This window comes from Aquimarina aquimarini, from assembly GCF_900299535.1.
Classification (GTDB): Bacteria; Bacteroidota; Bacteroidia; order Flavobacteriales; family Flavobacteriaceae; genus Aquimarina; species Aquimarina aquimarini.
Genome location: NZ_OMKE01000037.1, coordinates 1 through 57,671, shown reverse-complemented (window position 1 = coordinate 57,671; position 57,671 = coordinate 1). Strand labels below are relative to the sequence as shown.

The window sequence follows — 57,671 nt, the reverse complement described above, 5'->3', positions numbered from 1 at the left end:
AATAATCTCCAGAAGGAAGTTGTTTTCCTTGATATAGTCCATCCCATCCTTGTTGATCTCCTTTAAACTCTGCCAGCTTTCTTCCGTATCTATCAAATACCATTACTTCCATGTTTTCAAAGAAGAAAGGATCATCTGTATTTGGAGTAATCTGTCTAGGATACCATAAACGTTCTTCTGTTGAACTGTTAGGGCTATCTGGAGTAAAGTAATTAGGAATACGGATATTGATATATGTTAAGTTTTGTACTATGCGAATTTCACATCCATCTGCATCTATTACACGTAGTACATAATCTGCCGTTTCTCTAATTACAAAAATGTTTCCTTGTAGTTCTGTAAAATCTGATGATTGTAATTGGTTTACTGTCATTCCATCAGGTAAAATAGTAAATGAGAACGAATAGAAAGGATTATTCTCAAATCTTCTTCCTCCAGAAGCTACAATTTCATATTCATTAGGATCTTCAGGATTATTAGTCATTTCTGCTACTGGGATAGCTAAAGGAATATATTCTTCTATAACAATCCTACCCACATCAACTATACACCCACCTGAGTGTTCCATAGTACCTTCATATTCTCCTGGATTTACCTCAAATCTACCTTCAAGGTTAACATTCTGGGCAGGGTTAACTGTACCATTAACACCAGTAAGAGTATAAATAATATCTGTATCTATAGAATTTTCAAATGTCTCAAAGTCTACAAAATATCTAGGTCCTTGTATAATAACAGACGGATCATTTTCATCTCTTACAGGACATTCTAACCTTGGAACTAAAGTAGCATTCAACATTACACCAGCTGGAATATTTACTGGTAAATCAATTCTACAGTTATTTGCATCTCTTACATAGATAGTGGTAATACCTCCTGGTAAACCAGTATAAGTAAACATATCCTGTACAAAATCAGCATCATTATTGGTTATATTGGTCTCATAAGGAGCAGTACCTCCTGTAATAATAATAGTAACTTGCCCATCAGAATCACCAAAACATGTTTCTGGTGTTGGGTCTCCATCAGGACTTACCATCAATGGATTTGGTTCTAGAATTTCAATATCTCTAATTTCATTACACCCTAAAGCATCTTGAGCAATTACATTATACATTCCTGGTGCCAATTCATCAAATACAAATACACCATCTTCTGCTCCATCAGAGCCATCATTTAAAAACTCTCCATTGTCAATTGCAAAAGAATATGGAGGAGTACCTCCTATGGCTTCAATTCTAATTAAACCATTATCCAATCCTTCACAAGTTACATTCTCTGATGAAAATACTGGTTCAAACAATGGTGGATCAATAATAGTAAATGATTCACTATCAGAACAACTTCTATCTGTATTAACTGTATAGATATAATTTGCAGGAGCTAAGTTTCTAAACTCGCTATTAGATTGTATTATTGGTGTAAATGCTGTTCCATCTGTCAACACATTACCAACTGCACTAAGCGTATATGTATATGCTCCTGTACCTCCAGTAACATTGGCATTAATTATACCATTTGCAGCTCCATTACAATTTACAAATGCAAATCTAGTATCTAGTGTAATTTCTACATCAGGAATCGCAATTACTGGTAATGCTCCCGATGGTTGAGACTGACATCCATTGGCATCAATAACATAGAACTGATAATCACCTACTGGTAATGTAAATGTTCCTGTACCATTTCTTTGCAATTCCACAGGACTTAATGGATCTGCAATATTTAATACTACATATTCTGTGATCGCTACACTACTAGTACCAGTAACTGTAACATCCACTGTAGGATTAGGGTTACCCGTACAATCTACCAAAGTAGCACTAAAGTTAACTGTAACCTCAGCAGGTTCATTAATAACAGCTGGAGTAGTATTACTACAATTAAGGCTATCATAAACAGTAACGGTATATGTTCCTGGTGCTAATAAAGTAAACTGATTAGAATCTTGTCTAGCACCTTCTGTTTCTCCTGCTGGAGTAAGTGTATATTCAAAAGGCCCATCACTACCATTTGCAGTAACAGTAATTATACCATCTTGAGCTCCATAACAACTTACACTACTATCAGGTATTGCAGTAATGGCAACATCATTTGCTGGGGCATCTATTATTATAGTATCAGAATCAGAACAAGTAAATGTACCCATATCATCAATAGCAGTCACTAAGTATGTATTTGCAGCATACCCCTCAAAAACACCGTCTGTATTTGTCTCTATTATTGTTGCTGGAGTAGCTGGTAAAGCCAAGGTATAAGTAACTGTTCCTTGTGCACCCGTTACACTAGCTAAGAAAGAACCATCTGATCCAGGGCTACAAGTCTCGTCTAGATTACCAGGGTCTAAAACAATATTGAAATTATTTGTAGGACCAGAAATCGTAAAGTTGGCTGTACCTGTACAATTTGGTATGCCGTTCTGAGTAATATTTACTGTATAATTACCAATACCTAATCCAGGTTCTGTAGCACGAGGTATAACAAAATTGTCCTCTGTATTCACATCTAGATCAGTATTTTCTGTAGTTCCAGCGACAGCACTATCATATACAGTGCTACCAGATGCATCTACAATTGTATAATCAAATGCACCAGCATATCCTAGAATAAATAGTTCTCCTCTACCATCATCTGCACCAAAACAGGTTTCTCTACTTTCTTCTTCGGCACGAACTTCTATATTGTCAAATGCGTCTATACGATAATCTACCTCAACAAAACAACCTGTTGTTTGATCTGTAATTCTGAATATATATAGACCTACATCAGTAAGAGTAAATGTTGTATTCGTCGCATTGGTTTCTATAGCAGGTGTTCCTGGATTATCAGCAGTTCCAGCAGGCACATTATTTTGTGGTGCTACTGCAACAGGACCACTAACTACTTCAAAGTTAAATGGACCCGCTCCATCTGTTACACTTACTGTTACCTCTTCATCTACTAGACAAGTGATAGCGGTATCTTGCGTTACTGTAGGATCTTCCATAATTGGTAGATCTATTATGGCCTGTACGATTGCTACTAATGCACAACCTTTACTATCAGTAACATTAATATCATAGGTACCATTTTCATCGGCTGTAAATTCATACTGTACTCCAACAGCTACTGCATCTGCATCCGTAATATTTGTATCTGTAACTACTACACCTGATGGTGTTGTGTAGGTAATACTATATGCAGGAGTACCATCCTGAATGGTAACTGTTACGGTTGGGAAATTTTCATTAGTTCCCGTACACGTATAATTTCCAACATTAGCACTGGCTGTTACCTGAGTTGCGTTTGGCACATTGGCCGTAGCTTGCTCTTCACAAAGACTACTAGATCGGATAACTGTTACATAGTTTCCAACAGGAACATTCGTAAATACAGGATTATCAATTTGATCTGTTCCTACTTGAGCTCCTGGAACACCTCCTCCAGCATCTACAAATAATTGATATGTATATTGTTGTCCATCATCTGTAGTTGGATCAAGAGTAATAACTACTCTACCATCACTATCTCCTATACATGAAACTGCTTCTCCTACGGCTGTAATACTTGGTAGTACAGGTATAGGTAAAGAAACTGAATCATTTGCAGAACATCCTGAACCAGTTGCAGGAAGTACATTACTATCGGTAACAATTACAGTATAAGAACCAGCAGTAACGCTGTTAAATATATTTCCACCTGCACCTGTTTGTACAATTGGAGCAATTGGTGTTCCGCTACTATCTGTACCTGTTAGTGTAAAAATAAAGTTACCTGGGTTGGCAACAAAGTCCGAACCTCCTGTAACCGTCGCAGTAATCTGTCCATTAACACTTGTTCTACATTCTGGTGTTCCTGTAAACGTAGCACTAATGGTTAACTCTGGTACTATAGTAATTGTTTCATCAGTAGATACACAACCATTTTCATCATACACTCTTACGGTATATGTTCCTGGTGTAGTTACAGTAAAGTCATGAGTAGTTCCATTCACATTTCCTGCTACTTGACCACTACCCACAGCACCTATTTCAAAAGTTAACGCATTAGTAGCTGGAGCTATTACTGGTACATTACTAGTACCAACCACTCGTATGGTATAGCTATCATCAAACACACAAGAATCTGTCCAAGTTACTGAGTCTACTGTTGGGTCTCCTGTTCTAAACACAGTTTCATTAATAGAAACTGGTGTTGATGTACAAGAATTAGTATCAATAGCACTTATTATATATGTAGTTCCAGCGATTGTTGCTGGTAACAAGAATGTTTCAGTAGTATTAGCAGTAGTTGTTTCAAATAAGAATGGAGCAATACCATCATCATCTGCTCTATAGGTATAAGGCCCTGTTCCTCCAGTTACAGAAACTGTTACTCTAGCATCTTCATTACAATTAGCATTAATGTTCTCATCAATTGCTAATGTTAATAGTTCTGGTTGTGTAATCGTAAATGGATCTGTAGTAGTATCACAGAAAGGCGCAGCTAATGCTTCAACCTCTACTACATATGTACCTGCTGGCACTCCATTTGCAGGTAATCCTATACGAACTGGATTTGTAAATGGAGCAGTAATACTTCCTGAAGTAACTACTGCTGCTGTAGTTGTATTTACAACTCTAAAATCGAAATCTCCAGTATAATTTAATACAGTCAAATCAAGTTCACCTGTAGAGGCTCCATTACAATTTACTGGAGTAGCTTCTACCGCACTTGCCTCAATAGAATCAAATGGATCAACTCTATATGTTGGTGAATCTACAGGACAAGCTCCGTTAGCGTCTGTATCTGTTATGGTAAACTGGTAAGTTCCTACTGATGGTAACACAAAAGTTGCCACAGTTTGAACACCTGGAGCAGCTGTATCTCCTGTTCCTGCAACGATACCATTTTGAGCAGGTACAGCTCCACTAGTTTCTACAAAATTAAATGGTCCTACTCCGCCAGTTATAGTAACTGTAACTGTTTCACCATTATCACAGGAAATTTCTCCATTATTCGTTGCAGAAGTATCTCTAACCACTGTTGGGTCAGTAATTTCTGGGAAAACAGGTATGGTTTCTGTTGGCTGTACTGTAGGACAGTTGTTACTATCATATATTGTGAATATATAATCTCCAGGTATAACCGCAACGATCTGAATACCAGCTGCAGGATCAGTATCCAAAGTTGTAGGATCTACTGGAGATGCTACAACTGGAGTACCATCTACCGTATAAGAAATAGTATAGGTGGATCCTGTTCCACCAGAAATATTATCTATTGTAATAACAGGTACGTTTTCTGTTCCAGCAGGACATGAGTAATTTGTGGATGAAATTGTTGCTGATACCGCAGTTGGATCATTTATAATATAATCCTCTGTATCAAAACAAAATACATTTAATGATCCATTTGGTTTCGTAGCTCTAACTTCTACCGTATAAGTTCCATTATCCAAACTTGAGAATACTGGATCCGTTTGATAAGGAGTTGGAACCACTGCTGGTGTTGCAGAGGTTGAAGCTGTAATTCTATATTCATAAACCACCGTTGGATCTGAATCTGTAGAAGCTGGTGTTAATGCCGCAGTAACTACTCCATCAGTATTTCCTATACAGCTAACAAAAGTAGTTTCTGGAACTAATACGGGTTCTTCTGGAGCTTCTATACTTACTGGAGCAGTAAATGAACAGAAAGGAGTTGTTCCTCTACCGTCATCTGTTACTTCTACAATATAGCTTCCTGGAGCAACTCCTGTATATATTCCTGAAGCATCACCTGTTGTATTACCTGTAGCTGTACCTGTACTATCTTGTAGTTCATACGTCAACGTACCTTGTGCAGCTCCTGAAACAATAGTTGTTGCATCAATTACTCCATTAGCCGTATTACAATCAGGTGCAGTGGTAAATTCTGGACTTATTTGTAGTGGTATGTAAACCGTTACTGTATCTGTATTTGTACATCCAGATTCATCTGTAATTGTAATAGTATATGTTCCTGGTGCAGAAACAATGAATTGGTGGTTATTATTGTCAATACTACCAGCGACAGGAGTTCCTGCGCCTAATTGGTATGTCAATGTTCCTAGACCTGTTCCATCGATATCTATTACGTTTGTATTATCATAAGCACAATCATCTATAAACGAAGCTGTAACTGTTGGCAACGGATTAACAACAGTTGTCACCGTAATTGGCCCAAAACTACATCCGTTTGAATCGGCTGCCCATATATCTAAAGTTTGAACTGTATTTCCTAAGTCAATTACATTACTTGTTAAAGGATAAACTCCAGGATCTCCAGCACCCGTAGGTACTACTTCATATCTATATCCATCAGCAGGAGGTGTTGCAAATGGCGTTCCTCCGTTAGTATTCATAATCACTTGAGCATTAGTCCCACAACTATTTGCAGGTGTCTGGTTGGTAGCGATTGAAGTTAATGGCTCTGGAAGATCAATTGAGAAATCATATCTGGTCGGACATTGCGTACCATCAACTTCTTGTATAGCTACATAATATTCACCTGGTGGTAAATTATTAATAGTAACTGGAACATTAGGTATTGCAGGACCAGGTGTAGAGTTATCAGAACCTGTAAACGCGGCTCCAAGGCTTACGTTGGTGAAAGCATTAAATACTTCCCATGATATTTCTGTTACTGTAGCACCGTATGCAGAAACATCAAATGTAACACTTCCATCATCTAATGCTGGTGTTTCGTTACAACTTACATTGGTAACCACATCGTTTATTATAATAGGAGAAGACGGAGGGTTTTGAGCAGGAACCATTTCCTGATATAAACATCCTGTTGCATTATCTCTTACTTCTAATGTATACGTTCTATTAAAACTCAGACCTGTATAAGTATGATCTCGAATTGGAGTATTTGCATCTACTACTGTAGCTCCTCCAACACTATCGTCTAATGGTACAAAATCTCCTAATCCAGGTGAAGGCTCTCCTACAATACGAATATCAAATCCTGGAGGTGGGTTTGTTGGTGGTGTAACACCTGAACCACCCTGAACATCAATTTCGAATGTTACTCCCCCTGGACAAGTTGCAGAAACTGTAATGTTCTGAACCAGATCATTAGGAGGTGAGAAAATATTAAATGGTCCAAATGGAGCATTATCAGTACATCCATTTGCATCGGTAACAAAGATGAAGTATTGACCAAAATCTAATCCTTCAAAACGAACAGTTGTTCCTGTAGTTGTTGGGTTTGGCGTTGTAACTGCAGTAGTTGCTGGCACTAATGGCCTAACAGAGAAATTAGCAGCTGTAACTAAAGTATAAGTGTAGTTCGCTGTTCCTCCAGCAATCTCTAGATCTATCGCACCTAAATCGGTCACAGTACCTGAACCTCCACAGGTTACAGGAGTTTCTACTCTGCTTACTTCTTCAATTAATGCTGGTTGATTTACATTCACACTTCCTGGGTATAAACATCCTTTACTACTTCTAACCGTATAGTTATAAGTAGATGTATTTGTGGTTGGATCAGCATCACCTGCATCACCAGCTAGGTTAGGAAACGTAATTTGAGTGCCTGTAATGGTTACAAATCCTGCCCCATTGAAATCAATTTCATATGGTGTTTCAGTGCCTGTTACTGTAATTACAACAGTTCCTGTATCTCCAGAACAATCTAGATTAACATCTGGATCTGTCACTGTTGGTGCAACAGGGTCTGTAACATTAAATGGAAGTGTCGTAAACGTACATCCTCTTGCATCGGTAACTCTAAAAGTATAAGTTCCTGCTCCAGAAGTAGCTGTATAATTGGTAAATGGTGGAGTAGCTGCAGTTAAATGATTTGCAAAAGCTCCTCCATCAAAAGAAACATCAATAGTATAAGGTGCATATCCAGGGTTTGATGCTGGAATCGCTAAAGAGAATGTTGCATTTACTGGATTACCTAATGCATCACAAGTAATATCAGAAACTGGAGTTACCTGTAATTGAACTGGTTCCTCAACTGTTGGAACAGTTATAGAGGTAGGACATCCATTGGTGTCAAAAATAGTAATTATGTAATCTCCTGGCGCTGTCAAATTAGGTGAAGTTGTAAATGAAGGTCCAGGAACATTCGTATCTGGAATTACCACAACACCACCCAAAGTAACATTATAAGTATAAGGAGATGTCCCTGCATTAACAGCATCAATATCTACAGTAAAATTAATTGCTCCATCATCCAAACAAAAGTCTGAACTTGCAGCATCTAAAGTTGCTGTAAGTTGTGGCAATTGATTAATATCTAAAGTTTGTGTAGCCGAAATACAACTATTACTATCTGTTACAACAAGTTGATACCCTGTTCCATTAGGAACGTTCAAATATGGATCACTTGCAGGTCTGCTTGGTCCTACTAATGTTCCTCCTGAGTTACTTAACGTATACGTGTACCCTGTTCCACTACCTCCTCTAGGGTTACTTATCGTAACTGTATTGGTGTTGGTAACACAATCCTGAACCACTGTGTCAATATCAAAATTAACTACATCAGGTTGACCAATGGTAACTGTTGTGCTTACTTCACAAAGGGTTGCTTCATCGGTTACCCTTATTGTATAATTACCTGCGGGCAATATATCTCCTGTAGGAATAGTAACCGCTGTTTGATTCGTTGCTGTAATAGGTATAATTGCAGGTGTTCCACCTGTAATTTCATATTCATATGTTGCGGTTGCTGGAATGTCTATTCCAGATACTGTAAATGATAACTCTCCATCAAAACCTCCATTACATGTAGGTTCGTTAACTGGAGTTGCACTTACGCCGATTTGATCAATATCTTCTATTATAAAGTTTTCACTAAACACACAACCATCATCTGTTCTTGCTAAAAATCTGTAGGTTCCTGGAGCAAGATTATTAAATAAATTCGACGCTTGTGGCCCTACTGGTGCAGGTGAAGTGATTTCATATTCTATAACACTACCAGATCCTACTATTGTAGGTGTTACTGTAACGTTAGAAGTAATTGCAGTACATTGAACGGGAGTCGCTGCAAAACTAAGATCTGTTATTTCTGTTACAGCTTCTATAGTAACATTTGTAGCCACTGAACAGGTTTCTGGTGAACCTTGATTTGCTACATGTACGGTATATGTTGCATCTGTACTAATTGGGATATCTACTGGGAATGTCGTAATATTTGTATATCCAGCTGATGGATCCAAAGTATATGCCCAGCTTCCTGAACCTCCTATTACTCCCGAAATACGAATAATCGCATCGGTCGGAGCCACACAACTTAAATCTCTTTCTATATTAATTGTTGGAACAATTGGATTAGGATCTGTAAGTGTTGTTGTAAAATTAAACGTACAAGCTGGTGTACCACCAGAACCATCAGTAATGGTTATGGTGTGAGGGTTTGGAGTATCGCCAACATTATTAAAAGTTACTGTCGTATCTCCAGTAGGCCCTATTTGAGTAGTTAAATCTCCATCAAGAACATAAGTAAATGGCCCTTGCCCAACGGTTACTTCAACTTGAATGGTTCCATCTGGATTGGTAAGACCAGGACATGAAGGATTCGTAGGAGTTAATGTTGCCACTACTGCATCAAACGGTGTCACTGTAACTGTATTAGAGAACGCAGTACATCCAGCATCATCAGTTACTCCTATCAAATAATCTCCTGGAGTACTTGTCGCATGTGGTGATGTTATATTTGCTTGTACCAAAGTTGGCGTAGTTGCTGGAGGTACAGGTGGATTATATAAATCGTATTGTGTATACACAGTACTTCCTCCAGAAGCTGTAAACGTAATACTTGCTCCAGAATTACAATCTATATCTTTAGCAAGTGTTGCGGTTATAGTAAGCTCTGGGTTTATTGTGAAATTCTCTACACCTGATACACAATTGGTTTCTGTATTGGTTACTGTAATCGAATAGTTTCCTGCAATTAAGTTATCAATTTCAAAAGTATTTGCTGGAGCAGATACTGGAGGTGTTGTTGATAAAAATGTTACTGGAACATCGTTTGCTGTTACAGGACCTGTTAATGTATATTCAAATGGTCCTACAGCAGTTGTTGTTGGACTAGGTGTAATTGTTATCCATTGTGATGCAGGATCACTGTCTACACAAGCATCTCCTCCAGCTACCGCTGCAATGGTAGGCGAAGTAGATTGTATTACCTCGGCTGTAGTAGATATTTCGCAAGCATCTGAAGAATTACCATCTCTAACAAAGATAGTATATGTACCTGCTGCCAAGCCATTAAATTCATTATCGGTATTTGGATAATCAATTACTATTGTACTCGCGCTATCTACAAGTCGATATTGATGGCTTCCTCTTCCTCCATTTCCTGTCGCAGTTATAGTACCTGTATTAGCACCACAATCTGTAGGCGTAGCTGTAGCAGAAATAGTAAGTTCTGTTGGTGGACCTGTAATATCAACAGTAGTTGTATCTGTACAATTATTACTTGTTAGGCTAGTGTCTTCTACTGTAATGGTATATGTACCTACCGCTAATGGTGTAGCTGGGCTTTCAATTGTTACTGAACTTGTTACAGAGGTTCCAGTAGCGACCACTGTTGTTGCTGGTGATGGCCCTGTTATTCTATAATTGAATGAACTGCTGTTTGCTACATTAAATGTAAAAGCACCATCAGTACCATTAAAGCAAGTTACCGCACTGGTTTCTGTAGCGCTGGTAATATCTATTTCTGGTAATAAAGGTCTGTTGAATGATAACTCAGCATCACATTGATTATCACTTCTTACCGCCGTAATTGTATAATTAACATTTCTATCAAAAGTAAGTGTTTGAATACCAGCAGTAGTTGTTATATTAAATGTTGCAGGACCTGATGCAGGTGCTGGAGTAACTGTAAATGCAATTTGAACAGCATTACCTACATCTGCAGCAGACAACGCTGGAGAAGCAGAAATATCTCCTACAAAAGTTTGATTTGCACAATCAGAATCTCTCTCATTTGCCAATACCACATTATCAAGATCTAATAGAGCTGGTATAGCAACAGATTGAGGTACCGCACAATCTGGGGCACTTGGATCTCTTACATATATTGTATATGATGTTGCGGTTGTAACACCAGTAGCGTTTATTACCAGTGAAGTACCTACTAAAGTTGTAAAGGGTCCTGCTGGATTTGTAGCCCATTCATAGGTACCTGATACTCCTCCTTGAAAATTATCAATGGTAATCTGTGCTTCTGCATCTATACCTGTATTACAACTTAAAAATCTTGTTAATGCAGCATCAAAAGCAACAGCTGTCGCTCCATCAATATCATACGTTCCCATTTCTACAGGACAAATTGGACTGCCTGAAGGATCAGTTGTATTATTATGTGAAACTCTTACCGTGTATCCAGTAGCCACAGCAACACTAGGGAATGTTCTATCAATACTAGTACTTGTTATCGTTTGTACCACTGTTCCCGTACTATCTAATAATTCATAGATAAATGTTCTACCAGTAACAGCAGATGCTGGAGTAAGCTCTACTTGGATTCTTCCTAAGTCTGTAGGGCAAACAGGATCTGTAACTGTAATCGTTTGGATTGCAATAGGTACATAAGGTTCTGGGCCATTCACTCTTGCTTCAATAGTACAGCCTAGTCTTGTAGAAGTATCACTTACTTCAAAAATAAATTCGTCTGCTGCAGTTGCTGTTGTAGGAAGTGTAAATTCAAATCTATCTATTGGATCTCCAGAAGCTGGGCTCTGAAAAACTCCTCCTTGTTCTGCAAATTGATAAGGCCCTGTTGTTGCTCCTGGTTGACCGTGAGAAGTAACAATTACTTCTACTATGGCTCCTGTATCACAGGTTGGAGGAGCAATAATACGAGCTACTGCTGTAAAATCAGGCGCATCATTAATAGTTACTACTTCACTATGCAAACATTCTGGATCTGGATTACGATTAGATACCACTTCTATAGTATAGTTTCCTGGTTTTAAGCCAGTAAATAAATGGTCTCCATTATTGAGTTCACTATTACCTGTTACTATATCTATATTATCAGGCCCTCCCGTAATATGATATTCATATTGAGGAGCACCTCCTGTAACCTCAATGTTGATACTTCCTAAATCATTTCCATTGGTATTATCAACACATTCAGGATGAAAAGCATCTACATCGAATACTGGTTGAAAAGCTCGTACTGTGCCGTCTATCTCATAAATACAATTTGGGAAAGCTGTATCAACCGCATATACAGTAAATAAATAAGGGTTTACTTGAAAAGCAATTGGGAAAAGACCATCTGTGTTTGTAAATAATCCTAAATCTCCTGGTAAAGTAGGTGCTACAGCCGTTTGATCTCTAATCAAAAATCGTAAGGTTCCACCTGCTGTAAAATTATTTACCTGTACTGATCCATCATTATTACACTCCATATCCACAACATCAACTTGTGGTTGGTAATTGTTTTTATTAATATCGAAATAAAATACTTGTGTACATCCCCCTTCAAATTCTACAATTATTCTATACTCCCCAGGATCAGTAAATCCATAACTTGTAGTTTTTGGTGGAGTAGCTATTGTTGTCCAGTTTGCTAGGGCATCACATCCTCCTGTAATTGCAGGGCAATTATCACCTCTATCTAAACAGCTATTGTTTGTAAGTTCTTGCCAAGTAATATTAACAATATTATCAGGAGCAAATCCTGAATCAACAGTATATTGCTGGTTTCCGCATAAGTTTATTTTAGCCAAAGGAACATTACAACCTCCGCTAGAAACATCATAATAGGTTATAAAATTTTCTGTCGCTGCATCATCCTGTAATGGGTGTGCTATTATAGTAAAGTCTGTCACTACAAATTCTTCTGTAAGTGTCATACACACATTACCTAGACTATCTGGTGTGGTATCTCTCTTAATCACAGAATATGTTCCTGAAACTGCACCAGGTACAGTTACAGTATTTATAGTTGTAGTCGTTGAAAACCCTCCAGGTCCCGACCATACATACTCATCATATCCATCTCCTGCTACCAAAATTAGATCTCCACCACAAAAACTAACGTCTTGACTACATGCACCAACATTTGCTAAAAAGTTAGTCGCTAATCCATCTGTACTACCACAAGCTAAAAGAGCACTACTACTAGGGTCATCAGTAACCAGTGTATTAGACAAAATACCTCTATAAGTACCTCTGGCAACATTGGTTATTCTATCAGAACATGCATCTCTTAAGTCATCACAAGTAGCTACCAACTGTACAATAAAATCTATGGTAAGTTCTCCTGTACCTGGTGCTCCAGGTTCACTATGTGTGAGTAAATTAGGAGGAATAGAAAATTGTATGGTTTGTACACCTCCCGTTCCTATTCCAGAAGTTGTATAACTTATGGATGGAATAGAAGTTAAGTTTCCTGATGGATTCGTACTTACATTAATACCATCTACACTCAATAAATCCACATTTGCGGGTAATTCATCATCAATGATTACATTACCTAAGTAATCTTCATTACCAATATTTTCTACACGTAATCTATACACCAATTGATCTCCTAATCCAACTGAAGAATTATTAATAGGTGTGGATAGGTCACTAGGGTTGTACACTTCTTTAAGTATTCTAAGCTCTGGTATAATGTTCTCTACAGAAAACGCTAACAAAAATGACTGATAGGTATCACCTGCTGTAAACAATCGAAAATTTGCATTAGTAGCACCATTGGGTATAATACTATTACTATTATTAGCCAGATCAAAAATATCTGAATCAAAACCAAGTGTATTTCTAGATGCTGGATTACGATTCGTAGTATACGCTCCATCCACTGATATAGAACTATTAAAGAAATTCCCGTTTGGATTAACAGCATCTACAATTGGTACAAAAGTACCTCCTGCATTCTGAATTAATAAATTATCTCCTTGAATACCATTGTCTCCTTCTAATGAAGCAGAACCTAACCTTACATTTACAGGATTTGGTGCTGGCAATGTTGTAAATCCAGTAATTGGTAAATTTACAGGGGCAGCGCCTGATTGTATTTCTCTAAATCCATCATAAACAGATATAAATCTATTTACAGAAGCAGGACTTGGGTCTTGATAAACAACAACCAAGGTCCATCCTCCTGCTGCTCCAGAAACACCAGAGGTAACCCCTAATGTAGCTTTCATATCAGCAACTGTATAGGTACCATATCCATTATTTTGGACTATACTTGTAACATCTGCATAACATACATATGGTACATTATCTGTAGCATTAGCATTATTATTTGATACCGTATTACTATATCCATCATATATTACCCCTGGATGCGTATTTACAACAGTACCACTACTTAGTGTAATTGGTAATGTACCTACTTGAGGTTGAACTGTAGAATAAGTGACACTTCCTGGAGGACCAAAACCTAATCTAATATTTTGAAAATCTGCTGTTCCCAATTTACGTACGTCAGTTGCAGATAAATTAGTTGTATCTTCATTCCCTGTAGTAGAAAGCGTTGCATTCACTACATTGGTTTGAGCCTGAAGCTGTGTAATTAAGTTTCCACCACCAGTTATATCATCATTACCAATTGTAACAGATGGTATCGTTATTTGACTTCCTCCCCCCAAAAGTCTATGTAAATTACCACTAGAACTTACTATAACAACTCCTATAGCTCCAGCTGCCTGAGCATTTAACACTTTATTTCTATCAGAACAACCTCCTCCTGTTTGTACCACAGCAATATTACCTGCCAAAGCAGCACCATTGGTAATTCCACACCCACTAGTGGGTTGTGCTACAACCAAATTAGAAGAAGCTGGTCGTAATCTTATATCAGAGTTATCACTACTAAACTCATCATTTCTTACATTATATACCCCTGCAATAGTAGTATTGTTAATAGTAAGTACAGTACGTGTATTGGTACCACTACTAATATTAGTATTAGAATAATTATTAGGAAAATTTTGTCGTGCCAAATAATAATTTGCACTCCAATATAAACCCGCAGATACAATACTTGTACAGCCCACATTAGGATCTACCAAGTCAGCACTACTAGAACTAAATGTAGTATTGTCACCATCTATATCAATATATGCCGTATTACGATTAGTACCACCATTACTAGTTCCCATAATGTTATAAGCACTATTGGGGGGATTATTTGTTAATCCCAAAATAGCATTACCAGCCATTAATACATCTCCTCTTACTGTAGTATTTTCACGATGCTGAAAACCCTGTTGAGAAAACATCAACGTAGCATTAAAAAATAGAAATAAAACTAAAAATATTTGTTTATAGTTAGCTTTCTTCTCCAGGAGTTTTAAAATATTGTCTATAGATTCCATAGTCATCCATCTTTGGGGGTTATTGTACTTTTAGTATATAAAGATCTCCATCATATGAGTTATTGACATTAGAGAATAAGCTTTGTTTCGCTTCGTCTATAGTGCCATATCTCTTCAGATACACATAAATGTAATTATCCTTCGGGTTTCTGAAATATTGCGGCTCCAGTCCCTGAGATCTTAATTTGGCCATTCCTCTTTCAAAATAATTTTCTCTTTTGAAAATATTTGTAATGAGATAATATCCATTTTCTATATTGTGTCCTCCAATAAAAGACAAACTCTCTGTCAAGACTGTATCATCTTTTACAGTATCTTTTATCAAACGTGTTTCTTGTAATAGTTTTTTATATGATTCTACTCTATTTTTGGCAATATGTAATATCCACATATCTCCAAAATATCTATTATCGATATTATTAAAATACTTTTCTGCAGCTTCATCTTTATCAGTATAGCTTTCTATAGCAACATATTGAAATTGATTTTCTGGATTAAGTATAATCTGAGAGTCATTAAACCCTAAATCTTTTAAGGTTCCTGTAAATTTATCTGCATAAGCTCCTCCTTTAAATACATTACCAATAAGGTAATATCCTTCTGGGTAACCAGGTATATATTTGGTAGCAAATTGAGCTTGCGGTCTAGATGTTTCAGCAAATTTCACAAATCTATTCTTTGCAGTAAGTCTTTTTGAACTTGCTGGATCAGATTCATTTTTAGCTTCTTCTGCATCTGTATCCATACTAACCAGAGATTCTAAAAGCTTACTAAATTCTCTCTTATCAACATTCATGCTTGTGTTTAATAATGAGTCTCGTCGTGCAAATATTTTATCTGTAATTCTACTACTATTATCTAATTCTTTCTTAATCTCATCTAACCCTTCTTCATTTTCTTCTGTATTAGCTGCAGCTGCTTGTCTCTGTCGCTCTTCTTCTGCTAATCGTGCAGCTTCAGCAGCAGCTTCTTGTCTTTGTCGCTCCTCTTCTGCCAATCGTGCAGCTTCAGCGGCTTCTTGTCTTTGTCGCTCCTCTTCTGCTAATCGTGCAGCTTCAGCGGCTTCTTGTCTTTGTCGCTCCTCTTCTGCCAATCGTGCAGCTTCAGCAGCAGCTTCTTGTCGTAGTCGCTCTTCCTCTGCTAATCGTGCGGCTTCAGCAGCAGCTTCTTGTCGTAGTCGCTCCTCTTCTGCTAATCGTGCGGCTTCAGCAGCAGCTTCTTGTCGTAGTCGCTCTTCCTCTGCTAATCGTGCGGCTTCAGCAGCAGCTTCTTGTCGTAGTCGCTCTTCCTCTGCCAATCGTGCGGCTTCGGCGGCTTCTTGTCGTAGTCGTTCCTCTTCTGCTAATCGTGCGGCTTCAGCAGCAGCTTCTTGTACTGCTACCTCACGCTCTAGTTTTCGCTGTGCCTCTAAACGTGCTGCTTCGGCGGCTGCCTCTTGTTGTATTCTTTCTTCCTCAGCCTGTTGTGCTGCTTCTTGTACTGCAACTTCACGTTCTAGTCGTCGCTGTGCCTCTAAACGCTCTGCTTCAGCGGCGGCTTCTTGTTGTACTCTTTCTTCCTCAGCCTGTTGTGCTGCTGCTCGCTCTGCAACCTCACGTTCTAATCGTTGTTGTGCTGCTAAACGCTCTGCTTCAGCGGCGGCTTCTTGTTGTATTCTTTCTTCCTCAGCCTGTTGTGCTGCTGCTCGTTCTGCAACCTCACGTTCCAGTCGTTGCTGTGATGCTACACGTTCTGCTTCAGCGGCTGCCTCTTGTTGTATTCTTTCTTCCTCAGCTTGTTGTGCTGCTGCTCGTTCTGCAACCTCACGTTCCAGTCGTTGCTGTGATGCTACACGTTCTGCTTCAGCCTTTTGCTCTGCTTCTTCACGCTCTATTTCTCGCTGTGCAGCTAGGCGTTCTTCTATTTCTTGCTGTGCTGCGGCTTCTGCCTCTCTCGCGGCTTCTTCAGCTGCTATTCTTTGTTCTGTGGCTCTTTGCTCTGTTGTCTCACGTTCTATTCGTTGTTGTGCGGCTAAACGCTCTGCTTCAGCTTTTTGCTCCGCCGTCTCGCGCTCTAATCGTTGTTGCGATGCTACACGTTCTGCTTCGGCTTGTTGTTGTGCCGTTTCACGCTCTAATCGTTGTTGCGATGCTATACGTTCTGCTTCAGCTTTTTGCTCTGCTTCTTCTCTTTCTAATCGCTGTCTTGATGCCAGACGTTCTTCTTCTCTTCTTTTATTAAGTAATTTTACTTCTTCCTCACGTTGCAATTCTAACTCTCTAGCCGCCTTAGCTTCTTTTTCTTTAGCTTCTGCAATAGATCTTTCGAGTTCACTCATTGCTTTTTGAGATTGACTCTTAGATTCTCCTTTTTCCTGTTGTAGCTCTCTTATTAATTTGTTTTGTTCTAAAATTTCCTTTTTAAGTCTTCTAATTTCAGAATCTCGCTCTTCATATGCTTTTTGAGTACTTGATTTTGATCTGCCTCTTCTTTTTCTTGGACGCTCTTTTTCAAAATTATAAGCCAAACTCACTTCATGAGTAGCTCCAAAATTACTGGTATCTCCAAGACCTGTTTCATATGTATAACCTACAGAAACATTTGAAGTAATATTACCTCCTATACCAACAGAAGCTCCATAAAAACTATTATAGCCTGCCTGTGCCCAACCTAATTCTGGTAAATCCACAATAACATTACCACCATATCTAAGATTAGAATCTGCACCAGTATCAGGTAACATGTTTGCATATACCATTCCTCGGATTGTCTTATCAGACCTTCTTTGTAAACTTGTTGTATACATAACGTGGCCCCTAAAGGCCATGTTATCAGTTAATAGTTCACTAGCTGTTAAATTATAAGCAACGAGATTGGATACGGACACTCCTACATCAAATTCTGCATAATTAAAATTTGCACCTGGAGTTAACTGAAAAACTGAACTTTTTTCATAATTAAGAATAACAGGATCACTCACTTCTACACCACTATTCAAAATAATACTTGTAGCTGCATCAATATTAGATTTTATACCGCTTTGTGAAAAACCGAGATTCATACCAAAAGTAAGGTTCATATCTCTGTCTATTTCTACATTGTAAGCAAAGTTTGCTATTCCTCCAAAATATCTATAAATCCCTTCATTTTGTTGATGCAAACCAATAGAAACACCAATTTGTTCATCAAAATTAGCTGTATAATTAATTAAATAAGTTTGTGGGTTATCATTAAAAGAAGCCCATTGTGTTTTGTTATAAACATTAATAGATTTTTTATTTTCTCGTACTAAAGAAAAAGTTGGGTTAAAATAAAATCTATTATATTTTACTAAGTTATGAGTAGGGATATCGGTAGGTAGTACACCATAAGTAGTAGTATTCTCATCTTGTCCTCTAAGAAGGTTAAAGGATATACATACAATTATTAAAAGTAATTTTTTGACCATAAAACTATCTCATTACCGTTATCGAACCTTTTCTGACCACGGAATTATTTTTTGTTATTATATAATAATAAAACGGTTCCTGACCAGATGATTTTGAATTTTCTTCGGGCCAGTTGTTTTGATAATTCGCTGATGTAAAATCAATCTGACCTCTCGAGTTATAAATTGTAATCTCGACATCTTGCTGATTGAATAATGAAGAAGGCAGTAACCAACTGTCATTGATACCATCACTATTTGGTGTTACTATATTGGGTATAATCTCTGATATTCCTGGTACATTACCAATATTTATTGTTGGTGTATCATAAGAGCATATTGAAGATGATATTCTTACAAAATAAACTCCTTCTTCTGTAACTTCTATTGTATTACCAGAAGCACCTGCTATTAATTCATTGGTATCATTTACAACTCTAAACCATTCATAAGTATAATTAGCATTCACAGGAACGGTTAAAGTAACCGATTCATTGATTGGGATTGTAAGTGAAGAGGCTACTATTTCTATATTAGAAGGTATTGTAGTTAATGTTAACTCGTTTGATACGATATCAGTAAATTCTCCAGTAATCAGATTCGCCATCAATGTATAGTTAGAATTCTCTTCAGAAGTTTCAATATCCAATGTGGTAGTAGTAATTCCCGTAGGTTGACCATCTTTATACCACTCAAAATTAAAAAATGAAATTTGATTTTCTGTAAGGGATATTTGTGGCGGAGCGCCACTACCGCTTTGTGTAAAACCAAACATGTCTTTAATTTCTAAAACTACATTGCTATCTTCACATGTAAAATCATCTGATAGTCCTATCTCAATTCCTATTGCAATAGGAGAATAAATATCTGTAGTAGATTCTAAAACACTAGAACAAGCATCATCTGCAACAATCTGAACTCTATATGTATCTGGGTTATTTATATCTATAGATATTGTGGGATCAGTTAAGGCCAATATACCTGTGAGAGGACTCGTATTTCTAAACCACTGAAAAGAACTAGTAGATGGAGAAACAGGTGCATCTGTTGTAACCTCTAGTGTAATCGTTTCTTGTGGTAACAAAATCATGTTTTCTAGCAAAGGGGTTGTAATTGAAGATCCATTATTAACCACAGTAACTGGCGAGGTTCTTATAGAACAATCTTCACTATATGTAACTTCCAGCGTATATACTCCTCCAAAATCATTATCGGGCAATTGATAATTAGAATCTATTGCACCTTCTATTTCAACATCATCTTTAAGCCATTGATACGTATTTCTAATATCTGTAACACTAGAGTTTAAAGTTTTTCCTACATCCTGTGGGCAAAAATTAACGCTTGGTTCTTCAAGAATTCTAACACCTGCAGGGTCAATTAACCGGATCGTAAAATTATTTGTTCTAGAAGATGGAAATTGTGGATTACATGCACCTAAATTAATTTGAGCATAATAGACAGCTTCCCCACTTCCATCTAAGTCATTTTGAGTAATATCAATACTAGGGCCTGTTTCACCAGCAATGAGGGTTCCAAACGGAAAACCACCTTTAAACCACTGGTACGTATATTGATCGGAATCAACAACACTGTTATCATCACCAACTTCTGTTATACGAATAGAAGCGGTATGAACAAAATTGACAACACCACAAAGAGCAACATTTTCAATGCGTAACTTCAAATCGTTTCTATAATAATAAATTGGTATTGGACTTGATAAGGCGCTTACAATAGTTGTTTCAGACGATATTATTCTTATTCTGTAGTTATCACCATTTGTATCTTCTGGAATCTGAACATTATCAAAACGAATTTCAGAATCCCCAAAACCTTCACCATTGGGACCCGTTACTCGAGCTAACTCTAATGGGCTACCAAAATTTCCTGTATCATCAGAAAGTTCTAAAATAAATTCATTGTTGCTAGGAAGAGCAGGTCCAGGGGACATATTGGCAACTACGCTAAAAAGACTAATCGGTTGGCTACAAACAGCGGACAATACTCCTCCAGATTCATTTACAAAATCTGGTGCGTCAATGATGCGTTGTGCTCGCATTTCCTGAAAGTTCAGAAACACCAACATTCCGATTAATAACGATAGGTTAAGTTTTTTTTTCATGATATCACACTTATAATTAAGGTGAATATGCAATATTAACTTCGCGATTTGGGGCGCTTGTTAATAATATTGTTAATATATTTTTTACCAAGTCATAAAATTATAAATTAAATATTTATAACAAACTAAAATTTATTTTTTTTTTGTAATATTTTTCTCACTTTTTATTAACCTTTTGAATTCAATCAAACATATTACACTCCTAAAAAGCTATCAATATACATAATTTTTTGTTAATCAAACCTTTGAGTACAGGTAAAAAATTATTTTATAGCTAAATAAAAGTTGCAAATATACTTCTCTTATTGTTAAAAAAACAAAAGTATTGTCAATTAAAAAGATGAAAAAATGTAATTTTTTTATGCTTTTCCTGTAACTACTAATTATTTACAGTTCTTTTTTTCTTCGATTAAGTGTAAAAAATAATGTTGAAATTAGATAAAATTCTATCTTATAATCATGCCTATTATAACTTCACTAGACATATAACTTTCTTTTTTATTTATTTAAAATGATTTTTTGTATACCAATCATTAACTGACATTTAAACACTAAAACGATATTTTCAAGTGCTTGTTTATGCATAAAAAAAGCCCCATTAGAAAAGAATATCTAATGAGGCTTATAAACTATTATAAAATGAAGATTACTCTTCTTTCTTTTCTTCTGTTTTTTCTACAGTTTCACCACCATTTAATTCTTTAAGAATTGCATCTGTAAGGTTTAATTCTTCTTTACCATAGAGTATATTACTGGTTTCTGTATCACCATAGATATAGGTATATCCATTCTTCTTGCCATACCCTTCTATAAAAGTCTTTACTTTACCTATGATTGAGTCTATTTCTACCTGACTTCCTTGTTGAATTTCTTGCATTCTGGCTTGCTGTTCTCTTTGTAATTCTTGTTGCTTAGCCATTAATTCTTGCTCTTTCTTCTGTCTATTGGATGCAGACATAGATTTCATAATATTCTGGTACCCTTGTACCTCTATTTGAAATTGCTTTGCTTTTTCTTCAAGTTCTGCTCGCACTTCATTATTACGCTTTGTCCACTTTTCTTGTGCAACTTTCATTTCTTTAAAATCAGAAACAACTTTGGTATTATTTACAAAACCAGTTTTTTCTGTTTGTTGATTACAAGAAGTTAAAATTAATAGCGCACTTGCAAGCCATACTATTTTTTTCATTTTTCAAAAATTTAGTTCAAAGCAAAAATATCAAAGTTAGATTGATGTTATCCAATATATCTAGCCAAAAAAACATGTATAAGAAAAAACAATCAATATTATATTTTTAATATACAAAAACTATTAAAAACAAATCAAATTAAAGCGTTTTAAGCACCTCAAAACAAAAAGACACTCAATTATACTAACCAAGTGTTAAAACAACAAAAAAGACCTTTTAAAAAGAGATTTAGTTGTTTTTAAGTATATAAATATGTGAAGAATATTCACCTGACTGTTTGGCTAAATAATTTGAACGTATTCCTAACCAAAATGCTCTTATAAAATTCATTTTACCTCGCTTATATTTCTCTGATAAAAGAGAGACATAAAATGAATCAAACTTCATAGGTTGTACCTCTACTAGATCTAAACCTTCTTCTTTAAAAAATTTTTGAATTGATGTTTTAGAGAAATGCCATAAATGCCTCGGTACATCATATGCTGCCCAAAACGATTTATAGTAATTTGCATCAAAAGATTTAAAATTAGGAACGGCAATAACAACAAATCCACCTGGCTTTATAGCTTTTTTGATTTTTTTGATTTGATCCTTCAAATCCGGAATATGTTCCAAAACATGCCACATTGTAATAACATCAAAATGATGAGATTCTAAGCCTATCATATCAGCGTGTAATGTGATTCCTTTTTGCTGTGCTAATTTTTTTGCTTGATCATTTGGTTCTACCCCTTCTACTTTCCAACCTTTTTGTTTTGCTACATTCAAAAAATCACCTGTTCCTGCTCCTATATCCAGAAGTCTACCTGGGTGATTATTTAGCTTATAGATAAGTTTAACTTTTTTGTTTAAAGAATATGTCTTTACTGTATGGTAAAGTTTTTCGAAAAAAGATCGTTTGGAATCTGTATGAGAAATATAATCTTCACTTTCATAATATTTACTTAATTCATTGTTATCTGGTTTTGGAGAAGTAATCAACATATCATACTCTTTGTCATAAAGTAATTGAAATTTTTCTCCTGAAACTGTATGATCTTTACATTCTATAAAAAGATCCAACGTCTTCTGCTTGTTCATATAGTAAATACTGTTGATTTAAAATAAAGGTTCTTTTTTTATATTGTTTTTGAGATGAATCAAAAAGGATCGTGTTTTGTCATAAAATAAAGAATGAGTAGATAAACAATTACCACCATTACTATCAAATATTTTAATTTTTACAAAAACTTCTAATTCTCCTACCATTTCTTCTGGTTCATCACCATAAACAACAAATGGTAAATAATTTGAAGTAACAGATCTATCTCCTTCAAAACTTATTATAACATTAAAATCCATTTCGAATTCATCAAATAGTTTTGCTTCAAAATTTTCTAATTTCTGACTATTTTTTAATTTAAACTGTTTTCGTAACGATCGTTTCACATCACCATAAGAAAACAGTGGTTTAAATAAAAATTGCTCATCATTAAACTCATCTTCTAATTCTATTCTAAAATTATCAACTTGTTTAACTCTATGAACAGGAATACATGAAAACAGAGAGAATAATATTAACAAGACACTAATTTTATTTATCATATTTCTATTTTATGATATTTATCTATTATTTATAATAGAATATTTAAATTCTTAGAAAATAACTATCATCCTATCCTGTTTAATTCAATCACATATTAATATTGTATTAACCTATCATCATTTTGATATTCTTGGATTACATATTCATCAATTCAATAGTTTTAATTTTAGTAAGAAATGTATCAGAAATAGTTTTTTGATTCTAAAACTATTCTTGATACAGAGTTTCTCTTCAAACTGACGCTTTTTATAATATTGTTTCAAAACACAAAACAGATCGTATTATATATTTAACAAATACTATTTCAAATTTTCTTTATACAAGAAAGCAGATTTATAAAAAAGTATACTTGTTATTAATATTGTACTTATATTTTTTACTTGTTTTTATATATAGAAGTAATTTAAACTTATTCAATTGGTCAAAAAACAACTATTTTTCGCCAGAATCAAAAAAGTTTAAATCACTTTATAAACTCGAATTAGAATTGCTAAAAAACATTCACAAAAAAATGTTCCACGTGGAACTTATTCTTTTGATCCATCAAATACTTCCACTTCTAAAAGTTTTCCTAATTCAATTGCTTTTTCTGAAATGTAGTTATAATCATTATTGATACCCACTGTATCATATTTATTATCTGCAAAAAAACGAACAACCCATCTTTTGTGTCTACTATGTGTTCCAGATTCTCGATCTATACTCAAAAATGAAGCGTGAAATATTGAAATATAATCAGGAAATAACACTTCTAACTTAGATTCCCAAATTAACTTACCAAAAAGATATGTCTGGGTTTTATTATCAAAAACTTTTGTGATTTTATAAACTTGAGAATATCCCTTTAATAATATTACAACACAAAGTATATAAATAGCTCCAATCCAAAATGAGCCTATCATATAAACAAAAAGACCAATAGCAGAAACTATTAATATACTCCAATTTAATTCTGTATAAATAGCTTTAGAATTATCTATAACCACATATTCCATTACCTACCCATATAAACTAAAAGTACAGAAATATCACTAGGAGAAACTCCACTGATTCTTGATGCTTGAGAAATAGTTGCTGGTCTTATTTTTTCCATCTTCTCCTTCGCCTCAAAAGACAATGATTTTAATTTTGAATAATCAAAATCTTTAGGGATTTTCAAATCTTCTAATCTATTTAATTTATCAGCATTATTTTTTTCTTTTTCTATATATCCTGAATATTTAACTTGTATTTCTGTTTGTTCTAAAACCTCTTTATCTAAATCATGATCTTTTATATATTTTGAAACTTTCTCAAAATCTTTAATATCATCTAAAGTAATTTGAGGTCGTGAAAATATCTTAAACAATTTTCCACTTTGATTAATTGGTGAAGAATTGTTTTTTTCTAAAACAGGATTTATTTCTTGAGGTGTAATACTAGTGTCTCTAAAAAACTGAACAAAGGCAGATGCCTTTTTTTCTTTTTCCTGCATCCTTCTCATTCTCTCATCAGACGCTAAACCTATAACATGCGATTTAGGTGTCAACCTAAAATCTGCATTATCCTGTCTAAGTAACGTTCTATACTCTGCTCTAGAAGTAAACATTCGATATGGTTCTTCTGTTCCTTTGGTTATCAAATCATCAATTAACACCCCTATATAAGCTTCACTCCTTTTCAAAATAAAAGACTCTTCTTCTTTCACTTTTAATGCAGCATTAATTCCTGCCATTAGTCCTTGCGAAGCTGCTTCTTCATATCCAGTAGTTCCATTAATTTGTCCAGCAAAATATAATCCAGAAACTAATTTTGTTTCTAATGTGTGTGTTAATTGTGTTGGAGGAAAATAGTCATACTCTATTGCATATCCAGGTCTAAAAAATTTAACTTCTTCAAAACCTGCTACAGATCTTAACGCTTTGAATTGAACATCCTCTGGTAAAGATGTAGAAAACCCATTTACATATACTTCTACTGTATTCCATCCTTCTGGTTCTACAAAAAGTTGATGCCTATCCTTATCAGCGAATCTATTTATTTTATCTTCTATAGACGGACAATATCTTGGACCTATACTTTTTATTCTACCATTAAACATTGGTGATCTATCAAAACCTTCTCTCAACAAATCATGTACTTCTGTAGAAGTATATGTCATATAACAAGATCTCTGTTCTATCAAAGGTTTTGTTATATCAGAATAACTAAATTTTTCTGGATTCTCATCTCCTGGTTGTTCAATCATTTTAGAATAATCTAAAGATCTACCATCTACCCTTGGGGGTGTTCCCGTTTTCATTCTACCAGCCTCAAAACCCAAATCAATTAACTGTTCTGTTATTCCAGTAGCAGATTTTTCTCCTGCTCTACCTCCACCAAATTGTTTCTCTCCAATATGAATTAATCCATTTAAAAAAGTACCATTAGTCAACACAACAGATTTTCCTTTTATTTCAATTCCAAGAGAGGTTCGCACTCCTTTTACCGCTCCATTTTCTATAATAAGTCCGCTTACCATTTCTTGATAAAAATCAAGATTTGGAGTTTGCTCTAACATCAACCTCCATTCTTCTGCAAATCGCATTCGATCACTTTGCACTCTTGGACTCCACATTGCAGGTCCTTTTGACTTATTCAACATTTTAAATTGTATTGCGGTCTTATCACTTATAATACCACTATACCCTCCTAATGCATCAATCTCTCTTACTATTTGTCCTTTTGCTATTCCTCCCATAGCTGGATTACAACTCATCTGAGCTATGTTTTGTAGATTCATTGTAATCAACAACGTGCTACATCCTAAATTAGCTGCTGCGGCTGCCGCTTCACTTCCTGCATGACCTCCTCCTACTACTATAACATCGTATTCTATTCCAAACATAATTTTACTACTATTGTTCCACGTGGAACATGATTTTTTTAAATCTATTTTTTAATATTATCACAATGTTCCACGTGGAACATTGTGATAATATTATACACAAAACTACTATTGTTCCACGTGGAACAATAGTAGTTTTTCATCTTCCTTTGCTGTCATTACATCTTGTTCATCTTCTGTCTTATCCTTGTATCCACAAAAATGTAACACCCCATGAATCAAAACACGCTTCATTTCATCCTGCATAGATACATTAAACTTCTTTGCATTATCCTCTACTCTTTCTACGGAAATAAAAATATCTCCATTAAGCTGATTACCCACTTTATTGTCAAAACTAATGATGTCTGTATATGTATCATGTTGTAAGAATTCTTGATTTATCTTAAGTAAATATTCATCATTACATAGGATAAAATTGATCTCTCCTTCTGATTTATTTTCAGATAAAATAACTCTGCTTATCCAAGAAGATAATACATCACTGTTACTTAACTCGAAATCTGTTTCGTAAAAAAAATTAATCATTGTCTTTATTAAAATACTCTTGTACTTTCTGTTTATAATTTTGCCGCAAAGGTAGTGTTTGTCTGTTTAATATTTCTGTAGTATTAAAATATTGTTTAGCCTTGTTAAGTTGAAGTACACCATTATTATTAAATTGAAATTGATTTGTTTTACTTTCTCTTTTTTCATCTTCTCCTTGTTCAAAAGTAGCGTCTTCCATTTTAAGTAATTCATGTTTTAAATCCAACATTTTACTTAAAGTGTTATTATTAAAACCTTTATTTAATAGTTCTTCTTCTACCTCCTTCATCTTTTTTAATAGGTTTCCACCTTGTTTATTTCCTATTCCTTCTTTTTTAATTTTGTCTTCAAGAGCATTTCTTAATTGTTGCTGTTGCTTATATATTTCATACAGTTCACCATTCATTTCTTCTTTTTGCATTTGAGATTCACCCTCCCCATTTTGACCTTCTCCTCCTTCTTTACCATCCTTTCCTTTTCCTTTTTTATCACCTTTCTTATTTCCATTCTTCCCTTCTCCTTCTTTACCTTTATCACCACTTTTCTTACCTTCTTTTTCACCTTCTTTCTTTCCTTTTTCTGTTCCTTCTCCCATCTTTTTATTAAGCTCTTCCTGCTTCTTGATAATATCTGGTAACTGAAAATCCTTACCCCCACTTTTACCTTTACTTCCTGAAGCGGACATACTGTTTTGCATCTGATCCAATGTTCTACTTAATAAATAAGCAAGATCATTTGATCCAGTAATTGTATATTGCTGATTGGCGGTACCATGTATAATTTGATTCTCTGCAAATGACTCCAAAGATTTATCGATATTAAATTCAATATCGGTTAATTTCTTTGTTACTATCTCAGTAATCTGTGGTGTTCTTAATGCTAATGCATATAAACTATCATCGATATGTATAAAGTTTTCTCTAAGTATACTTTGCTTTTTAAGTCTTGTCGAATATGCTGGACTATTCATGTCTATCTTTTTGAATTTCTTCATCAGCCCTTCTTGTTCTATAGAGAAATCAACAAGGTTATCCAGAATTTGTCTTAGCATTTGCATATCCTCTTGCTGCTGTTCTTCACCAGACATATTCATTTGCATTTTCATTCCTTTGCTCATTTGTTTCATTTTCTGAGCGGCACTTTTTTGGTTTTTCTTTGCTTCTGAATTCTTTTTTTTATCTAAATTATCACTTGCATTTTCTTGTTCTTGTTTTATAGCATTTTCATCCTCCTTCTTTTGATCCATAGACATAGGCTTCTTTAATTCCTTATTGTCTTTTTTAAGATCCTCCATTTCCTTTTGAAAATTTTCAAACTCTTTGTTTAATTTATCCTGTTCTTCTTTTGTGTTTTCTTCATCACTTTTATTAGATAATTCTTCTTGCTTCTTGGATAATTCTTCTAACTCATTTGATAATTTTTCGTGTTTCTCTATTACATAATACCTTTTGGTGAGTTCTAATAATTGTTCCAGATTCTTCTTTAAATTTTTATTTTCCTTTCCTAATTCTTCAAGCTTCTTGGTCAATTTCTCCTTATCAATCTTCTCTGCCAAACGCTCAATTTCTTTTAAAAGCTCTTCATTCTTTTTTAGCTTATTCTCGTTTCTTTCTAATCTTTCTTTTAATGCATTCTTAAAAGGCTCTTCATTTTTTTTATCAAATTGATCTAAATTTTCCTTTAGTTGTTTAGAAAAATTCTGCATCATTTTTTCCTGTTTCTTCTGTCTATTTAAAAAATCCTGAAGTTTCTTTTTATCATTATAGTCCAAGTTTTTCTTTTCTTTTTGTAGTTTACTTAAACTTTTCAATTCTGCTTCCTGCTTCTTAAATTTACTTATTGATTTATTTAAACCAGATATTGTTTCGCTTTGTTTTTCTAGTAACTTATTATCCTTTTCTTCTTTGGTTAATTGTCTAAAATTAAAAATTTGACTTTTTGTTTTCTTATAATTATGCAACACATCATTATCAAAAACCTCAAAATAAAATTCATAATTACCTCCTTCTTTTAAATCTAAATCTCCAGGAAATGAATAAATAAATTCATCAAATTCTGATGTGTTTATGTCTATATTTCTAAATTTTACTTCTGATAAATTATCAGTATCATAATAAGCAAGTCTTAATTTACTTAACCCATAATCATCACTAACTCTTCCAAAAAAATATATGGTTTGATTGTCTATAGAGTCAATCTTTGATTTTAAATTTAATTCAGGATATTGATCCTTTATCACATTAAGATTAAAAGATAAATTGTCATAATTTTTCACCCTCTGATTAGAGGTCGTTATCTCATAATCTAAATCTGAAAACACCCTCCTATCATATGAAAAATTATCACCGTTATCTTGTAAAGAAATGATTGAATCACTAGTTTTTAATTCTACCTTATTGGTGTTTCTAGTATAGACAATCCAATCAATTTTTGTGCCCTCTGGTATGGTTGCATTTCCTGAACTTTTAATTACAACATCTTTCTTTTTAGTATAGGAAGGATAATCAAGTTTCATTTCAAAATTCAATAAAGCTGGAACAGAAACTATAGATAACATTCGTGGAACAGAATTAATACCATTGGCATTCAAAACAAATTCTACAGATTGCTTAGGTTGAACAAAAGTATATTCAAACTCTCCCACACCAACATTTTGTAAAAAATATACTTCCTCATTATATTTGATTGTTGCATTATCAGGAATTATATCTCCTGCTAATTTTACTTTGAGTACAAAGTCTTTATTTTCTATTGCATTAAGGTCTTTATTAACAATATAAAACTGAAAAGGTGCAGGTGGTTCATAAGCGACCTCATAATTTACTACTCTTTTATAACTATCTGAAATCCAACTAGTTTTATTAAAAACAGCTAATAACATTAAAATTATAACCGGAATCGCCGCATATTTCAAATATGTGCTGTTTTTATTGAAATTAATGGCTAATTTGAAAGGAATCGGTTTGAGTTCACTTGATTTCTGTTCTATACTTGCCAATAATAAATCAGATGAAGAAGTATCATTACTCAACTGTAAAAGATTTAATAATTTATCATTTACTTCCTGAAAATGACTACCAATAATATCTGAAGCTTTCTCATAATTTATTCCTTTGGCTAGTTTAAATAGCTTTGCGATTGGTATAATTATAAATTTAATAAATAAGCCTAACTCAACTACTATAAACAACCAGAATAGAATTGTTCTTCCTATTCTACTCAGCCACAAGAAATTCTCTATCAACAAGGTTGCTAAAAAATAAAGTACTCCTATCGCAAAGAATAGTATAACTCCTTTTATTAATTCGTTTATATAATATTTTCTGATAAACTGTTCTAGCTTGTTTTTTATGAACTCAAAATTTTCCATATATCAAGTCTTCCTTTTTCATTAACCTCTAAATCTACAATTTTATTTGCAATGCGATTGTTATATTTATGATAATTCAAACCTCTATCCTACACGTTTTTACTTTACTTAAGTGCAATTAAATTTATACAATCTTATTTTATATGCTATAAACAATGTTTCACGTGAAAAAAATCTATCTCATTCTACCAACAAATTTTAGTATATCCTAGTAATTCATTTTAATAGCATTATTAAGATTGTATCTTTGCTACTTATTGACAAAACCTCAAGAAAAGTTTTAAAAAAAATAATCATGGCGAAAGATATTAGGGTACGATTTGCTCCTAGTCCAACCGGACCCTTACATATAGGGGGTGTAAGAACTGCATTGTTTAATTACCTTTTTGCAAAAAAAAACAATGGAACTTTTGTATTAAGAATAGAAGATACTGATCAAAACAGATATGTTCCTGGAGCAGAAGAATATGTTACGAATTCTTTAAACTGGTGTTCAATACCCTTTGACGAAGGACCTGGTAAAAATGAAAAATATGGCCCTTATAGACAAAGTGAGCGTAAGCATTTATATAAACAATATGCTTATCAATTAATAAAAGATGGGTTTGCTTATTATGCATTTGATACTTCTGAAGCTTTAGATACCCATAGAAAAGATCATGAAGCCAATGGAAAAACATTTATTTATAATTGGCACAACAGAGAAAAACTTACTAATTCTCTTTCTCTTTCTCAAGAAGAAGTTACTAAAAGATTAGATTCTGGAGTACCATTTGTTATACGTTTTAAATCTCCTCAAGATGAAACATTGCATTTAAATGATGAAATACGAGGTGATATAAAAATTGATACTAATACTCTAGATGACAAAATCTTATTTAAAAGCGATGGTATGCCTACCTATCATCTAGCAAATATTGTAGATGATCATTTAATGAAAATCACCCATGTAATCCGAGGTGAAGAATGGTTACCATCTATGGCATTACATGTATTATTATATCAAGCTTTTGATTGGGAAGCTCCTTCTTTTGCTCACCTACCTTTAATACTAAAACCTGTTGGTAAAGGTAAATTAGGTAAAAGAGATGGTATCAAAGGAGGTTTTCCTGTGTTCCCACTACAATGGACGGATCCTAAAACCAATGAAGTTGCATCTGGGTATAAAGAAGATGGATATCTTTCTGAAGCAGTTATCAACATGTTAGCTTTTCTAGGTTGGAATCCAGGAACCGAACAAGAATTATTTTCTCTTGAAGAACTAATTGCAGAATTTGATCTAAAACGTGTTAATAAAGCTGGAGCTAAATTTGATCCTGAAAAAACAAAATGGTTTCAACAACAACATTTACAGAGATTGAATACTGAAATATTATCTGAACAGTTTAAAAAAATACTATCAGAAAAAAGTATTTCTACATCCTTAGACATACCTACTATTATAAATACTGTAAAAGAACGTGCAATTTTTACCAATGATCTTTGGGATCTGAGTAATTTTTACTTTGTCTCCCCTACTCAATATGATGAAAAATCAGTAAAAAAAGCATGGAAAGAAGATACACCAGAATTGATGCATGAGCTAACAAGGATATTAAATGATATCAATGATTTCTCTGAAAACAACGTTTCAACAATTGTAAAAGGCTGGATAAAAGGTAAAGAAATAGGTTTTGGCAAAATAATGATGCCATTACGCATTGCACTAGTTGGCTCCTTACAAGGTCCCGATTTATTTCAAATTGCATCTATGATTGGTAAAAAAGAAACTATACAAAGAATAGAAAATGCAATAGAGATTAATTAAAAAATTCATTTTTATATTACTAAAGCATCTTTGTTTATAATAGTGTAACAAAGATGCTTTTTTAATTTTGTAACATACTACTTAAAAACAATACTAATTAGGTAACAATCCTAGCACAACATACATTAATAATTTATTAGTAAATTCATAACTCTAAATACAAAACAATGAGTATATATATTATTCCAATAGTAATTTTCGGGTTTATCATTTTGTTTTCAGGTATATTCACCGTTAAACAACAAACTTCTGTCATAGTAGAACGTTTTGGTAAGTTTTTAAGCATCAGAAACTCAGGCCTACATTTTAAAATTCCAGTATTCGATCGTATTGCTGGTCGTATAAATTTAAAAATTCAACAACTTGATGTTTTAGTAGAAACCAAAACCAAAGATGATGTATTTGTTCGTCTTAAAATATCAGTACAATTTCAGGTTATCAAAGAAAAAGTGTACGATGCTTTTTACAAATTAGAAAATCCTCATGATCAAATTACATCTTATGTATTTGATGTAGTACGTGCAGAAGTACCAAAAATGAAATTAGATGATGTTTTTGAGCGTAAAGATGATATCGCTATTGCAGTAAAACAAGAACTTAACGAGGCGATGATAAATTATGGGTATGATATTATCAAAACATTAGTAACAGATATTGATCCTGATTTACAGGTAAAAGAAGCCATGAACCGTATAAACGCTGCCGAAAGAGAAAAAGTAGCTGCAGAATATGAGGCAGAAGCTGAAAGAATTAAAATCGTAGCCAAAGCCCGTGCAGAAGCAGAGAGTAAAAGATTACAAGGACAAGGTATTGCAGATCAACGTAGAGAAATTGCCAGAGGTCTAGAAGAAAGTGTAGATGTTTTAAACAACGTTGGTATCAATTCGCAAGAAGCTTCTGCCCTAATTGTTGTAACACAACATTATGATACCTTGCAATCAATAGGTGAAGAAACAAACAGTAATCTTATTTTACTTCCAAATTCTCCACAAGCAGGAAGTGATATGTTAAATAATATGATTGCATCTTTTACAGCATCCAATCAAATCGGTGAAGAAATGAAAAGGCAAAATGCAAAAAAAGGAATTAGGAAAAAATCAGATAATGACTAATTGATATAATTTTATTCAAAAAATGCCAGCAAAGTTTTGCTGGCATTTTTTGTTCCACGTGATTTTCATGAACTGATGGAAATAAAATTCCTTTTTTTGAAAAAACTAAATATTAAATATCTTATTGGATCTTTTAAAAAATTACTATATAATCATATTATCTTTTTTTTAAAACCTCTTAAAACTCTTTATATCGATCCATTTTTAATAATTAAAAACAATAAAAAAAAATAAATTATAAATAAATCTTATGGTTTAAAAATTAGTTATCTTTATAAAAAAATAGCATGAAAAACTTTCTTTTTTTTCTTCTTCTCACTACAGGAACAATTTTTGGTCAAAATATAGAAACCCTAAAAGAATTTGCAATACGAGATGCAAAAGCAACTTCTCAAGCTTCGATCAATAGAAATATAAATACTATTCTGAAATATACTCATCCTGAAATTTCTAAAGCTTATGGAGAAAAACAACTAAAAGATACAATGGATGAAATTTTCCGAACAATGGATGCTCAAAAAATTAAAATCATCAGTTCTGAAATTGACGAAATAACAGATATAAAAAAAGAAAAAAAAGAATATCGTTGCTTGGTAAAAAATACTGTAAAAATGGATTTCAATGGGAGATTTATAACTCTTAAAAGTTCTTTATTTGGTTTTTATAATAAAAAGAAATCTCAATGGTATTTTGTAGAATCCAATAAATTACTTGATGATCCACAAACAAAAGAGCTTTTTCCAAATTTCAAAACTGATATAGAAATACCTCAAGATGAGCATATAGCAGATAATTAAACAAATTATATATTGGTACAAATAAAAAGGGAAGTTATAATAACTTCCCTTTTTATTTTGATCATATCCCATATTTGGAGGCAATTTTCTTTGCTTCCAATTCTAATAATTCGTTTTTATCATCTACTGCTTTGTTAATAAAATCTATTGCTGGTTCATCGGGTTGTAATCCTTTGTTTTCAAGAATTACATCTAGCGCAATTACAGTAGCAATTCTAGTTCCTACTTTTTTTACAGCAGTAGTATATAGAGGAATTAATTCCTCTATCTCTACTAATAAAGCAGCTTCTTGAATTCTCTTTTTAAGTACTTCTCTTTTGCTATCTGGTACATTCGTATACTTTTTCCCAGCTTTCTTTATTTCTTCTATTGCAGGTACTTTATTTTGCTGTTTATGGGGTTGCTTTTGCGTAGTACTCTTTTGAGTATTCTCAGGTTTCACTTTTGCCCAGGTATCACGCAAGCCAACTGTTTTATTAAATACTAATGCTTCTGATGTGCTATCTGTATCTACATTAAAGTATCCTAATCTCTGAAATTGAAATTGATCTAAATGATTTGCTTTTACAAGACATGGTTCTACATAACCTGTAATCACCTTAAGAGAATCAGGGTTTATAAACTGCATATAGTCTTTATCTTTATGACCATCTGGTGCTTCATCTATAAACAATCGATCATAAATTCTAATCTCTGCAGGAACCGCATGTGTAATAGATACCCAATGCAAGGTACCTTTTACATTACGTTTTGATTCATCTGTACCACTACCCGACTTACTCTTTGGGTCATAAGTACAATGAATCTCCGTAATATTTCCTGCTGCATCTTTTATTACATTCTCACCTTTGATAATATATGCATTTTTTAAACGCACTTCTTTACCTAGAGTTAATCTAAAGAATTTTTTACCAGCTTCTTCTTTAAAATCTTCTCTTTCTATATATAATTCTCCAGAAAAGGGTACTTTTCTAGAACCTGCATTCTCATCCTCAGGATTATTCTCAGCCTCTAACCATTCTTCTTCTCCTTCAGGATAATTGGTGATAACTAATTTTACGGGATCCAAAACAGCCATTACTCTAGATGCTTTTTTATTAAGATCTTCCCGTACACAAAATTCTAGTAGCGATACATCAATAACATTTTCTCGCTTTGCTACTCCTACAGTTTCAACAAATTTACGAATTGATGTAGGTGTATATCCTCGTCTTCTCAAAGCAGAAATGGTAGGCATTCTAGGATCATTCCACCCAGATACAATACCCTCTTCTACCAATTTGAGTAATTTGCGTTTACTCATGATGGTATAACTAAGATTAAGGCGGGCAAATTCTCTTTGCTTTGGTCTAATATTATCAGTATATATTTGATCCAAAAACCAATCATATAGTTTTCTGTGTGGCTTAAATTCTAAAGAACAAAGCGAATGTGAGATATTTTCTATATAATCACTCTCACCATGTGTCCAATCATACATTGGATAAATACACCAGTCATTTCCTGTTCTGTGATGTGTTTTTTTAAGAATTCTATACATAAGTGGGTCACGCATCAACATATTGGGATCTGCCATATCTATTTTGGCTCTCACCACATGCTCACCCTCATTAAACTCACCATCTTTCATTCTCATAAAAAGATCTAAATTCTCCTCAACAGAACGATCTCTATATGGGCTATTTGTTCCTGGTTCTGTTGTAGTTCCTTTTTGTAAAGCTATGGTATCTGCAGATTGTGAATCTACATATGCTTTATCCTCTTTTATCAATTGAACAGTCCAATCATATAACTGTTGAAAATAATCAGAAGAATAACATTCTCTATCCCATTGATATCCCAACCACGCAATATCTTCTTTTATTGCATCTACATATTCTTGTTCTTCTTTGGCAGGGTTTGTATCATCAAAACGTAGATTTACTGGTGCATTGTACCTAAGTCCAAGCCCAAAACTTATACCTATTGCCTTTGTATGCCCTATATGTAAATATCCATTTGGTTCTGGAGGAAAACGAAAACGTAAATTATTGGTATTCACACCTGCTTTCAGGTCTTCCTCGATAATGTGCTCTATAAAATTAAGCGGTTTTTTTTCTTCTGACATTTTAAAATCTAATAATACACAAAATTACAAATTCTAATGGTGCATAACTATCTTATAAAAGTCTTTAATTTTATTTATCACCTAATACTATATAAAATAGGGTTTCTTCAGATTTTATTAACAAAGATTATTTCTACATTTGTAAAAAAAATTGTGGGAATCATAAAATTAAAAAATATCAAGGTCTATGCATATCATGGATGCCTTGTAGAGGAAAAAAAAATAGGATCTGATTATAGAGTAGATCTCAAAATAAAGGCTGATTTATCAAAATCAGCAGTTTCTGATAAATTGGCTGAAACTGTTGATTACGTTCATCTTAATCATATTGTAAAAGAAGAAATGGCTATTCGTTCTAAATTATTAGAACATGCTGCAGAGCGAATTTTAGTCAGAATATTAGACGAAATACCATTGGTTGATAAAGCGGTTGTAAATGTTTCTAAAATTAACCCCCCTATTGGTGGAAATGTAGAAATGGTAACGATCACAAGGAGCAAAAAAAGGTAGTTTTTTACTATTAAAATTATAAGTTTTTTATTTTAATGTAAAATCATTAAAAAAGTAACTATAATTTTTTTACATTTGCGTTCCAATTGAAATTGGGTGTCGTGGCCGAGTGGCTAGGCAGTGGTCTGCAACACCATCTACAGCGGTTCGAATCCGCTCGACACCTCAAGAAAAAATCCTGTACAAATTGTACAGGATTTTTTTATTTGAATCTAGATTCTGGAGTTATTTTTTCAATCTCATCCTGTATTCGTTTTTCCATCGTGTCTGGTAAAACTCCTTTTAATATTAAGAAAATACCGAATACGATCATAACAATACTGATAACCCTTTTGATGATATACGTTCTTTTTGGTGTTAATTTTCTTTTTAATCTTTTTGCTAATAGCATTTTAATGAGATCAATAAAGAGATATGTACCCAAAACCATCATAAAAAAATAAATAATCCTATTGGTGTTCATATCCAATTGTGGTCCTATAACTATTATAATACTAAGCCAAAAACCTAAAACGCCAATATTTATAAAATTGAGTAAAAATCCTTTTATAAACAACATTATATAATTTTGTTTATTAATGATCTCTACAGAGGTATCTCTAACTTTATTATAATTTTTTCTTTCCTGAATAAAAGAAATTATACCATATGTTGATAGTAAAACTCCACCAAAAATGAATAATGCGGGATCATCTTTTATTTTCTCTAAAATTTGATTGGTACTGAAATAAGCGATAAGTATAAATACAATATCTGCGAAGATTACACCAAGGTCTACTGCCAAGGCGGCTCTAAATCCTTTGATCGCCGCTGTTTCCAGAAGTACAAAAAAAACAGGCCCTATTAAAAAAGCCAATAAAAAACCCAATGGTATAGCTGCCTGAGCATCTTGAAACATAATCTCTAAGCGTATTTGCTACAAAGTTAAAAAACTAACTAGTTAACTTCAATAATTTTCCCTCCTAAAAACTTTTGTGTATCCATTTCTTTTGGATTTCCATATATTCTCACTGTTCCACCAGCTGCAGTATTAGCTTTTACATAGGTACTTGCATTAATACTTGCTCTTCCTCCTGCACTAATACTTACTACCGTATTTTCAGTTTTTAAGTCTTTGGCCATAAATTGCCCACCTGCTTTTACAATTACCTCTTGTTCTCTTACGGTACCTTTTAAAATTAATTCTCCACCAGTTACAGCTTTAACATATAATTCATCTGCATTTATAGTGGCAATTATACTGGCTCCTTCTTGTGCTCTCAAATCAAGCTCATCTGATTCTATACGCTCTTTAGATTTTACTTTTGCGCCCTCATTAACATCTATTTTTGAAATATCTGTGTAATAGACAACTACTTTGGTATTATCATTATCCCATAGATTATTTAAAGACATTTTTATTTTTAATACTTCGTTTTTGGTAACAATATCAATATCCTTGCGATTCACACCAGAAACAACAACTTTATTATCATCACTTTTGATTAATAAAACTTCTACTTTATCAAATACTTTTAATTCGCTAAAATCACTAATGTTTTTTGTAATTATATCTTGTGCTTGTATTGTTATTGCACATAAAAATGCTAAAAGAACTGTTATTTTTTTCATTGCCTTACATTTAAGATTTAATTTGTTTTACATCTACAAGAATCTCTTGTTAATTCTTTTATAATTAAGAATTAACAAGAGATATGTATCATATAAATAGAATAAAAATTATTCTTCTATTCTATATCTTCTATAGTATCTAATAAGGTAAAATCGAGATGGCGTTTTATGAGATCTGCATTTTTAACCTTTACATATACCTGATCTCCTAATTGATATACTTTTTTGGTTCGCTCGCCAATAATTGCATATTCATCCTGATCAAAAATGTAATGATCATCATTCATATCCTTGAGTCTGATCATTCCTTCGCACTTATTATCAATGATTTCTACATAAATTCCCCACTCTGTAACTCCAGAAATCACTCCTAAAAATTGCTCATCTTCATGATCCTTCATAAATTTTATTTGCATAAACTTTATAGAATCACGTTCTGCACTAGCAGCAAGGTTTTCCATACTACTACTATGATTACATCTTTCTTCATATTCATCTTCTGCAACCGATTTTCCTTTATCCAGATAATGTTGTAGCAAACGATGTGCCATAACATCAGGATATCTACGTATAGGAGATGTAAAATGAGAATAATAATCAAATGCTAAGCCATAATGACCAATATTATGTGTTGTATACTCAGCTTTACTCATACTGCGTATTGCTAATGTATCTACAAGATTCTGTTCTTTTTTACCTTGAACATCTTTTAATAATCCATTTAATGATTTGGTAGTTGTTTTTTTATCTTTCAAATCTAACTTATATCCAAATCGTCCTATAATATTTTGTAATGCTGCTAATTTTTCATCATTAGGTTCATCATGTACCCTATATATAAATGTTTTCTTAGGATTTTGTTTTCCTATGAATTCTGCGACCTTTTTATTTGCTAGTAACATAAACTCTTCTATAAGCTTATTAGCGTCCTTAGAAGTCTTAAAAAAGACTCCTACGGGTTCATTCTCTTGATTCAGATTAAACTTTACTTCTACCTTATCAAAAGAGATTGCCCCCTCACCCATTCTTTTGGTTCGCATAATTTTTGCAAGCTCATCTAGTTTAAGTACCGCATCTGCAATATTTTGATCTGCATTGTATGCTTTTCCAGTAAGAGAAATTTCTGCAGGAATACTATTTTCTCTAGTTTCTATAATATGTTGAGCTTCTTCATAAGCAAATCGTGCATCAGAATAAGTTACTGTTCTACCAAACCATTGATTTTTTATTTCTGCTTTATCATTGATTTCAAAAACAGCAGAAAATGTATATTTTTCTTCATTCGGGCGTAATGAGCAAGCATTATTAGATAATACTTCTGGTAACATAGGTACAACTCTATCAACAAGATATACCGAGGTAGCTCTTTCATATGCTTCATCATCAAGAATAGTTCCTGGAGTAACATAATGTGATACATCTGCTATATGAATTCCTATTTCATAATTACCATTTTCTAAGGTCTGAAATGACAATGCATCATCAAAATCCTTTGCATCTTTTGGATCAATTGTAAAGGTAAGAGTCTTTCTCATATCTCTACGATTCTTGATCTCAGATTCTTGAATTGATGTATCTAATTTATTTGCATATTCTTCTACTGCTTCTGGGAATTCATATGGTAATCCGTATTGAGCCAAAATAGAATGAATCTCTGTATTATGTTCTCCTGGTTTACCTAAAACCTTAATAACTTTTCCAAAAGGGGAATCTGCTTTATCTGGCCAATCCTCAAGTCCTACTAAGACTTTATCACCATCTTCTGCATTAGCTATCTTATTTTTAGGGATAAAAATATCTGTATACATTTTGTTGTCTTGTACAGTAACAAAACCATATTTCTTTTGAATATCTATAACACCAACAAATTCATTTCTTTTACGCGAAATTATCTTAGAAATCTCACCTTCACTTTTTCCTCTCCTCTTTCTTCTATAAATATATACCTCTACTTCATCACCATGTAAAGCCTTGTTTAAGTTGTTACTAGGTATAAAAATATCATCTTCAAGATCTTCTACAATAACGTACCCAGTTCCTTTTGATGTAATTTCTATAACTCCTGTATATGTATTAATATTAGGTATAATTTTAAATTTTCCTCTTTCTATCTCCTCAATTTGTTTTTTTGCTGCTAGTTGTGATAATTTCTTTATCACTTGATTTCTACTACTCGCATCATCCACTCCTAGTTTTGAAGCTATTTGTTTATAATTAAAACTTTTACTGGATTCGGATTTGAGTATTCTGAGTATTTCCTGGGTAATATTCTCTATTTTGGTTGACTTCTTTCTTCTTCTACTCTTTCTTTTCATTAATATCTATTCTATATAATTTATGATAAAAGTACAGTTTATCTTTTAACATCAGTAATTTTAAGTTTAAACTTTTATTAAGCATTAGACGATATACATGTTATAACGTTAAAATAATTATATACTTATTAATCAATATTTTATATTTAAAAAAACTAGTTTATATGTTATTTTTTCTTAAAATTTACTTAATTTTAGTACACTAGGACTACTTTTTATTCGTTTGATCATATGACTTATCTATGACTAGAATCAAAAAAATACATAAAATAATACTACTATTCGTATTCATATTTCTACTGGGTATTTATTCTTTTACATTGTATATTAATAATACAATAGATCATAAAAAAGAATCTATAGAAGAGTCAGAAATAAATACTTCTACCAAAATTGATCGAGAAGCAAGTCAAATTAATTAATCATTCAATGTTTATTAAGAACCACAAAATTAACCTAATATTAGGCTTATTTTGTATCTTGTAGAAGGACAACAATAAGTAAGTTTATATAGAATGAAAAATTTCATTACCATAACAACATATACATATCCTTTTGAATATGCAATCCTAAAACTTCTTCTTGATCAAGAAGGAATTTCTTATTTTTTTGAAAACGAAACTATGATCGGTGTTTTTCCCTTCTACTCAAACGCATTGGGAGGAATCAATCTAAAAGTTCATCAAAAGGATAAAAACAAAGTACTTCAAATTATAAATGATCTAGATACCAATTCTCATCTTAGAATTGTCTAAACTTCTATTTCAATTCATTTCTCATTTCATACAGTTTTCAACACTTATAATATATATCTTTTTCTTTTTTTAAAATTTAAAATAAATAATAATGATTATTATGTAGTGTGAATAACGGTATAACTTTTTTGAAATTTATTTGTTTTTTTAGTTAGATTGAATTTTCACAAGACTATCAACAAGATATTAATGATATAATCACTTGATAATCTATATGAAATGAAATTTAATTAACAATTGTTAATAGGTAATAAACACATTATATTTTTGATATTATTGCTATAAAATGATAGTTCATAACGTAAATTTAATGTTGGAAAACTTAACCAAAAAAAGTGGAGTTATAATTTTGATTATTGCTTCTTACCATTGTATTGAAATAATAAATCAAATCACCAAAAAAACTTTATGAATTTTAAGAACTGTTTATTCACATTCAATGTTAACATAAGACTAGGAGTTATTAACATTACCGTAATATTAGTTAAATTATTGGTGTTTTGGAGTTTACTTTTTTTAGATTGAATTATCTTTGTTGAACTAAACGAAATCAAAAAATAATGAAAATAGCTATTGGAAATGATCACGCAGGAACATCGTATAAATTTGAGGTTACTGCATATTTAGAATCCAAAGGAATTGAAGTAGTAAATTATGGTACTAATGAAAACAGTAGTGTAGATTACCCTGATTTTGTACACCCTGTAGCAAAAGATGTAGATTCTAAAAAAGTTGATTTCGGAATTTTAATTTGCGGTAGTGGAAATGGAGTTGCAATGACTGCTAATAAGTATGAAAATGTGCGTGCAGGACTTTGTTGGACTAAAGAGATTACAGAATTAACAAGACAGCACAATAATGCAAATATTATATGTATTCCTGCAAGATTTACTTCATCACCTCAAGCTATAGAAATGGTAAAAACATTTTTAGATACCGAATTTGAAGGTGGTAGACATCAAAATAGAGTAAATAAAATACCTATGTGTATCTAATGAATTGATATATGGGAAAACATTGCGCTCATAATCACGCTCACTCTCATGGTATAGTTACAGGGCGCAATTTATTATTTTCAATTTTACTAAACATTATAATTACTATTGCTCAGGTAATAGGCGGATTACTCTCTGGTAGTTTATCATTATTATCTGATGCGTTACATAATTTTAGTGATGTAGTATCCTTGATTGTAAGTTATTATGCAAATCGATTAGCCAAGAAAGAAGCTTCTATAAAGAGAACATTTGGATTTAAAAGAGCAGAAATCATGGCAGCATTTGTAAATGCTGCTTCTATGATGGTGATTGCTGTAATTCTTATTATTGAAGCTATAGAAAGATTACAAGATCCACAAGAAATAAGTGCACGTGTTGTTATCATACTTTCTGCGATAGCAATTTTAGGTAATGGATGTAGTGTATTACTCCTAAAAAGAGATAGTAAGGTAAATATGAATATGAGATCTGCATATTTACACCTTATTACAGATATGATGGCTTCTATTGCTGTTTTAATAGGAGGGATATTGATGAAATATTATCAGTTGTTTTGGGTAGATAGTGTTTTGACTTTTGCTATTGCCATTTATCTTATTATTGTTGCGTATGATCTTTTAAAGAGTTCGTTTAAGATACTTATGTTGTATACTCCAGAAACCATAGAATTAGAAAAGATAGTAAATAGAGTAAATGAGTTGCCAAAGATAAAAAGCATACATCATATACATATTTGGCAACTTAATGAAGAAGAGACACATCTGGAAGCTCATGTAGATTTTAATGATGATATTTTAATCTCAGAATTTGGTGAAACACTTAACATTATTGAGAATATACTCAAAGAAGAATTTAAAATTAATCATATTACTTTGCAACCAGAATATGGAACTAAGGATAATAAGGATATTATAGTACAAGATTAGTAAATATGAGTATTAAGTTTAGAGTAAAACGTTTTCAAGAGCTTACAACAGAAGAACTGTATAAAATTTTGCGCTTGCGCGCAGAAGTTTTTGTGGTAGAACAAGATTGTGTATATCAGGATATAGACAATAAAGATCAAAAAGCACTTCATGTGATAGGTGAAAAAAATGGTGATATTATAGCTTATACAAGAATATTTGATAAAGGACACTATTTTGATGTTCCTAGTATTGGTAGGGTGTTAGTATCTGAGAAGGAAAGAAAATATGGGTATGGTCATGATCTTATTAAAGAAAGTATTCTAGCTATAGAAGCTCATTTTGGAAATAAAAAAGTAAAAATTTCTGCGCAAACATATCTTGAAAAATTTTATAAGTCTCACGGATTCAAAAAAATAGGTAAAGAATATCTAGAAGATGGAATACCCCATATTACAATGATAATTTGAAAAAATTGTAATATTGTTTTGTAGGTATTTATTACTATTATATATTAGTTGACAATGTCAACTAATATATAATAGTATATCATGAACAAAAAGTATATCAATGAAATAAGAAAATTCAACAGGTTTTATACAAAAATAATAGGTCTTCTAGATACACATATTTTAAACAGTAAATACTCATTACCAGAGGTTAGGATTATGTTTGAAATATACCAAAACCCTGGATTTACAGCTTCTGATATTATTCAACTTTTGGATATAGATAAAGGATATTGTAGTCGGATTTTAAAGCGTTTTGAATCTCAAAAATTAATTATAAGAACTGTCTCATTAACAGATAAACGTGTTTTTACTTTAAAATTAACCAAGTTTGGTGAAAAAGAGTTTTTAAAGTTAAATCAAAGTTCAGAAGATCAACTAGAAACAGTTTATTCACATCTATCTGAAAATGAATCAAATAAACTTATTCATAATATGCAATCAATAAAAGCATTATCGCAAAATACAGGTATAACGCTAGCAGATATTAATATTCGAACCATTCTTAAACCTGGAGATTTAGGCTTTGTAATTCATAGACACGGTAGGTTATATGCAGAAGAGTTTCAATATGGTATTTCATTTGAAACTTATGTAGCAAACGGTATGTATGATTTTTATAAGTCTTACAATTCTAATAAAGAAAGAGTTTGGATTTGTGAACATAATAATCAAATTATAGGTTTTCTTTTACTTCAGGCAAGAGAAAATAATAGTGCTCAATTACGTTATTTCTATTTAGAAAAAAGATATAGAGGTATAGGTTTAGGAAAAAAATTAATGCAATTATACATGGATTTTCTTTATTCCTGTAATTATGATTCATCTTATTTATGGACAACAAAAGAGCTTGAAACTGCGTCATCATTATATCTTTATCATGGGTTTAAATTAACAAAAGAAGTTGAGTCTACATCCTTTGATAAGCCCGTGATAGAGCAGAGGTATGATTTAGATATTCAAAAATAGATTTAAAATAAGATGCCCAGAATAATTATTCTGGGCATCTTATTTTAAAAGGTTATGAACATGGCAAGCCATGAAGTAGGTATCTAATCAAAGAGTTATATGATTATTTTAAAATTTCTTCATATTTATTTTTGTTAGCTAATATTTCTTGGCTTTTAGCTACTTCTGGATTGTGTTTTACATAATAATTATACAACCCTTCTCTGTAGAAGTATCGTTTAATAATTTCATCAGTAAGTAAATTGACAATTTCTGTTTTGTAAGTATCCAACGCAGCTTGTTTAGAAGCGTTTATTGAGGCTATAAGTTTTGTATAGGCGGTTGCTATATCTTTATCAAAATTCTCCCTTTTTGCTACCTCTAATGATTTTTTGAAGGATTTTTCGGTGGCGGTTTCAAAATTAAAATCACTTTGTTTTACAAATTTTTTGAATTCTTCATAATCTGCATCAGTAAATTTAAAATCACTGGATTTTTTTAGTTGATGTGAATAGTAATATTTTGTTCCATATTCAAAAATAGCATCAGACCTTAGTAAAGCTGTGGTAATATCACTAAATTTTGAGGTTTCTAGTTCAATATCAGGCTGTATCCCTCCTCCATCATATACTGTTCTTCCGTTTTTGGTTTTATATGCTTTAAAATCCTGTTCATTAATACGCACTGCTTTGTTATTTTTATCTCTATTCCAATAATCAAGTGCTTGTATACATCTACCACTAGGAGTGTAGTATCTAGATATTGTAATTTTTAGCTGAGTACCATATGTAAGTTTTTTGGGTCTTTGTACCAACCCTTTACCAAAACTTCTCGCTCCAATAACCACACCTCTATCAAGGTCTTGTATACTACCAGATACAATTTCACTTGCAGAAGCACTTCTTCCATTTACCAATACTACTAACGGAATCTGGGTATCAATAGGTTCTCTTTTTGTAAAATATTCTTTATTATATTTTTTTACAACAGATTTTGTAGTGGTTATAAGCTCTCCTTTTGGTACAAAGATGTTGGTTACATTTATAGCTTCACTCAATAAACCACCAGGATTTCCTCTTAGGTCTAGAATTACTTTATCAGCACCTTTTGCCTTTAAATCTTTTAATGCATCTATAGTCTCACTAGAAGCTTTATTGTTAAATTTTGATAGTACAATATACCCTGTATTATCATCAAGTAGCGTATAGAATGGTACAGCATCAACATCTATTTCTTCTCTAGTAAGCACGGTACTTTTGTTTGCACCTTGTCTCTTATATGTAATATTAATTTTTGTTCCACTAGCCCCTTTAAGAAGTTCTCCAGCATCATCTTTAAAGTCTGAAACCTTTACATCTCCTATTTGAATTATCTCGTCTCCGGCTTTAAGTCCCGCTTTATCAGCAGGATATCCTTTATAAGGTTCTATGATTATAATTTTGTCTTTTATAGTCTTTACAGAAGCTCCAATACCAGTATATTCTCCTGCATTACGAATTTTGGAAGCCTCTACATCTTGTTCGTTCCAATATTTTGTATAAGGATCCAGATCGTCTAACATGGCTTTGATAGCTGTATCCATTAATTCTGCAGGATTCGTCTCATCTACATAATTCATGTTTAATTCTTTAAACATGGTGGTAAAAATTTCTATTTGTTTGGCGATTTCAAAAAAATCAGACTTAAAACTTACCGTAGACAGTAAAATAACACATGCAATTGCCGGGTAAATAATTCTTTTTTTCATCGATAATTTCTTTAATTATTGAAAATTAAATGAACGTATATAAACGTTATTTTAATTCTATTTCTTGTTCAACAAATTTTTGTAATATCTCTTTTATTTTGGGTTCAACCTGTGCATATTCCGGCATTTTTTTACCAGAATATAAAAACATAAAAGTGAATTGATGAGTAGTGTTGGGTACAAGATACTTATTTTTTCTATAACCTTCACGCATTAAACGTTTTATAAAATTGCGGTCTACAGCTTTTTTAAAATTACGTTTACTCACTGATACTGCGGCTTTAATTTTAATAGTATCCTCAAAGGTTGATTTTTTATATACCAATCGAATAGGATATTTGGAAATAGATTTTCCTTCAGAAAAAAGGAAATCTATTTCTTTTTTACTTTTTACCTTTTCTTTTTTATTAAAAGTAGCCTTCATAGGCATTAAATGTAATAATTAGATTTGTTATAAGAGCAAAAAAAACCGGTCTTAAAAAACCGGTTTTTTAATTTTACTATACAGATAAAGTTTCTTCGATTTATTCTGTAAAACCATTATTAGCAGGATTTACATCTGCCATAGTATTTGTAATATCAATTTGAATTGATTTTATTTCAGATTTTGGTCTTGAAAGATTTAATGAATAACCAGGGTTTGTCCAAGGCCAATCAGAGAGTACGGTTCTTTTCATTGATGGTATTGGATTGGCTTTTTCACCTCTCATAATTCTTAATGGAATATAAAAGGATTCTATAGTACTATCCTTATATTCAACATATAGATCTATTGGCATAGGCATAGACCCTACACGCTCTAATGTGATTTTGGTAGCGTTCTTGTCTTCTGACACTTCTTTGATAGCATAATCTATTGTATTTGTGGTCTGTGTCCAATCGACAAGATACCAGTCTAGTTGTATTCCAGATACTTTTTCTGCTACCCTTTTAAAATCATTAGGAGTAGGGTGTTTAAATTTCCATTCATCAAAGTATCGTTTAATAGTTTTAGCAAGATTATCTTCTCCTATTATGTAGCCTAATTGCGACAGAAAAACGGATCCTTTGGTATAAGCAGAGGCACCATATGCAGCATTATGTGAATATCGATCTGCCTGAGTAGTTTGTGGTTGTTCTATCCCTGAAGTAGCTAGTTGATAATACCCATCATACATTCCTCTTAATGAATTAGGGTTATTTTGTTTCATTACATGATTCATAGCCAGAGTAGAAATATAGCTAGTAAAGCCTTCATCCATCCATTCGTGTTTGGCCTCATTGGTTGCTAGAATATGTTGAAACCATGAGTGTGCCATTTCATGAGCAGTAACTCCTACCAAACTACCAAAACTTCTTTCTCCTGTAATCAAAGTACACATAGCATATTCCATACCTCCATCACCTCCTTGTAATACAGAATATTGTTTATAGGGGTATTTTCCTATTTTCTCACTAAAATAGTTCATTAATTCTACAGTCTTTGGCTGTAAATCTTTCCATCCATCAATGATTTCTTTTTTATTTTTATATAAAAAATGAAGTGTAGGCCCATTAGGTACTTGCACTACATCGTGTAGATATTCAGGATCAGCGGCCCATGCAAAGTCATGTACATTGGGTGCTTTAAAATGCCAAGAGAGCGTGTTTCCCTTTCTTTTTACTTTTGTTCCTGGTTTTTCATATCCATATCCTATTTCCTGTGGATTTTGTAGATAGCCTGTTCCTCCTAGAATATAGTCTTTATCAATAGTTATTGTAACATCAAAATTACCCCAAACCCCATGAAATTCTCTAGCGATATATGGATCAGCATGCCATCCTTCAAAATCATATTCTGCCATTTTTGGGTACCATTGCGTCATTGATAATGCAATACCTTCTTTACTATTTCGTCCAGAACGACGTATTTGTATAGGAACTTGACCATCAAACCCCATAGAAAAAGTTACTTTTTCTCCTGGAGCAATAGGTTTATCTAATGAGACCTCCAAAACAGTTCCCTCAGTTTTATACTGTATAGGTTTTCCGTTTTGTGATAGTGAATTAACTTTTAGGTATCCTATCTCTTCTGGAGTAAGTTTACTTACTCTATTTCCTACTCGAGGATCTGGATCTGGAAGATTAATAGAACGAATATCCATTTCACTTCCTGGCTGAAATGCATTAAAATATAGGTGATAAAACACCTGATATAATGTATCGGGTGAATTATTAGAATAAATTAACTCTTGTGTACCTTGATATTGAAAGTTTTCAACATTCATGCTCACATCCATTGTATAATCAACATGTTGTTGCCAATACGAAGTATTATTTTGAGCAGAAGCATAAAAGATTCCAACTATAGAAATAAAAACAATCTTTTTAAACATAATACATTTTATTATTTTGATAATTTATCTGCCATAATGAAAGCATTATAGAGATTAACCATTTTACTAGATTTTGATAATTCTGAAAAGCTTCCTACATTGGTTTTTTCTCCTCCAATCACAACAGATGATTTTGTATTTAAACCACTATCCATAAGTATTTGTTTTACCTGTGAAGCTTTTAAAGCAGGATAATATGACCTAATTAATGCAGCTACCCCTGCAACCGCTGGTGCAGCCATTGAGGTTCCTTGTAAATACTCATATGAATTATTAGGAGTAGTAGACCATATTTTTACACCAGGAGCAAAAGCATCTACATTATTTTTTCCATAATTAGAAAAATCTGCTACCAGATTAGACCCATATGCATAATTTAAAGCACCAATGGTAATAAAGTTATTTGCTATTTCTGTGTTGTTATCAATTTGATCATTTGGATATACAGATTTTTTATCAAGATCTTCTCCTTCATTACCCGCAGCATTTACAATCAATACATCTTTTGAGGCAGCATATTTTATAGCTTCTCCTACCCATTCAGGATGGGTACTATAATATTTACCAAAACTGGTATTAATTACTTTGGCACCATTATCTACAGCATATCGTATAGCCAGAGCAATGTCTTTGTCATACTCATCTCCATTAGGAACAGCTCTAATGGCCATTATTTTTACATTTTGAGCAACACCATCCATTCCCTTTCCATTATTTCTCTCAGCAGCAATAATTCCAGCAACATGAGTTCCATGTTTTATACCTTCTTTTTTAGGATCTGGTCCCATTACGTTATTATTTCCATACTTGGTATCAGTAATATCATCTACATTATCTCCTACAACAGCTCTACCATCAAATTCGAGATTCAAATTATAATTTAATTGATCTGTAAAATGATCTACTCCTTCTTTTATATTCTTAAGAAAATCTGGTATTGTATCACCTGGATCCATAAATCCAAACATCTGTGATAGAAAAGCAATATGCTGTTGCATTTCTGGAGTTTTTGCTTCTACTTTTAAAAGCTCTTCACGAGAATAATTTTCTTTTCCTAATGCATCTACAATTGCTTTATGAGAAGCTTTTGATTGCTGAAAAATTTGCTCATACTGCATTTTATTGGCAGCATTTTCTTGATATTTTTTTTCAAACTCAGCTTTTGCTTCAATATAATTTTGATATTCACTTTTATTAGCTTCTGCTATTGATGCAAGATTTTTACCATCATATTTTGGCTTTAATTTTTTAATAATTCTTACATATTCAAGGTTTTCATCTTCTGCATCTCCCAAGAAATTCCACCCATATATATCATCAACATATCCATTATTGTCATCATCTTTACCATTCCCTTTGATTTCTTTAGGATTAATCCATATCACATCATCAAGGTCTTCATGCTCTACATCTACACCACTATCAATAACACCAACGATAACTGTTTGACCTTTTTTATCCTTGATTAGCTCGTTATATGTTTTATTAACACTCATTCCTGGAATAGTATCAGAAACCAGATCAAGTAATCCCCAATTTTTTAATTGTGTATCAGTGAGATCAATATTTTTTAAAGGAATTGAATCTATATTTTCTATAGGAGTAGAAACTATAGAAGGAGCACCACAACCTACAATAAGCATAGATGAGGCAATGGCAGTAATTATTGTATTGGACTTGGGAATCATTTGATCTTTTATTTTAATTAAATATTTCATGACAAGTATAGACTTCTTTAAGACGTACTCCTTTTGGAGTATGTTGTACTGTTATTATTTCATTATGGGCATCGTGTTCCAGAAATAAATACCACCCATTTGTGGCAGCTTCATCCAGAAACAATTTTTTTTCATTTAATGTTAATAGGGGTCTAGTATCATATCCCATTACATAAGGTAGAGGAATATGACCAGCTGTTGGCAGTAAATCTGCCATAAAAACTATTGTTTTTCCATTATACTGTATGTGTGGAATCATTTGTTTTTCTGTATGTCCGTTTACAAACAATATATCAAAACCTAGTTCAGATTTTTTTTGAAATGGAGTATTTGTGGTTTTAGAAACAAAATTTAATTGCCCACTTTCTTGAATGGGCATAATATTTTCACTCAGAAAAGAAGCTTTTTCTCTTGCATTGGGAGCAACTGCCCACTGCCAGTGATCTTCATTACTCCAGATTCGTGCATTTTTGAATGCTAATTCATAGCCAGTTCTAGCACTATTCCATTGTACTACCCCACCACAATGATCAAAGTGAAGATGTGTAATAAAGACATCGGTAATATCATCTCTATGAAATCCTTTTTCTTTTAAAGAGTTGTCAATACTATCGTTACCCCAAAGAGAATAATAGCCAAAGAATTTCTCTGATTGTTTGTTTCCCATCCCAGAGTCTATAAGAATCAACCGGTCACCGTCTTCGATCAATAAACATCTAGCTGCAATGTCGATAAGATTGTTTTTATCTGCAGGATTGGTTTTGTTCCATAAAACTTTAGGAACGACTCCAAACATAGCACCTCCATCAAGTTTAAAATTTCCCGCTTTTATGGGATATAAATTCATTTGCTTATATGTGTTAGTTTTTTAATTCTAGGATAAAATTGTCAATTATTATTTGAACCGTATTCTTGTTTTAGAAAATGATCTAAAGACATTTTTTTATACTTTTTTTACGACTTTTTTATAAACAACTAAAAAATTCTTGCAAAATATAAAAAATGGCAAGGATCAGGATTTAATTTTTGGACTTTTTAACACTATTTCATCATATTGTGTGCCAGATATTACTTTTTCTAGATGAGTGCTGTAATTTATAAGGGATTTTATCTCTTTACTACTCGCTAAACGTGTTTTAGACATTATCAATAATGAATCACTTTTACATTCTATGTGATAGTAAGGATTACTTTCTAAAAAAAGCACCAATTCATCTGTAAAAAACGATTGAATTTTTTCAGGATTTTCTCCAAGAAGAAAAAATCGTTTCGAAAAATCAGGATGCCCATGTATATCAATATCTCTAAAACCCGAAAACTTATAAAGAAACTCTAATAAACCTTCTTTATCAAGAGTGAATTTTGGAATTTCTTTTTTCAGTCGTATGATTAGTATTGTCGCTCTTACTGAGGTTCTGGCAATAAACTCTCCTTCAGAAAATTCAATATCAAAAACGTTAAAAACTGATTGAGGGTCGTATATAGAGTTATTTAAGTAATTAATTTTTTTAGTTTTAAAAAACACAAAGTCACTTACCCCTATAACATCATTGGTTTTTTGTGGGTCATAACTCCATGAGAAATCATTTGCGATATCCTGTAAATCTTGTTGTCTTTTGGTAAGATTTGATGTACCATTTTTGATCTTTGCTTTTTTAGAAAAAGAAATGAGACTTCTTACTGCGAGAGGATGTTCTGATGAGGTACCATGAATATCTAGCCCAGTAATTTCAAAAGAACCTCCTTTTCTTTTAAAAGTTTCCTGATATCCCAACAAGCTGTCTTGTACCGTATAGTCTACAAAATCACAAAGAGAAAAATCTATGACTGTGTCCTGATTTTCAGGAATCGTATCTAATTTTCTTTTTAATCGTGAGTAATTCAGAAAACTAGAAAAATTCTTTACACTTACAAAGTAAGTACCATTAATACCCTCTTTAAACATAAGAACGTTGGGTTTAAACAGGTTTCTAGCAAAGAGAATAACACTTTTGTTTAATATAAAATGTATAATAATGGTTGCCAGAATACCAATAAGAATACCTGTGATCAAATTAGTTGTTATTGTGGCAATGATTGTGGCAAAAAATATAAAAACCTGTTCTTTACCAATTTTGGCAATATCTTTTAGATTTCTTGGAGCAGCTAATTTATATCCAGTATATACCAATATTGCAGCTAGTGCTGTGAGCGGAATTCTTCTGAGTTGATCTTGAAACAACACTACAAACAGTATCAAAAAAAAGGAGTGAAAAAAATTGGAAGACCTATTAGAACCACTATTGTTTACATTTACAGAGCTACGTGCAATTACAGTAACTACATTAAGGCCCCCTAAGAAACCACTCACAATGGATGCGATACCAAGTGCTGTAAGGTCTTTGTTGATATTAGACCTTCTTTTTAAAGGGTCTAATTTATCTACAGCTTTAATACTCAATAAAGATTCTATACTTGAAATTAATGTGATGGCTATTACTACACTTATAAATTTAAGATCAAGAAGTAATGAGAAATCTGGAGAAGGAAATTTTGAAAAGATGTCATTAGGAATCTGCACCAGTAGTTCTGTATCTATTGGATAAGGATCACGAGAGAACACCTCATAATAATAACTAAAACCAATCGCAATAAGCACAATCCACATAGGAGCTGGAACTAATTGAAAATATTTATTTCTGATTTTACCATAGAAAAGCATGATCAAAAAACTCAAAACACCTACAATTGCAGCAATTGCAATAGTTTTATTCTCAGGTTCAAACAAAAGCAAGACACTACTAGGTATATCTGTTAATAAAGAGATAGTATCTCCCTTAATATTTGTATTGGCAAGCATTACATGAAACTGTTTAGCAAAAATACTTATCCCTATGGCGGCGAGCATTCCTTGTATTGCCGAGGAAGGAAAAAAGTCACTGAGTATACCAAGCTTTAATTGCCCTATAATAATCATTAGTGCACCAGAACATATGATAGCTGCCAGAGTAAAGATATACCCTTGATAGAGATCACCATTGGCAAGTGTGGTTATGGCTCCAAGTAATACAACGACCAATCCGTTTCCTGGACCTGTAATAGTAACATTAGACCCACCAAAAATGCTAACGATGATACCTCCAACTACAGAAGCAATTACTCCTGATATTGGCGGAGCCTCTGATGCCAATGCAAGACCTAGCCCCAGTGGCAGAGCAATCAATGAGACTACAAAACCCGAAAAAATATTTTTGGGTAGTTGAGCTATAAACCCAGATGTAATATTGTTTGTTTTTTCCATTTATCTCATAATTAAAACATCTGTTGGTAATTCTGATAAGATATGCTCTAGATCATGAAGAAAGATGCGATCAAAAAATGTAGTTGGCTTAGGAGCATTCATAATAAGTAAGTCTGCCGCAACTATTTTTGCATAATGACCAATAGAGTACCCTCTTTTTCCAAAAATTGATTGTGAATTGATTGCAATTCCTGTTTTAAGATCATCAGGTACATCTTCAAGAATATGTTGTACTCTTAAGTCTTCTTTTTGGGCCAGTTGTTCTTTTATCATTGTATCTTTGAGCAAAGATTGATCATCTTCTACCACAACTTTAACTTCTTGTTGAGAAATTTCTTCTACAATTGTGAGTTTTTGCACTCCAAGATTTTGAGCCACCTCAAATGAATCAAGGATGGTTTGTTGTGTTTTTTCGTCTTTGAGACCGTTTACCACAATGTGATTACAAGGCCGCAAATCTTCTGATGGTTTTATGAGTAATAAAACAGAACAATGGGCATTTCTAGTAATTTTGCGTGCTATTGATCCAATATAGAATTTAAGAAAACCTTCTCTTGGGGTTGCTCCAAGCATAATAAGATCGGCATTTCTTTCTTTTGCAGTTTCTATAATTACAGAGACAGGATTACCTTGTTTCCAGATAACAACCACTTTTTCTTCATCATCAGAAAATCCAGAAATAAGTTCTTTGATACAATTTTCTTTTTCTTTTGTTTTGGTTCCAACATGAACGATGACCAGCTTAGAATCAAAAAAATCAACCATTCTCATGGCTTCAAAAATGTTGTTTTTCAGGTTAGGAGAAAAAGCAACACCAATTAGAATTGTATTAAATTTATGAATATTTACTTCGCTCAAAATTTTATTTTGTAATAAATTTAAGTGGCAGAATATATAAACTTAATCTTTAAAAATATAATACTGAACATATTTCTATTATATTTTTAGAAAATTACGATCTTTCTCACATAATAATTTAACTTAAAAATAGAGAATGTTAGAACTTGCAGGAATTATCATATTAGGCATTTTGGCGCAATGGGTAGCTTGGAAATTTAAGATACCAGCAATTTTACCATTAATTTTGATAGGACTTTTAGTAGGGCCTTTGGCTACACTATTTACGAGCGATGGAACCAAATTAATACAACCTATCTGGAATGGTAAAGAAGGGCTATTTCCAGGAGAAAGCTTGTTTTATTTTGTTTCTTTGGCAATAAGTATCATTTTGTTTGAAGGGGGACTGACCTTGCGTAGAAATGAAATCCTTAATGTAGGTCCAGTAATTATAAAATTAATTACATTGGCTGTTGTCGTAACTTTTTTTGGTGCGGGATTAGCCGCTCATTTTATTTTTGACCTGAGTTGGCCTATTTCATTTTTATTTTCATCATTGATTATTGTGACAGGACCTACAGTGATAACACCAATTTTAAGGAATATTCCTCTCAAGAAAGATGTTTCTGCAGTTTTAAAATGGGAAGGTATACTTATTGATCCTATCGGTGCTTTGGTTGCCGTTTTGGTATTTGAATTTATCAGAGTAGGAGGGAGCGAAGAATTTACTCTTACCGCCTTGATAGAGTTTGGTAAAATAGTATTGGTAGGTTTTACTTTTGGTTTTACTTTTGCCCATGCATTAGCTTTTTCACTTTCAAAAAAAATTATTCCTCATTACTTACTCAATGTCGTAACTCTTGCTTTGGTATTGGGGGTTTTTGTATTATCAGATGCATTTGCTCATGAATCAGGATTACTCTCAGTGGTTATTATGGGGATGGTATTAGGAAATATTAATCTTCCTCATATAGATGAGATTTTATATTTCAAAGAATCTCTAAGTGTCCTTTTGATATCCATATTATTTATTCTTTTGGCAGCAAATATCAATATAGAAGATCTATTATTAATATTTAATTGGCAAGCAGTTCTGTTATTTGCTATTGTTGTTTTTATAGTAAGGCCAATAGGAGTTTTTCTTAGTGCAATGAATTCTGGTCTCAAAACAAACGAGAAATTATTCATCAGTTGGGTAGGACCCAGAGGTATTGTCGCTGCTGGGATTGCGTCATTGTTTGGATTAAAATTACATAAAGAAGGAGTTCCAGGAGCAGAATATATAACTCCCCTAGTGTTTATGATTGTATTAGGTACAGTTTTGCTTAATGCTACTACGGCAAGGATTTTTGCTAAATTGGTTGGGGTTTTCCTAAAAAAATCAGACGGAATTTTAATTATCGGAGCTTCCAAAATTTCTAGACTAATTGCTGCATATATAAAGAATAATAATCGCCATGTGATATTGGTAGATAGTAATAGAAATAACATCAATAAAGCAAAAGCACTAGGATTAGATGCTATCGAAGGAAATATTTATAATGACCAACTCAAAGATAATATAGAACTAAATGATGTAGGTTATATAATGGCACTTACAGGAAATAGCGATATAAATAAATATGCGATAGATAAGTTTAAAACTCAATTTGGAGAACATGGATCTTATAGACTAATCACTCCCGAAGAAATGGAAGACCCTCAAAACAACCCTCAAGAAGGGTTATTCTCTCATACAGATGATTATTATAAGCTGATTGAATTGGCAGAAAAATTTCCAGGAATTCAAGAAATAAAAATCAAGGATAATAAACAGTATAAAACACTGATTAATCTTACCAAAGAAGATAAAAATATTATTCCCTTATTTATAAAAGATACCAATAAAAATATTAAAATCATATCATCATATAGTGAAGAAATAGAGCAGGTAGAAGAAGAAAGCTTTTTGGCCTATATAGGTAAACCTATTGACATAGAAGATATCAAGTAAGGCAATACAACACTCATAAAAACAAGTGTTTTTATAACATCTATTAGATCATAAATTTGTCTGCTATCATAGAGATATTACCCCATCCAGTTTAATTTTCTTATTTTTGAGATCACTTAACCTATAAAATAGAGAATCAGAATGAAAAAACTTATGTATGTTGTTGCTTGTATCCTTGCCCTAGGATTTGTAGCATGCGGTAGTGATGATGATAAAAGTATTGATTGTGCTGAAGCAAACGTAACCCTTACTGATGCAGCAATTGCATTGAGTGAAAATATTGGTTCTACAGATGTTTGTAATGATTATAAAGCTGCAATAGAAAATGTTTTGAATAATGGGTGTGCTGCAGATGAAGAATCAACAAAACTTTTTGAAGAACAATTAGAGATATTAGGAGACTGTAAATTTGGAGGTAGAACCTGTTTGGTTTGTACAAATGAAGAAATTGATCTTATCATTTGTAGAGGAGAAAACGGAAATGCTTTTATACAAGAAAAAATTGAAGGACAAATCACCCTTAGGGACACAGGGGTTACTTTTGATCGATATGTAGAACTCTCTGCTTGTGATTAGGTAATCGGTTGTGGTAAAACAATTTTTAAGATAAAAACAAGAATCATGAAAAAAATAAAATATATACTAGTTTCATTTTTAGTGATGGGATTTTTGGCATGTGGTAGTGATGATGATAGTAATTCAAACTGTAGAACATGTTCTAATGGTCCAGTAAGTATTGATGTTTGTGATAATGGGGATGGAACTTTTAGTGTAGAAGGAGGAGCCGCACAGGATATTCCTGATGGAGCTACTTTTGAAGATCAGTTTAATGCAGCTTGTGCCCAGATAGGAGGGTGAATAATTATAAAAAAGAATAATAAGAAAAGGTAGCTAGAAATAGCTACCTTTTTTCTTTGATAAGATAGATATATACAGCAAAATGATCGCTGTATCCATATGAATAGCTACCATTGGTATAACTTCTATACGGATATCCTTTGTATCTACC

Annotated in this window: 35 protein-coding genes and 1 tRNA gene (1 of these 36 running past the window's edge); 14 read left to right on the top strand and 22 right to left on the bottom strand. The window is 32.9% G+C overall.

Annotated elements, in window-relative coordinates; translation table 11 throughout:
• The 10 genes from DG508_RS15610 to DG508_RS21055 all read right to left on the bottom strand — a co-directional run.
• A protein-coding gene (locus DG508_RS15610; protein ID WP_159090860.1) for a T9SS type B sorting domain-containing protein crosses the window boundary here: on the bottom strand, positions 1-15,193 show its 5' portion. The gene continues 68 nt to the left of window position 1, outside the view; 15,193 of the gene's 15,261 nt are visible here — the first part of the coding sequence; the start codon lies at positions 15,191-15,193; its stop codon lies off the left edge, out of view.
• 115 nt (positions 15,194-15,308) lie between these two features.
• Positions 15,309-18,716, bottom strand: coding sequence for a PorP/SprF family type IX secretion system membrane protein (locus tag DG508_RS15605; RefSeq protein WP_108869041.1), 3,408 nt, complete (start codon positions 18,714-18,716; stop codon positions 15,309-15,311).
• A 4-nt stretch (positions 18,717-18,720) separates the two neighbouring features.
• A complete protein-coding gene (locus DG508_RS15600) occupies positions 18,721-20,820 on the bottom strand; it encodes a T9SS type B sorting domain-containing protein (RefSeq protein WP_108869040.1) in 2,100 nt (699 codons plus the stop codon).
• Positions 20,821-21,466: 646 nt separating this feature from the next.
• Positions 21,467-22,009, bottom strand: a complete 543-nt coding sequence (locus DG508_RS15595; RefSeq protein WP_108869039.1) for an OmpH/Skp family outer membrane protein — start codon at positions 22,007-22,009, stop codon at positions 21,467-21,469.
• 229 nt (positions 22,010-22,238) lie between these two features.
• Positions 22,239-23,090 carry a class I SAM-dependent methyltransferase gene (locus DG508_RS15590; RefSeq protein WP_108869038.1) on the bottom strand — a complete coding sequence of 284 codons (852 nt, stop codon included), beginning with the start codon at positions 23,088-23,090 and terminating at the stop codon, positions 22,239-22,241.
• A gap of 18 nt (positions 23,091-23,108) precedes the next feature.
• Positions 23,109-23,594, bottom strand: coding sequence for a hypothetical protein (locus DG508_RS15585; protein WP_108869037.1), 486 nt, complete (start codon positions 23,592-23,594; stop codon positions 23,109-23,111).
• A gap of 528 nt (positions 23,595-24,122) precedes the next feature.
• Positions 24,123-24,590, bottom strand: a complete 468-nt coding sequence (locus DG508_RS15580) for a hypothetical protein (protein ID WP_108869036.1) — start codon at positions 24,588-24,590, stop codon at positions 24,123-24,125.
• Entirely contained in the window at positions 24,590-26,461 is a 1,872-nt protein-coding gene (gene mnmG / locus DG508_RS15575; protein ID WP_108869035.1) for a tRNA uridine-5-carboxymethylaminomethyl(34) synthesis enzyme MnmG, read from the bottom strand. The genes DG508_RS15580 and mnmG overlap by 1 nt, the downstream gene beginning before the upstream one ends.
• Positions 26,462-26,569: 108 nt before the next feature.
• Positions 26,570-26,989, bottom strand: a complete 420-nt coding sequence (gene ybeY / locus DG508_RS15570; protein WP_108869034.1) for an rRNA maturation RNase YbeY — start codon at positions 26,987-26,989, stop codon at positions 26,570-26,572.
• Positions 26,982-30,359 carry a DUF4175 family protein gene (locus DG508_RS21055; RefSeq protein ID WP_159090859.1) on the bottom strand — a complete coding sequence of 1,126 codons (3,378 nt, stop codon included), beginning with the start codon at positions 30,357-30,359 and terminating at the stop codon, positions 26,982-26,984. Before DG508_RS21055 ends, ybeY begins: the two co-directional genes overlap by 8 nt.
• Positions 30,360-30,654: 295 nt before the next feature.
• On the opposite strand from DG508_RS21055, the gene gltX reads away from it, so the two are divergent.
• The 3 genes from gltX (at position 30,655) to DG508_RS15550 (ending at position 34,075) form a co-directional block, all read left to right on the top strand.
• Positions 30,655-32,166 (top strand): glutamate--tRNA ligase, encoded by a 1,512-nt coding sequence (gene gltX, locus DG508_RS15560; RefSeq protein ID WP_108869033.1) that lies wholly within the window; start codon positions 30,655-30,657, stop codon positions 32,164-32,166.
• A 167-nt stretch (positions 32,167-32,333) separates the two neighbouring features.
• Positions 32,334-33,278 (top strand): SPFH domain-containing protein, encoded by a 945-nt coding sequence (locus DG508_RS15555; RefSeq protein WP_108869032.1) that lies wholly within the window; start codon positions 32,334-32,336, stop codon positions 33,276-33,278.
• A gap of 287 nt (positions 33,279-33,565) precedes the next feature.
• Positions 33,566-34,075, top strand: coding sequence for a hypothetical protein (locus DG508_RS15550; protein ID WP_108869031.1), 510 nt, complete (start codon positions 33,566-33,568; stop codon positions 34,073-34,075).
• A 61-nt stretch (positions 34,076-34,136) separates the two neighbouring features.
• Here DG508_RS15550 and DG508_RS15545 read toward each other — a convergent pair whose 3' ends face one another.
• Entirely contained in the window at positions 34,137-36,182 is a 2,046-nt protein-coding gene (locus DG508_RS15545; protein WP_108869030.1) for a glutamine--tRNA ligase/YqeY domain fusion protein, read from the bottom strand.
• Between the two features lie 153 nt (positions 36,183-36,335).
• Between DG508_RS15545 and folB the strand changes: the two genes are divergently transcribed.
• Complete coding sequence (gene folB / locus DG508_RS15540) at positions 36,336-36,692, top strand: dihydroneopterin aldolase (RefSeq protein ID WP_108869047.1); 357 nt, start codon at positions 36,336-36,338, stop codon at positions 36,690-36,692.
• A gap of 95 nt (positions 36,693-36,787) precedes the next feature.
• A tRNA-Cys gene (locus DG508_RS15535) sits at positions 36,788-36,858 on the top strand.
• A gap of 36 nt (positions 36,859-36,894) precedes the next feature.
• Here the strand turns inward: DG508_RS15535 and DG508_RS15530 are convergent.
• The 3 genes from DG508_RS15530 to rnr all read right to left on the bottom strand — a co-directional run bounded on the left by DG508_RS15530 (position 36,895) and on the right by rnr (position 40,618).
• Positions 36,895-37,590: a LysE family translocator gene (locus DG508_RS15530; protein ID WP_108869029.1), complete on the bottom strand. Its 696-nt coding sequence runs from the start codon at positions 37,588-37,590 to the stop codon at positions 36,895-36,897.
• A gap of 38 nt (positions 37,591-37,628) precedes the next feature.
• On the bottom strand, positions 37,629-38,303 hold the full coding sequence (locus tag DG508_RS15525) for a head GIN domain-containing protein (RefSeq protein ID WP_108869028.1): 675 nt from the start codon (positions 38,301-38,303) through the stop codon (positions 37,629-37,631).
• 116 nt (positions 38,304-38,419) lie between these two features.
• Positions 38,420-40,618 carry a ribonuclease R gene (gene rnr, locus DG508_RS15520; protein ID WP_103865102.1) on the bottom strand — a complete coding sequence of 733 codons (2,199 nt, stop codon included), beginning with the start codon at positions 40,616-40,618 and terminating at the stop codon, positions 38,420-38,422.
• Between the two features lie 242 nt (positions 40,619-40,860).
• Between rnr and DG508_RS15515 the strand changes: the two genes are divergently transcribed.
• The 6 genes from DG508_RS15515 to DG508_RS15490 all read left to right on the top strand — a co-directional run bounded on the left by DG508_RS15515 (position 40,861) and on the right by DG508_RS15490 (position 44,754).
• A complete protein-coding gene (locus DG508_RS15515) occupies positions 40,861-41,040 on the top strand; it encodes a hypothetical protein (RefSeq protein ID WP_108869027.1) in 180 nt (59 codons plus the stop codon).
• 93 nt (positions 41,041-41,133) lie between these two features.
• On the top strand, positions 41,134-41,373 hold the full coding sequence (locus tag DG508_RS15510; protein ID WP_108869026.1) for a hypothetical protein: 240 nt from the start codon (positions 41,134-41,136) through the stop codon (positions 41,371-41,373).
• Between the two features lie 560 nt (positions 41,374-41,933).
• Positions 41,934-42,368 carry a ribose 5-phosphate isomerase B gene (gene rpiB / locus DG508_RS15505; RefSeq protein ID WP_108869025.1) on the top strand — a complete coding sequence of 145 codons (435 nt, stop codon included), beginning with the start codon at positions 41,934-41,936 and terminating at the stop codon, positions 42,366-42,368.
• Positions 42,369-42,379: 11 nt separating this feature from the next.
• On the top strand, positions 42,380-43,297 hold the full coding sequence (locus DG508_RS15500; protein ID WP_108869024.1) for a cation diffusion facilitator family transporter: 918 nt from the start codon (positions 42,380-42,382) through the stop codon (positions 43,295-43,297).
• Positions 43,298-43,308: 11 nt separating this feature from the next.
• Entirely contained in the window at positions 43,309-43,746 is a 438-nt protein-coding gene (locus tag DG508_RS15495) for a GNAT family N-acetyltransferase (RefSeq protein ID WP_108869046.1), read from the top strand.
• Positions 43,747-43,827: 81 nt separating this feature from the next.
• Positions 43,828-44,754 (top strand): bifunctional helix-turn-helix transcriptional regulator/GNAT family N-acetyltransferase, encoded by a 927-nt coding sequence (locus DG508_RS15490; protein ID WP_108869023.1) that lies wholly within the window; start codon positions 43,828-43,830, stop codon positions 44,752-44,754.
• A gap of 103 nt (positions 44,755-44,857) precedes the next feature.
• Here the strand turns inward: DG508_RS15490 and DG508_RS15485 are convergent, their stop codons facing one another.
• From DG508_RS15485 to DG508_RS15455, 7 genes are all read right to left on the bottom strand, one after another.
• Positions 44,858-46,480 (bottom strand): S41 family peptidase, encoded by a 1,623-nt coding sequence (locus DG508_RS15485; RefSeq protein WP_108869022.1) that lies wholly within the window; start codon positions 46,478-46,480, stop codon positions 44,858-44,860.
• Between the two features lie 46 nt (positions 46,481-46,526).
• The gene (gene rnpA / locus DG508_RS15480; protein WP_103866672.1) at positions 46,527-46,904 is read right to left on the bottom strand and encodes a ribonuclease P protein component; all 378 of its coding nucleotides are present in this window, start codon (positions 46,902-46,904) and stop codon (positions 46,527-46,529) included.
• 100 nt (positions 46,905-47,004) lie between these two features.
• Entirely contained in the window at positions 47,005-48,834 is a 1,830-nt protein-coding gene (locus DG508_RS15475; protein ID WP_108869021.1) for a M1 family metallopeptidase, read from the bottom strand.
• Between the two features lie 11 nt (positions 48,835-48,845).
• Positions 48,846-50,552: a S8 family peptidase gene (locus tag DG508_RS15470; protein WP_108869020.1), complete on the bottom strand. Its 1,707-nt coding sequence runs from the start codon at positions 50,550-50,552 to the stop codon at positions 48,846-48,848.
• Positions 50,536-51,399 carry an MBL fold metallo-hydrolase gene (locus DG508_RS15465; RefSeq protein ID WP_108869019.1) on the bottom strand — a complete coding sequence of 288 codons (864 nt, stop codon included), beginning with the start codon at positions 51,397-51,399 and terminating at the stop codon, positions 50,536-50,538. Before DG508_RS15465 ends, DG508_RS15470 begins: the two co-directional genes overlap by 17 nt.
• A gap of 165 nt (positions 51,400-51,564) precedes the next feature.
• A complete protein-coding gene (locus DG508_RS15460) occupies positions 51,565-53,832 on the bottom strand; it encodes a SulP family inorganic anion transporter (protein WP_108869018.1) in 2,268 nt (755 codons plus the stop codon).
• Complete coding sequence (locus DG508_RS15455) at positions 53,833-54,690, bottom strand: universal stress protein (RefSeq protein WP_234418246.1); 858 nt, start codon at positions 54,688-54,690, stop codon at positions 53,833-53,835.
• Between the two features lie 136 nt (positions 54,691-54,826).
• On the opposite strand from DG508_RS15455, the gene DG508_RS15450 reads away from it, so the two are divergent.
• From DG508_RS15450 to DG508_RS15440, 3 genes are all read left to right on the top strand, one after another.
• A complete protein-coding gene (locus DG508_RS15450) occupies positions 54,827-56,662 on the top strand; it encodes a cation:proton antiporter (protein WP_108869017.1) in 1,836 nt (611 codons plus the stop codon).
• Between the two features lie 141 nt (positions 56,663-56,803).
• Positions 56,804-57,238: a peptidylprolyl isomerase PrsA family protein gene (locus DG508_RS15445; protein ID WP_108869016.1), complete on the top strand. Its 435-nt coding sequence runs from the start codon at positions 56,804-56,806 to the stop codon at positions 57,236-57,238.
• A 45-nt stretch (positions 57,239-57,283) separates the two neighbouring features.
• Positions 57,284-57,520 carry a hypothetical protein gene (locus DG508_RS15440; RefSeq protein ID WP_108869015.1) on the top strand — a complete coding sequence of 79 codons (237 nt, stop codon included), beginning with the start codon at positions 57,284-57,286 and terminating at the stop codon, positions 57,518-57,520.
• Positions 57,521-57,563: 43 nt separating this feature from the next.
• Here the strand turns inward: DG508_RS15440 and DG508_RS21335 are convergent.
• Positions 57,564-57,671 (bottom strand): endonuclease/exonuclease/phosphatase family protein (locus DG508_RS21335; RefSeq protein WP_464115337.1); only part of this gene is annotated, 108 nt, incomplete at its 5' end.

What these genes read in the sequence shown, in the direction of transcription:
- DG508_RS15460 (WP_108869018.1), bottom strand. Translation starts at nt 53,832, where the DNA reads ATGGAAAAAACAAACAATATTACATCTGGGTTTATAGCTCAACTACCC.
- gltX (WP_108869033.1), top strand. Translation starts at nt 30,655, where the DNA reads ATGGCGAAAGATATTAGGGTACGATTTGCTCCTAGTCCAACCGGACCC.
- rnpA (WP_103866672.1), bottom strand. Translation starts at nt 46,904, where the DNA reads ATGAAGGCTACTTTTAATAAAAAAGAAAAGGTAAAAAGTAAAAAAGAA.
- DG508_RS15545 (WP_108869030.1), bottom strand. Translation starts at nt 36,182, where the DNA reads ATGTCAGAAGAAAAAAAACCGCTTAATTTTATAGAGCACATTATCGAG.
- DG508_RS15590 (WP_108869038.1), bottom strand. Translation starts at nt 23,090, where the DNA reads ATGAACAAGCAGAAGACGTTGGATCTTTTTATAGAATGTAAAGATCAT.
- DG508_RS15450 (WP_108869017.1), top strand. Translation starts at nt 54,827, where the DNA reads ATGTTAGAACTTGCAGGAATTATCATATTAGGCATTTTGGCGCAATGG.
- DG508_RS15525 (WP_108869028.1), bottom strand. Translation starts at nt 38,303, where the DNA reads ATGAAAAAAATAACAGTTCTTTTAGCATTTTTATGTGCAATAACAATA.
- DG508_RS15490 (WP_108869023.1), top strand. Translation starts at nt 43,828, where the DNA reads ATGAACAAAAAGTATATCAATGAAATAAGAAAATTCAACAGGTTTTAT.
- DG508_RS15585 (WP_108869037.1), bottom strand. Translation starts at nt 23,594, where the DNA reads ATGATAAATAAAATTAGTGTCTTGTTAATATTATTCTCTCTGTTTTCA.
- mnmG (WP_108869035.1), bottom strand. Translation starts at nt 26,461, where the DNA reads ATGTTTGGAATAGAATACGATGTTATAGTAGTAGGAGGAGGTCATGCA.
- rnr (WP_103865102.1), bottom strand. Translation starts at nt 40,618, where the DNA reads ATGAAAAGAAAGAGTAGAAGAAGAAAGAAGTCAACCAAAATAGAGAAT.
- DG508_RS15550 (WP_108869031.1), top strand. Translation starts at nt 33,566, where the DNA reads ATGAAAAACTTTCTTTTTTTTCTTCTTCTCACTACAGGAACAATTTTT.
- DG508_RS15465 (WP_108869019.1), bottom strand. Translation starts at nt 51,399, where the DNA reads ATGAATTTATATCCCATAAAAGCGGGAAATTTTAAACTTGATGGAGGT.
- DG508_RS15485 (WP_108869022.1), bottom strand. Translation starts at nt 46,480, where the DNA reads ATGAAAAAAAGAATTATTTACCCGGCAATTGCATGTGTTATTTTACTG.
- DG508_RS15605 (WP_108869041.1), bottom strand. Translation starts at nt 18,716, where the DNA reads ATGGTCAAAAAATTACTTTTAATAATTGTATGTATATCCTTTAACCTT.
- DG508_RS21055 (WP_159090859.1), bottom strand. Translation starts at nt 30,359, where the DNA reads ATGGAAAATTTTGAGTTCATAAAAAACAAGCTAGAACAGTTTATCAGA.
- DG508_RS15600 (WP_108869040.1), bottom strand. Translation starts at nt 20,820, where the DNA reads ATGAAAAAAAAACTTAACCTATCGTTATTAATCGGAATGTTGGTGTTT.
- rpiB (WP_108869025.1), top strand. Translation starts at nt 41,934, where the DNA reads ATGAAAATAGCTATTGGAAATGATCACGCAGGAACATCGTATAAATTT.
- DG508_RS15580 (WP_108869036.1), bottom strand. Translation starts at nt 24,590, where the DNA reads ATGGAATATGTGGTTATAGATAATTCTAAAGCTATTTATACAGAATTA.
- DG508_RS15595 (WP_108869039.1), bottom strand. Translation starts at nt 22,009, where the DNA reads ATGAAAAAAATAGTATGGCTTGCAAGTGCGCTATTAATTTTAACTTCT.
- DG508_RS15470 (WP_108869020.1), bottom strand. Translation starts at nt 50,552, where the DNA reads ATGAAATATTTAATTAAAATAAAAGATCAAATGATTCCCAAGTCCAAT.
- DG508_RS15500 (WP_108869024.1), top strand. Translation starts at nt 42,380, where the DNA reads ATGGGAAAACATTGCGCTCATAATCACGCTCACTCTCATGGTATAGTT.
- DG508_RS15475 (WP_108869021.1), bottom strand. Translation starts at nt 48,834, where the DNA reads ATGTTTAAAAAGATTGTTTTTATTTCTATAGTTGGAATCTTTTATGCT.
- DG508_RS15555 (WP_108869032.1), top strand. Translation starts at nt 32,334, where the DNA reads ATGAGTATATATATTATTCCAATAGTAATTTTCGGGTTTATCATTTTG.
- DG508_RS15440 (WP_108869015.1), top strand. Translation starts at nt 57,284, where the DNA reads ATGAAAAAAATAAAATATATACTAGTTTCATTTTTAGTGATGGGATTT.
- DG508_RS15530 (WP_108869029.1), bottom strand. Translation starts at nt 37,590, where the DNA reads ATGTTTCAAGATGCTCAGGCAGCTATACCATTGGGTTTTTTATTGGCT.
- DG508_RS15515 (WP_108869027.1), top strand. Translation starts at nt 40,861, where the DNA reads ATGACTAGAATCAAAAAAATACATAAAATAATACTACTATTCGTATTC.
- DG508_RS15445 (WP_108869016.1), top strand. Translation starts at nt 56,804, where the DNA reads ATGAAAAAACTTATGTATGTTGTTGCTTGTATCCTTGCCCTAGGATTT.
- DG508_RS15510 (WP_108869026.1), top strand. Translation starts at nt 41,134, where the DNA reads ATGAAAAATTTCATTACCATAACAACATATACATATCCTTTTGAATAT.
- ybeY (WP_108869034.1), bottom strand. Translation starts at nt 26,989, where the DNA reads ATGATTAATTTTTTTTACGAAACAGATTTCGAGTTAAGTAACAGTGAT.